Annotated in this window: 50 protein-coding genes (2 of these 50 only partly in view); 26 read left to right on the top strand and 24 right to left on the bottom strand. The window is 68.7% G+C overall.

Annotation, left to right across the window (positions count from 1 at the left end; all coding sequences use genetic code 11):
- On the bottom strand, nt 1-410 hold the start of the coding sequence (locus tag TSO352_RS19950; protein WP_109109003.1) for a D-amino acid dehydrogenase. 892 nt of this gene lie to the left of the window's left edge; the window shows 410 of its 1302 coding nt (coding positions 1-410); it begins with the start codon at nt 408-410; the stop codon falls past the left edge of the window.
- Between the two features lie 393 nt (nt 411-803).
- Here TSO352_RS19950 and TSO352_RS19955 point away from each other — a divergent pair, with 393 nt between their 5' ends.
- A complete protein-coding gene (locus tag TSO352_RS19955) occupies nt 804-2333 on the top strand; it encodes a sigma 54-interacting transcriptional regulator (RefSeq protein WP_109109004.1) in 1530 nt (509 codons plus the stop codon).
- Between the two features lie 124 nt (nt 2334-2457).
- On the opposite strand, the gene TSO352_RS19960 is transcribed toward TSO352_RS19955, so the two are convergent.
- The 3 genes from TSO352_RS19960 to TSO352_RS19970 are packed head-to-tail and all read right to left on the bottom strand — an operon-like array spanning nt 2458 to nt 5158.
- Complete coding sequence (locus tag TSO352_RS19960; RefSeq protein ID WP_109110752.1) at nt 2458-3294, bottom strand: ABC transporter ATP-binding protein; 837 nt, start codon at nt 3292-3294, stop codon at nt 2458-2460.
- A gap of 24 nt (nt 3295-3318) precedes the next feature.
- Nucleotides 3319-4152: an ABC transporter permease gene (locus tag TSO352_RS19965; protein ID WP_109109005.1), complete on the bottom strand. Its 834-nt coding sequence runs from the start codon at nt 4150-4152 to the stop codon at nt 3319-3321.
- A 28-nt stretch (nt 4153-4180) separates the two neighbouring features.
- Nucleotides 4181-5158 (bottom strand): ABC transporter substrate-binding protein, encoded by a 978-nt coding sequence (locus TSO352_RS19970; protein ID WP_109109006.1) that lies wholly within the window; start codon nt 5156-5158, stop codon nt 4181-4183.
- 312 nt (nt 5159-5470) lie between these two features.
- Between TSO352_RS19970 and TSO352_RS19975 the strand changes: the two genes are divergently transcribed.
- The gene (locus tag TSO352_RS19975; RefSeq protein WP_109109007.1) at nt 5471-6355 is read left to right on the top strand and encodes a 3-hydroxybutyryl-CoA dehydrogenase; all 885 of its coding nucleotides are present in this window, start codon (nt 5471-5473) and stop codon (nt 6353-6355) included.
- Nucleotides 6356-6483: 128 nt separating this feature from the next.
- On the opposite strand, the gene thiD is transcribed toward TSO352_RS19975, so the two are convergent.
- The 4 genes from thiD to TSO352_RS19995 form a co-directional block, all read right to left on the bottom strand.
- The gene (thiD, locus tag TSO352_RS19980; RefSeq protein ID WP_109109008.1) at nt 6484-7284 is read right to left on the bottom strand and encodes a bifunctional hydroxymethylpyrimidine kinase/phosphomethylpyrimidine kinase; all 801 of its coding nucleotides are present in this window, start codon (nt 7282-7284) and stop codon (nt 6484-6486) included.
- Nucleotides 7281-8654 carry a phosphoglucosamine mutase gene (gene glmM, locus TSO352_RS19985; RefSeq protein WP_109109009.1) on the bottom strand — a complete coding sequence of 458 codons (1374 nt, stop codon included), beginning with the start codon at nt 8652-8654 and terminating at the stop codon, nt 7281-7283. The genes thiD and glmM overlap by 4 nt, the downstream gene beginning before the upstream one ends.
- A gap of 156 nt (nt 8655-8810) precedes the next feature.
- Nucleotides 8811-9968, bottom strand: a complete 1158-nt coding sequence (folP, locus tag TSO352_RS19990; RefSeq protein ID WP_109109010.1) for a dihydropteroate synthase — start codon at nt 9966-9968, stop codon at nt 8811-8813.
- A 72-nt stretch (nt 9969-10040) separates the two neighbouring features.
- Nucleotides 10041-10955 (bottom strand): LysR family transcriptional regulator, encoded by a 915-nt coding sequence (locus tag TSO352_RS19995; RefSeq protein WP_109110753.1) that lies wholly within the window; start codon nt 10953-10955, stop codon nt 10041-10043.
- Nucleotides 10956-11154: 199 nt separating this feature from the next.
- On the opposite strand from TSO352_RS19995, the gene TSO352_RS20000 reads away from it, so the two are divergent.
- From TSO352_RS20000 to TSO352_RS20010, 3 genes are all read left to right on the top strand, one after another.
- Nucleotides 11155-11616: a (2Fe-2S)-binding protein gene (locus tag TSO352_RS20000; RefSeq protein ID WP_109109011.1), complete on the top strand. Its 462-nt coding sequence runs from the start codon at nt 11155-11157 to the stop codon at nt 11614-11616.
- 3 nt (nt 11617-11619) lie between these two features.
- Nucleotides 11620-13869, top strand: coding sequence for a xanthine dehydrogenase family protein molybdopterin-binding subunit (locus tag TSO352_RS20005; protein ID WP_109109012.1), 2250 nt, complete (start codon nt 11620-11622; stop codon nt 13867-13869).
- Between the two features lie 145 nt (nt 13870-14014).
- Nucleotides 14015-15664 carry a sensor domain-containing diguanylate cyclase gene (locus tag TSO352_RS20010; protein ID WP_109109013.1) on the top strand — a complete coding sequence of 550 codons (1650 nt, stop codon included), beginning with the start codon at nt 14015-14017 and terminating at the stop codon, nt 15662-15664.
- Here the strand turns inward: TSO352_RS20010 and TSO352_RS20015 are convergent.
- The 3 genes from TSO352_RS20015 to TSO352_RS20025 all read right to left on the bottom strand — a co-directional run bounded on the left by TSO352_RS20015 (nt 15612) and on the right by TSO352_RS20025 (nt 18556).
- Nucleotides 15612-16052, bottom strand: a complete 441-nt coding sequence (locus TSO352_RS20015) for a hypothetical protein (protein WP_146210775.1) — start codon at nt 16050-16052, stop codon at nt 15612-15614. The genes TSO352_RS20010 and TSO352_RS20015 overlap by 53 nt on opposite strands.
- Nucleotides 16053-16202: 150 nt before the next feature.
- On the bottom strand, nt 16203-16772 hold the full coding sequence (locus TSO352_RS20020) for a mismatch-specific DNA-glycosylase (protein ID WP_109109015.1): 570 nt from the start codon (nt 16770-16772) through the stop codon (nt 16203-16205).
- Nucleotides 16773-16870: 98 nt separating this feature from the next.
- Entirely contained in the window at nt 16871-18556 is a 1686-nt protein-coding gene (locus tag TSO352_RS20025; RefSeq protein ID WP_247872272.1) for a GMC family oxidoreductase, read from the bottom strand.
- 310 nt (nt 18557-18866) lie between these two features.
- On the opposite strand from TSO352_RS20025, the gene TSO352_RS20030 reads away from it, so the two are divergent.
- Both TSO352_RS20030 and TSO352_RS20035 read left to right on the top strand, forming a co-directional pair.
- Nucleotides 18867-19820, top strand: a complete 954-nt coding sequence (locus tag TSO352_RS20030; RefSeq protein ID WP_109109016.1) for a DUF4142 domain-containing protein — start codon at nt 18867-18869, stop codon at nt 19818-19820.
- Nucleotides 19821-19886: 66 nt separating this feature from the next.
- A complete protein-coding gene (locus TSO352_RS20035) occupies nt 19887-20105 on the top strand; it encodes a hypothetical protein (RefSeq protein WP_109109017.1) in 219 nt (72 codons plus the stop codon).
- 567 nt (nt 20106-20672) lie between these two features.
- Here the strand turns inward: TSO352_RS20035 and TSO352_RS20040 are convergent.
- Nucleotides 20673-21614: a replication protein RepA gene (locus TSO352_RS20040; RefSeq protein WP_109109018.1), complete on the bottom strand. Its 942-nt coding sequence runs from the start codon at nt 21612-21614 to the stop codon at nt 20673-20675.
- Between the two features lie 477 nt (nt 21615-22091).
- On the opposite strand from TSO352_RS20040, the gene TSO352_RS20045 reads away from it, so the two are divergent.
- Nucleotides 22092-23168: an AAA family ATPase gene (locus TSO352_RS20045; RefSeq protein ID WP_247872273.1), complete on the top strand. Its 1077-nt coding sequence runs from the start codon at nt 22092-22094 to the stop codon at nt 23166-23168.
- Nucleotides 23158-24054, top strand: coding sequence for a ParB/RepB/Spo0J family partition protein (locus TSO352_RS20050; protein ID WP_109109020.1), 897 nt, complete (start codon nt 23158-23160; stop codon nt 24052-24054). The genes TSO352_RS20045 and TSO352_RS20050 overlap by 11 nt, the downstream gene beginning before the upstream one ends.
- A gap of 272 nt (nt 24055-24326) precedes the next feature.
- Here TSO352_RS20050 and TSO352_RS20055 read toward each other — a convergent pair whose 3' ends face one another.
- Entirely contained in the window at nt 24327-25220 is an 894-nt protein-coding gene (locus TSO352_RS20055) for a LysR family transcriptional regulator (RefSeq protein WP_109109021.1), read from the bottom strand.
- A 101-nt stretch (nt 25221-25321) separates the two neighbouring features.
- On the opposite strand from TSO352_RS20055, the gene TSO352_RS20060 reads away from it, so the two are divergent.
- Genes TSO352_RS20060 through TSO352_RS20070 form a run of 3 tightly spaced genes read left to right on the top strand, consistent with a single transcriptional unit; the run spans nt 25322 to nt 27218 of the window.
- Nucleotides 25322-26062 (top strand): SDR family oxidoreductase, encoded by a 741-nt coding sequence (locus TSO352_RS20060; RefSeq protein ID WP_109110755.1) that lies wholly within the window; start codon nt 25322-25324, stop codon nt 26060-26062.
- Nucleotides 26063-26073: 11 nt separating this feature from the next.
- Nucleotides 26074-26973: an SDR family oxidoreductase gene (locus TSO352_RS20065; RefSeq protein ID WP_109109022.1), complete on the top strand. Its 900-nt coding sequence runs from the start codon at nt 26074-26076 to the stop codon at nt 26971-26973.
- Between the two features lie 29 nt (nt 26974-27002).
- On the top strand, nt 27003-27218 hold the full coding sequence (locus tag TSO352_RS20070) for a 4-oxalocrotonate tautomerase family protein (RefSeq protein ID WP_109109023.1): 216 nt from the start codon (nt 27003-27005) through the stop codon (nt 27216-27218).
- Between the two features lie 70 nt (nt 27219-27288).
- Here TSO352_RS20070 and TSO352_RS20075 read toward each other — a convergent pair whose 3' ends face one another.
- The 7 genes from TSO352_RS20075 to TSO352_RS20105 all read right to left on the bottom strand — a co-directional run bounded on the left by TSO352_RS20075 (nt 27289) and on the right by TSO352_RS20105 (nt 35697).
- Nucleotides 27289-27816, bottom strand: coding sequence for a DoxX family protein (locus TSO352_RS20075; RefSeq protein ID WP_199231670.1), 528 nt, complete (start codon nt 27814-27816; stop codon nt 27289-27291).
- Nucleotides 27817-28078: 262 nt separating this feature from the next.
- Nucleotides 28079-28819, bottom strand: a complete 741-nt coding sequence (locus TSO352_RS20080; protein WP_109109024.1) for a class II aldolase/adducin family protein — start codon at nt 28817-28819, stop codon at nt 28079-28081.
- Between the two features lie 54 nt (nt 28820-28873).
- The gene (locus tag TSO352_RS20085; RefSeq protein ID WP_158284610.1) at nt 28874-30253 is read right to left on the bottom strand and encodes an MFS transporter; all 1380 of its coding nucleotides are present in this window, start codon (nt 30251-30253) and stop codon (nt 28874-28876) included.
- 47 nt (nt 30254-30300) lie between these two features.
- Entirely contained in the window at nt 30301-31761 is a 1461-nt protein-coding gene (locus tag TSO352_RS20090; RefSeq protein ID WP_247872274.1) for an aldehyde dehydrogenase family protein, read from the bottom strand.
- Between the two features lie 251 nt (nt 31762-32012).
- Nucleotides 32013-33011 carry a LysR substrate-binding domain-containing protein gene (locus TSO352_RS20095; protein ID WP_109109027.1) on the bottom strand — a complete coding sequence of 333 codons (999 nt, stop codon included), beginning with the start codon at nt 33009-33011 and terminating at the stop codon, nt 32013-32015.
- A 17-nt stretch (nt 33012-33028) separates the two neighbouring features.
- The gene (locus TSO352_RS20100; protein ID WP_109109028.1) at nt 33029-35242 is read right to left on the bottom strand and encodes a molybdopterin cofactor-binding domain-containing protein; all 2214 of its coding nucleotides are present in this window, start codon (nt 35240-35242) and stop codon (nt 33029-33031) included.
- A gap of 2 nt (nt 35243-35244) precedes the next feature.
- Nucleotides 35245-35697, bottom strand: coding sequence for a (2Fe-2S)-binding protein (locus tag TSO352_RS20105; RefSeq protein WP_109110757.1), 453 nt, complete (start codon nt 35695-35697; stop codon nt 35245-35247).
- 438 nt (nt 35698-36135) lie between these two features.
- Between TSO352_RS20105 and TSO352_RS20110 the strand changes: the two genes are divergently transcribed.
- Complete coding sequence (locus tag TSO352_RS20110; RefSeq protein WP_109109029.1) at nt 36136-37533, top strand: cytochrome B6; 1398 nt, start codon at nt 36136-36138, stop codon at nt 37531-37533.
- 58 nt (nt 37534-37591) lie between these two features.
- Nucleotides 37592-38221 carry a DUF4142 domain-containing protein gene (locus TSO352_RS20115; RefSeq protein WP_109109030.1) on the top strand — a complete coding sequence of 210 codons (630 nt, stop codon included), beginning with the start codon at nt 37592-37594 and terminating at the stop codon, nt 38219-38221.
- A gap of 216 nt (nt 38222-38437) precedes the next feature.
- Here the strand turns inward: TSO352_RS20115 and TSO352_RS20120 are convergent, their stop codons facing one another.
- The 3 genes from TSO352_RS20120 to TSO352_RS20130 all read right to left on the bottom strand — a co-directional run bounded on the left by TSO352_RS20120 (nt 38438) and on the right by TSO352_RS20130 (nt 41994).
- Nucleotides 38438-39817 carry an aspartate aminotransferase family protein gene (locus TSO352_RS20120; RefSeq protein ID WP_109109031.1) on the bottom strand — a complete coding sequence of 460 codons (1380 nt, stop codon included), beginning with the start codon at nt 39815-39817 and terminating at the stop codon, nt 38438-38440.
- 28 nt (nt 39818-39845) lie between these two features.
- Nucleotides 39846-41339: an NAD-dependent succinate-semialdehyde dehydrogenase gene (locus tag TSO352_RS20125; protein ID WP_109109032.1), complete on the bottom strand. Its 1494-nt coding sequence runs from the start codon at nt 41337-41339 to the stop codon at nt 39846-39848.
- 145 nt (nt 41340-41484) lie between these two features.
- Nucleotides 41485-41994: an Lrp/AsnC family transcriptional regulator gene (locus TSO352_RS20130; RefSeq protein WP_109109033.1), complete on the bottom strand. Its 510-nt coding sequence runs from the start codon at nt 41992-41994 to the stop codon at nt 41485-41487.
- Between the two features lie 119 nt (nt 41995-42113).
- On the opposite strand from TSO352_RS20130, the gene TSO352_RS20135 reads away from it, so the two are divergent.
- From TSO352_RS20135 to ehuB, 10 genes are all read left to right on the top strand, one after another.
- On the top strand, nt 42114-43469 hold the full coding sequence (locus TSO352_RS20135) for a PLP-dependent aminotransferase family protein (protein ID WP_199231671.1): 1356 nt from the start codon (nt 42114-42116) through the stop codon (nt 43467-43469).
- 123 nt (nt 43470-43592) lie between these two features.
- Nucleotides 43593-44378 carry an ectoine/hydroxyectoine ABC transporter ATP-binding protein EhuA gene (gene ehuA, locus TSO352_RS20140; protein WP_109109035.1) on the top strand — a complete coding sequence of 262 codons (786 nt, stop codon included), beginning with the start codon at nt 43593-43595 and terminating at the stop codon, nt 44376-44378.
- A gap of 65 nt (nt 44379-44443) precedes the next feature.
- Entirely contained in the window at nt 44444-45103 is a 660-nt protein-coding gene (gene ehuC, locus TSO352_RS20145) for an ectoine/hydroxyectoine ABC transporter permease subunit EhuC (RefSeq protein ID WP_109109036.1), read from the top strand.
- An 11-nt stretch (nt 45104-45114) separates the two neighbouring features.
- Nucleotides 45115-45771: an ectoine/hydroxyectoine ABC transporter permease subunit EhuD gene (ehuD, locus tag TSO352_RS20150; RefSeq protein ID WP_109109037.1), complete on the top strand. Its 657-nt coding sequence runs from the start codon at nt 45115-45117 to the stop codon at nt 45769-45771.
- Between the two features lie 66 nt (nt 45772-45837).
- A complete protein-coding gene (gene eutA, locus TSO352_RS20155; RefSeq protein ID WP_109109038.1) occupies nt 45838-46623 on the top strand; it encodes an ectoine utilization protein EutA in 786 nt (261 codons plus the stop codon).
- The gene (gene eutB, locus TSO352_RS20160) at nt 46620-47606 is read left to right on the top strand and encodes a hydroxyectoine utilization dehydratase EutB (RefSeq protein ID WP_109109039.1); all 987 of its coding nucleotides are present in this window, start codon (nt 46620-46622) and stop codon (nt 47604-47606) included. Before eutA ends, eutB begins: the two co-directional genes overlap by 4 nt.
- Nucleotides 47594-48586 carry an ectoine utilization protein EutC gene (gene eutC, locus TSO352_RS20165; RefSeq protein ID WP_109109040.1) on the top strand — a complete coding sequence of 331 codons (993 nt, stop codon included), beginning with the start codon at nt 47594-47596 and terminating at the stop codon, nt 48584-48586. Before eutB ends, eutC begins: the two co-directional genes overlap by 13 nt.
- 31 nt (nt 48587-48617) lie before the next feature.
- Nucleotides 48618-49808 (top strand): ectoine hydrolase DoeA, encoded by a 1191-nt coding sequence (gene doeA, locus TSO352_RS20170; RefSeq protein ID WP_199231672.1) that lies wholly within the window; start codon nt 48618-48620, stop codon nt 49806-49808.
- A gap of 14 nt (nt 49809-49822) precedes the next feature.
- A complete protein-coding gene (gene doeB, locus TSO352_RS20175; protein ID WP_199231673.1) occupies nt 49823-50833 on the top strand; it encodes a N(2)-acetyl-L-2,4-diaminobutanoate deacetylase DoeB in 1011 nt (336 codons plus the stop codon).
- Nucleotides 50834-50968: 135 nt separating this feature from the next.
- Nucleotides 50969-51817 carry an ectoine/hydroxyectoine ABC transporter substrate-binding protein EhuB gene (ehuB, locus tag TSO352_RS20180; protein ID WP_109109042.1) on the top strand — a complete coding sequence of 283 codons (849 nt, stop codon included), beginning with the start codon at nt 50969-50971 and terminating at the stop codon, nt 51815-51817.
- Between the two features lie 167 nt (nt 51818-51984).
- Here ehuB and TSO352_RS20185 read toward each other — a convergent pair whose 3' ends face one another.
- Nucleotides 51985-54651 carry a molybdopterin-dependent oxidoreductase gene (locus TSO352_RS20185; protein WP_109109043.1) on the bottom strand — a complete coding sequence of 889 codons (2667 nt, stop codon included), beginning with the start codon at nt 54649-54651 and terminating at the stop codon, nt 51985-51987.
- Between the two features lie 213 nt (nt 54652-54864).
- Between TSO352_RS20185 and torT the strand changes: the two genes are divergently transcribed.
- Both torT and torR read left to right on the top strand, forming a co-directional pair.
- Nucleotides 54865-55929, top strand: a complete 1065-nt coding sequence (gene torT, locus TSO352_RS20190; RefSeq protein ID WP_199231674.1) for a TMAO reductase system periplasmic protein TorT — start codon at nt 54865-54867, stop codon at nt 55927-55929.
- A gap of 23 nt (nt 55930-55952) precedes the next feature.
- Nucleotides 55953-56023: the start of a two-component system response regulator TorR gene (torR, locus tag TSO352_RS20195; RefSeq protein WP_109109045.1), read on the top strand. Its footprint extends 655 nt past the window's final position; the window shows 71 of its 726 coding nt (coding positions 1-71); its start codon is at nt 55953-55955; the stop codon falls past the right edge of the window.

Genomic DNA, 56023 nt, shown 5'->3' on the forward strand with positions numbered 1-56023 from the left:
GTGCCCTGGGTGCGCTCGTCATAGGTGATGCCGGTCTCGGCGCGCAGCGCCTTCAGGCAGTCGCGGCTGTATTCGGCGACGCGGACCATCCGGCTCTTGTTGAGCTGGTAGCTCGCCTCGTTGGCGTTGGCGAGCAGCTTCAGGCACCACGACCACATGGCCGGGTCCAGCTTCGGCCGGATCACCAGCGGCGAATGCTTCATCAGCATCCACTTGGCGGCCTTCAGCATCAGGCCGGGGGCGGCCCACGGCGCGGAGTAGCCCGGCGACACCTCGCCGGCGTTGGCGTAGCTGGTCTCCAGCGCCGGACCGGTCTGGCGGTCGATGACCGTCACCTCATGCCCGGCCCGCGCCAGATAATAGGCGGTCGAAACACCGATGACGCCGCTGCCCAGAACGATCACGCGCATGAGACTGGCTCCCGAGGGATGAAGGACTTCGCTTGGCGGTGACATTCGCAAGCGGCGTGCCAGACGCGGGAACGGCGGATTTGCTGCGATGCGACGGGGGCGGTGGGTGGGTGGGTGTATGTGGATGTTTACAGGGTGCCGGGTGTGGCGGGCGATGACTAGGACGAATCGTTTCAAATCAAAGGGTTGCCGGTGGTGTAAAGATTTTGATACGGCGTAATGGATTGTGTACAGTGGTGTCTCGATGCCCCCTCCCTAACCCTCCCCCGCCTTTGGCGGGAGAGGGGACTGCCGCCGCTTCGCCCAAGGCACCCTCTCCCTCGAAGAGGGGGAGGGTCGGGGTGGGGGCATCCGGCAGCCGACACCTCCCCACCCGCAGTTCCCCCACCCCCCATGCGCATCGAAGTCACCTTCGCCGACCGGGTCGGCATCGCCCATGAAATCCTCGCCGTGCTGGCGATCCGCCGCCTCAACGTCGTCGCCGTCGAGGTCGATCCGCCGCTGATCCACATCGACGCTCCCGGCCTCGACCCGGCGGCGCTGCCGGCGCTGGCCGACGCGTTGCGGGCCATCGTCGGGGTGCGCTCGGTCGCCGCCATCGACATGCTGCCCGGCACGCGGCGGCGGCTGCATCTCGACGCGCTGCTGGCCGCCCTGCCCGACCCGGTGCTGGCGGTCGACCGCGCCGGCCGCGTCGTGGTGGCGAGCGCGGCGGCGGCGGCGGTCGCCGGCCTGGCCGAATCACAACTGGCCGGCCGCGACCTCGGCGCGCTGTTTGGCGAGCCCGCCCTGACCGGCGAGTTGATCGGCGGCGGTTTCCGCATGTCGGGGCGCGAGGTGACGCTGAACGGCCAGCCCTTCCTGCTGGAGGTCACGCCGATCGTCGACGTCGAGGCGGCGGGCGCCGTCATCACCCTGTTCACCCCGTCGCGGCTGGGCGAACGGTTGGACGCGCTGCAGAATTTCGACGAGGGCGGCTTCGACCGCATCCTCGGCGAATCGCCGCCGGTGCGGACGCTGAAGGCGCGGGCCACCCGCGTCGCCGCGATGGAGGCGCCGCTGCTGATCCTGGGCGAGACCGGCACCGGCAAGGAGCTGATCGCCCACGCCTGCCACCGCGCCAGCCCGCGCCGCGACAAGCCCTTCCTGGCGCTGAACTGCGCCGCGGTGCCGGAGAATCTGGCGGAGAGCGAGCTGTTCGGCTACGCCCCCGGTTCCTTCACCGGGGCCCAGCGCGGCGGCAAGCCGGGGCTGCTGGAACTGGCGCACGGCGGCACCGTCTTCCTCGACGAGATCGGCGAGATGTCGGCCTATCTCCAGGCCAAGCTGCTGCGCTTCCTCAACGACGGCAGCTTCCGTCGGGTCGGCGGCGAGCGCGAGCAGAAGGTCGACGTGCGGGTGATCAGCGCCACCCACCGCTCGCTGGAGGCGATGGTCGCCGACCACAGCTTCCGCGAGGATCTGTTCTATCGCCTGAACGTGCTGACCCTGCAGGTGCCGCCGTTGCGCGAGCGCGGCAGCGATATCCTGCTGCTCGCCCGCCATTTCATCGCCCGCGCCTGCGCCCAGGCCCGCCGGCCGCCCTGCCGATTGACCGCGGCGGCGGGATCGGCGCTGCTGGCCAACCGCTGGCCCGGCAACGTGCGGCAATTGGAAAACGTCATCTTCCGCGCGGTGACGATGAGCGACGGCGGCGCGCTCGACACCGCCGACCTGGAACTGGCCGGGGCCGGCATGGCGCCGGCGGACGGCCCGGCGGACGAGGCGGAGGGCTGGGAGGAGGCGGTGGCGGGTTTCGAGCAGGCGCTGCTGCGCCGGCTCTACCCCCGCTTCCCCTCCAGCCGGAAACTGGCGGCGCGGCTCAACACCTCGCACACCATGATCGCCAACAAGCTGCGGAAATACCGCATTCCGGAGCGTTAGGAGCTTTTTAATTGCCTCAGTCGCCGGCGCGGGCATCCGCCCGCTTGGCTATCGCGGGCACGAGCCCGCTGGGCCGCCGTCGCGGCCCTCCAACGGCACTGGTCATTGACCAGCGCCATTGACCTCAGTCTGCGGTTACCGACCGGATCTCGTCCTGGCTGAAGCGCTGTTGCTCCTCCATGACCATCTGCGACAGCTCGCGCTTCAGGCGGTTGAACTCCGGCGCGGCGCCGTCGCGGGGGCGAGGCATGTCGACGCGGACGTCGCGCTTGATGGTGCCCGGCCGGTAGGTCATCACGATGATGCGGTCGGCCAGATAGATGCTCTCCTCGATCGAGTGCGTCACGAACAGGATGGTCTTGCCGACCTCCTCCCAGATGCGCAGCAGCTCGTCCTGCAGGGTGCGGCGGGTCAGGGCGTCGAGCGCGCCGAACGGCTCGTCCATCAGCAGGATCGGGCTGTCGAGCGCCAGGACGCGGGCGATGGCGACGCGCTGGCGCATGCCGCCGGACAGATCCTTGGGATAGCGGTTGCGGAAGTCCTGCAGATGCAGCTTCTGCAACAGCCACTCGACCCGCTCGGCGATCTCCGCCTTCCCCATCTTCTTGATTTCAAGGCCGAAGGCGACATTCTGCGCCACCGTCATCCAGGGGAACAGGGCGTATTCCTGGAACACCATGCCGCGGTCGGGGCCGGGCGCGGTGATGGTGCGGCCATCGACCGTCACCGCCCCCTTGGTCGGCGGCTGGAAGCCGGCGACGGCGTTCAACAGGGTGGACTTGCCGCAGCCCGAGGGGCCGAGCAGGCACACGAACTCGCCCCGGCGGATGTCCAGGTCGATGCCCTGGAGCGCCACGATCTTCTGCGGGCCGACGGTGAAGGTCTTCTCCACGTCGCGCACCCGGATCTGCACCGGGGCGGTGTCGGCCGTTGGCAGGCTGTCCGCGATGGTCTTCAGCATGGGCGTCATCTCCATCCCTCCCGGTTAGTTTTCCAGGCCGCGGTGCCAGCGCAGCAGGTGGTTGTTCAGGCGGTTCATCGCGATGTCGATCGCCAGCCCCAGCAGGCCGATGGTGAACATCCCGGCGATGATCTTGTCGGACCACATGAACTCGCGCGCCTCCAGGATGCGGAAGCCGAGGCCGGAGTTGACGGCGATCATCTCCGACACGATCACGACGATGAAGGCGGTGCCGATGCCGATGCGGGCGCCGGCCAAGATGTAGGGGGTGGCGGCGGGCAGGATGACGCGGACGAACATCGTCAACCGCCCGGCGCCCAGGTTGCGGGCGGCGCGCAGATAGATGCCGTCGACATGCCGCACCCCGGCGATGGTGTTCATCAGCACCGGGAAGAAGGCGCCGATGGCGATCAGGAAGATGGCGGGCGCGTTGCCCAGACCGAACCACAGGATCGCCAGCGGGATGTAGGCGATCGGCGGGATCGGCCGCAGCACCTGCATCAGCGGGTCGAACAGCGCGTAGACGCGCGGGTTGCCGCCCATCGCCAGCCCCAGCGGCAACGCCAGCCCGGCGCCGACCGCAAAGCCCAGCACCACGCGGTACAGGCTGGACCAGGCGTCGAACAGCATCTCGCCCGACAACGCCCACAGGATCCAGCTGGATTGCGCCGGGTCATAGGGGTCGGCCGGCAGCAGATAGGCCCACCAGCGTTCGACCACCGCCACCGGCGAGGGCAGCACCACCGGGTTGATCATTCCCGACGACGACAGCCCCTGCCACAGGGCGATCATCAGGACGGGAACCAGGGCGCCGCGAACCACGACGGCGGGCGAAAAACGGGGCTTGGCTTGGGACATGGCGCGTCCTCCTTCCGCTGGAATGGGCTCAGTTGGTCTTGGAGGCGGCCTTGGCCTTTTCCAGCAGGTCGAGCTTCACCCAGTCGGCGGCCTTCGGCGGCGCGTCCATGCGGCCGACGCCGAACTTCTGCATCATGTCCGTCGTGGTCTGCACATGCTCGGCCGTGATGTCGTAGCTGTAGGGCGAGTTGCCGATGGCGTCCTTGAAGTCCTGGCTGGTGATCTGGCCCTTGAACATCTGCTCGCGGACGTATTTCTCGGCGAGGTCGGGGTTGGCGATGAAGGTCGCGGTCGCCTCGACGAAGCAGCGGATCAGGCGCTCGGCCACGTCGTGCTTCTTCGTGTAGAAGGCCTCGGTGACGACCAGCGAGCGGACCGGCTCGCCCAGCTCGGTGTCGTAGGGCTTGACCACCTCGACGCCGAAGCCCTTGTTGATGGCCTGGCTCGACTGCGGCTCCGACTGCGACATGGCGTCGATGTTGCCGGACAGCAGCGCCTGGTTCATGTCGGCGTAGGCCATGTAGACGATCTGCACGTCCTTGCCCGGACGGTCGGACCAGCTCAGCCCGTGCTTGGACAGTTCGGCCAGCAGGATCAGCTCCTGCGCGCCGCCGCGCGGGGTGGCGACCTTCTTGCCCTTCAGGTCGGCGATGGTCTTGATGCCGGCATCGGGCTTGGCGACGATGCGGGCGCCGCCCTTGGCGAAACCGGCGACGGCGTAGATCGGCACGCCCGAGGCACGGCCGGCGATGGCGGCGTCGACCGCGCTGGCGGCGACGTCGATCTCGCCGGCGACGATGGCGGGCAGGATGTCGATGCCCTTGGGGAAGACCCGCTCTTCGATCTTCAGGTCGTACTTGCCGGCGATCTCCTTCATGTAGGACACCGCGCCGTAATGGGCGAATTTCAGGTTGCCCAGTCGGACCAGATCGGCGGCCCCGGCGGCCTGGGTGACCAGGGCGGCGGCGGCGAAGGCGGCGGCGGCAAGCAGGCTCTTCCTGAGCATGATTCTCTCCCAAGGCTTGGTCCACGGCCCGTCGCCGCGGTTGCCCCGGTATCAGCAAGGCCCGTGCCACCATCCGTTGGCCGCGCAAACAGTTGGAAAGCCTGGACCGGGCCGTGCGGCTCCGACCGCGGATCGGCGGATTTCCGCCGTCCGGCCGCTCGTCATCGGCGGAAATCCGCCGACGGCCGGCATCCTGCGGCAGGACGCCGCGACGGCCACGCGGCGCCGGACCGCCAACGACAAGCCATCGCAGCGCTCTGCAAAACCGTGTAGAAGATGCTGCACCTGCGAAACCAAAAAGGAATGGGGACAATGACCGAGAGCACGGGAACCACCGAGGTCCAGACCATCGGCGTCATCGGTGCCGGCACCATGGGCAACGGCATCGCCCAGGTCTGCGCCATCGCCGGCCTGACGGTGGTGATGACCGACATCTCCGACGCGGCGGTGCAGCGCGGGCTGTCGACCGTGGGCGGCAGCCTTGACCGTCTGGTCAAGAAGGAGAAGATGACCGCCGCCGACCGCGAGGCGGCACTGGCCCGCATCACCGCGACGACCGACAAGTCGAAGCTGGCGAGCTGCGACCTGGTGATCGAGGCGGCGACCGAGAACGAGGATCTGAAGGTCAAGATCCTGAAGGATCTCTGCAGCTTCCTGAAGCCGGACGCGCTGGTCGCCACCAACACCTCGTCGATTTCCATCACCAAGCTGGCCGCGGCGACCGACCGTCCCGACCGCTTCATCGGCATGCACTTCTTCAACCCGGTGCCGCTGATGGCGCTCTTGGAGCTGATCCGCGGCATCCAGACCTCCGACGACACCCACGCCAAGGCCGAGGCCTTCGCCAAGCGCGTCGGCAAGGCACCGATCACCGCCAAGAACAGCCCCGGCTTTGCGGTCAACCGCATCCTGTGCCCGATGATCAACGAGGCGATCTTCGCCCTTCAGGAAGGTCTGGCCACGGCGGAGGACATCGACGCCGGCATGAAGCTGGGCTGCAACCACCCGATCGGCCCGTTGGCGCTGGCCGACCTGATCGGTCTGGACACCATGCTGTTCATCATGGACGTCTTCTACCAGGGCTTCAACGACCCGAAGTACCGCCCGGCCCCGCTGCTGAAGGAGATGGTCGACGCCGGCTACCTCGGCCGCAAGTCCGGCCGCGGCTTCTTCGACTACAGCAAGCCCGCGAAGTGATGGGGTCGGGGGCATGGCCGAGGTGCGATGCCCCCTCACTCCCGCTCGATCGAGCGGGTCCCGCCCTCCCCCGCCTGTCAGCGGGAGAGGGTCAGGGAGGGGGCCAAGTTCACCGCCCCCTCATCCCCTCACGGAAACTCCCGCACCGTGTGCAGGTGGTTGAGCGGCCCGTGGCCATGCCCCAGCCCAGGCGCGGTCAGGATCGCCGTCTCGACAAAGGCGCGCGCACGGGCCACCGCGTCGCGGGTCGTCAGCCCCTGGGCCAAGCCGGCGGCGATGGCCGACGCCAGCGTGCAGCCGGTGCCGTGGGTGTGCGGCGTGTGGATGCGGGTGCCCTCGAACAGCGTCTCGCCCTCCTCCGTCAGCAGGAGGTCGTGCAGACGGTCGTCCTCCAGATGCCCGCCCTTCAACAGCACCGCCTTCGGGCCGAAGGTCAGGATCAGTTTGGCGGCGCGGCGCATGTCGTCCAGGTCGCGGATCGCGATGTCGGTCAGCGCCTCGGCCTCCGGCAGGTTCGGCGTCACCAGCTCGGCCAGCGGCAGCAGCCGCTTGCGCAGGGTCAGCACCGCGTCGGGGTCCAGCAGATGGTGGCCGCTCTTGGAAATCATCACCGGATCGACGACCAGCGGGACGTTCACCGCCTGCGCCTCGTATTCGGTCGCCACCGCCTCGATCACGGCGGCGTTGGCGAGCATGCCGATCTTCACCGCGTCGGCGCCGATGTCCTCCAGCACCACCTTCATCTGGAGCGCGACGAAGGCCGGATCGACCGGGATCACGCCATAGACGCCGGTGGTGTTCTGCGCGGTCAGCGCGGCGATCGCCGTCGCGGCGTAGGCACCGAGCGCGCTCACCGCCTTGATGTCGGCCTGGATGCCGGCGCCGCCCCCCGAATCCGACCCGGCGACGATCAGGACACGACCCTTCATTGCGCGGCCTCCAGCTTGCGGTTGGCGCCGGCCTGGATGGCGTCGGCGATGTCGGCGACCACGCGGTGAACCAGGGCCTCGTCGTCGCCCTCCGCCATCACGCGGATGACCGGCTCGGTGCCCGACTTGCGGATCAGGATGCGGCCGCTCGACGCCAGCTGCGCCTCGCCGTCGCGGATCGCCTGCTGGACGACGGTGTCCTCCAGCGGCTTGGTCCCGGCGGCGAAGCGGACGTTGGTCAGCTTCTGCGGCACCGGTTCGAACACCCGGCAGACCTCGCTGGCCGACCGGCCGTTCGCCTGGATCAGCACCGCCAGCACCTGCAACGCCGCGATCAGCCCGTCGCCGGTGGTGGAGTAGTCGGACAGCACGACGTGCCCCGACTGCTCGCCGCCGACGTTGTAGCCGCGCTCCCGCATCAGCTCGACCACGTAGCGGTCGCCGACCGGCGTGCGCGCCAGATGCAGGCCGAGCCCGCCGAGATGGCGCTCCATGCCCAGGTTGGACATCACCGTGGCCACCACGCCGCCGCCGCGCAGCGTCTGCGACGACGCCCAGGAGGTGGCGATCAGCGACATCAGCTGGTCGCCGTCAATCGGGCGCCCGGCCTCGTCGACCATGATCAGGCGGTCGGCGTCGCCGTCCAGCGCGATGCCGAGATGGGCGCCGTGGGCGACCACCTGTTCCTGCAGGGTCTGGGTGGCGGTGGCGCCGCAGCCCTTGTTGATGTTGGTGCCGTCGGGGTTGACGCCGACCGGGATCACGTCGGCCCCCAGCTCGTACAGCACCTTGGGCGCCACCTTGTAGGCGGCGCCGTTGGCGCAATCGACGACGATCTTCAGCCCGTCGAGCCGCAGGCCGCGCGGGAAGGTGTTCTTGACATACTCAATGTAGCGGCCGGTGGCGTCGTCCAGCCGGCTGGCGCGGCCGAGATCGGCCGGCCCGGCGAGGTCGGGGGCGAAGGGCTGCGTCATCCGCGCCTCGATCGCCGCCTCGACGCCGTCGGACAGCTTGTAGCCGTCGGGGCCGAACAGCTTGATGCCGTTGTCCTGGTAGGGGTTGTGCGAGGCGGAGATCACGACGCCCATGTCGGCGCGCAAGCTGCGGGTCAGCATGGCGACCGCCGGGGTCGGCAGCGGCCCGACCAGCACCACGTCCATCCCCATGGAGATGAAGCCGGCGGTCAGGGCCGGTTCCAGCAGATAGCCGGACAGGCGGGTGTCCTTGCCGATCACCACCCGGTGCCGATGGGAACCGCGGCGGAATTGCAGCGCGGTCGCCATCGCCACGCGCAGGGCCGTTTCGGCGGTCATCGGGTCGACGTTGGCGGTGCCGCGGATGCCGTCGGTGCCGAACAGGTGTCGCGTCATGAGAACCTCGGGTAGAGCCTCGGGCGTTCCGCGATCCGGATCGACGGACCGGGAGCGCCAAATGAAGAGTGTTTCTTCACCCGCCCGCGCCCGCGGGTCAAGCATCCTTCGGCGTCTGTGCGAAAGGGGTAGGCGCGGCCAAGGTCCGGCGCGGGATCAGAGCGGATGCAGCCCTTCCCACAGGGCGCGCGCCTGGGCGGTTTCGGCGACGTCGTGGACGCGCAGGATCTGCGCCCCCTGGTTCAGCGTCTCCAACCCGGCGGCGAGCGACCCGGCCACACGGTCCTTCGGCGCCTCGCCGCGTGACAGGCGGCCGATGAACGCCTTGCGCGACAGGCCGATCAGCACCGCGCAGCCCAGCGCGTGGTACAGCGCGGTGTGGCGCAGGATCTCCAGGTTGTGCTCCACCGTCTTGCCGAAACCGATGCCGGGATCGACGGCGATGCGCTCCGCCGGCACGCCGGCGGCGGTGCAGCGGGCCACCCGCGCCTCCAGCCAGTCGAACACGTCCAGCGCGGCGTCGCGGTAGGTCGGGTCCTTCTGCATGGTCCCGGGCTCGCCCTGCATGTGCATCAGCACCACCGGCATGGCGGTGCGCGCCACCACCGGCAGCGCGTCGGGGTCGCCGAGGCCGGCGATATCGTTGACGATGCGGGCGCCGGCCGCCGCCGCGGAGTCCATCACCCGGGCGTGGCGGGTGTCGACCGAGACGACGGCGCCCTTCGCGGCGAAATGACGGATCACCGGCAGGACGCGCGCCTCCTCCTCCTCCGGCGGAACCGGGGCGGCGCCGGGGCGGGTGGACTCGCCGCCGATGTCCAGCAGGTCGGCGCCGGCCGCCAGCATCGCCTCGCCGTGGGCGATGGCGGCGGCGGGGTCGAAGAAATCTCCGCCGTCGGAGAAGCTGTCGGGCGTCACGTTGACGATGCCCATGATCCGCGGCCGGTCGAAGGCCAGCCCGCCGAACGGCGCCCGCGCCCGGGTCAGCGCGCCGAGCTGGCGGTCGAGCGCCTCCGCCACCGGGCGCGACCGCTCCCAGCCCCAGGCCATGATCTCCGACAGCGGGGCGAAGGCGCGGTCGAGGCGGGCGCCGCCGTCGCGGACGATCAGCTCGGCGGTGGAAAAGGCGAAGCGCCCGCCGGCCAGCGGCACCGCCGCCCCCTTGGCCCAGGCGGCGACCGGCATCAGCCCGACCGGGCGCAGATAGACCCGCACCCCCTCCTCCACCGCCCAGGGGCAGAAACCCGCCAGCGAGCCGGCTGCGGACTTGGCGGCCACGGGTTTGGACGCGGGTTTGGCGGAGGTCGGCGGCATCGGAAAACCCCTGGCATCACGGGAACGCTCCACCGTTCCTGGCACGGCGCCCCGCCGCAAGGCAAGGAGCAATCAGAGCCGCGCCGCCTCCTCGCCGATGCGCTGCCGCAGCCAGCTGTGGGAGGGGGAGCCGGTGTTGCGGCGGTGCCAGATCATCGACACCTCGTAATCGCCGGATTCGAACGGCAGCGGGCTGGTCGCCAGCCCCAGCGCGTCGGCGCAGAGCCGGGCCAGCCGGGCCGGCAGGGTGGTCAGCATCGGCGCCCGGGTCAGGATCATCGGGATCGCCAGGAACTGCGTGGTCGAGGCGGCGACCCGCCGCCGGGTGCCCAGCGCGTGCAGCTCGTCGTCGACGAAGCTGGTCAGCCCGCCGCGCAGCGACGGCATCAGGTGGGGATAGCGGGTGTAGTCCTCCAGCCCGATCGGCGGCGTCACCGGCACCAGCGCCGGGTTGAACAGGCAGACATGCTCCTCGCGGTAGAGGAACTGGCGGTCGTGCCAGCGCCGCAGATCCTCGATGTAGCCGATCGCCAGATCGACGCTGCCGTCGTCCAGCGCGTTCAGCGTGGCGTCGGGGTCGAGGCTGCGCAGCGCCACCGACACCCGGAGGTCGCCCTGCGCCGCGTCGCGCAGGATGCCGGTCAGCAGCACCGCCTGCATCGAATCGGAGGTGGAGATCGTGAAGCTGCGCTCCTCCCGCAGCGGATCGAAACCCTCCTCCGCCGACAGCGCCCGTGCGGCGCCGATCAGCAGGTCGCGCAGCGGCTCGGCCAGACGCTGGGCGCGCGGCGTCGGCTCCATCCGGTTGCCGGTGCGCACGAACAGCGGATCGCCGACCAGCGTCCGCAGCCGGCCCAGCGCGTGGCTGACCGCCGATTGGCTGACGCCCAGCGCCTCGGCCGCGCGCGAGACGTTGCGCGTTTCCAGCAGCGCGTCGAACACCTTGATCAGGTTCAGGTCGAGGGCAGGGTTATGAATGGCTCTCATGGCGATATGAATGCAGCCCATCTAGTTCATTGTGCACTGTACCGTGTATTCTGCACAGCCGACGTTCACCCGCCATCCCAATCGGGCGGAACGTCCCATCGATCGTACAGCATCGTCAGCCAACGCCCAAAACCGGGCAGCGGATCCACCCGCGGGGTTTCCGGGGTTACGTCCGTTCAGGGAGAAAGAGGCACAAGCCATGATCAGCATCAACGTCAACGGTGAGGAACGGCAGGTCGACGTACCGGGCGACATGCCGCTGCTGTGGGTCCTGCGGGACGAGTTGAACATGACCGGCACCAAGTTCGGCTGCGGCATCGCCCAGTGCGGCGCCTGCACCGTCCATGTCGACGGCCAGCCGATCCGCGCCTGCCAAACGCCGGTCAGCATGCTGACCCCGGAGTCCAAGGTCACGACGATCGAGGGCGTCCGCGGCAAGGCGGCGGAGGCCGTGCAGGCGGCGTGGCAGAAGCTGGACGTCGTCCAGTGCGGCTATTGCCAGTCCGGCCAGATCATGAGCGCCATCGCGCTGCTGACCGACAACCGGAACCCGACCGACGCGGACATCGATTCGGCAATGGACGGCAACGTCTGCCGCTGCGCCACCTATGTCCGCATCCGCGCGGCGATCAAAGACGCCGCCCAGACGATGAGGGCCTGATCCATGCTGCACCATCTGATCCGTCAGGCCGCCCGCTCCGGCTTCGCGCTGGACATCGCCGCCAAGCCGCTGCCCACCCCGTCCCGCCGCTCCTTCCTGAAGGCGGTCGGGGCCGGCGGCGGCGCCCTGGTCATCGGCGCCCACCTGCCGATGCCGGCGCTGGCCGCCGAGGCGGCGCCGAAGATCATCGGCCCGGCCGACCCGCGGCCGCAGCTGTTCATCATCATCGCGCCGGACAACACGGTGACCGTGCTGGCCAAGCATCTGGACAAGGGCCAGGGCATCGTCACCGGCCTCGCCACCATCGTGGCGGAAGAGCTGGACGCCGACTGGGCCCAGGTGCGCGGCGCCTTCGCCCCGGCCGACAACAAGCTCTACGCCAACCATTTCTTCGGCGTCCAGGGCACCGGCGGCTCGACCGCCGTCGCCAACAGCTGGGACGAGCTGCGGATGGCCGGCGCCGCCGCCCGCGCCATGCTGGTCGCCACCGCCGCCGCCCGCTGGAACGTCCCGGCCGGCGAGGTGACGGTGGCGAAGGGCGTGGTGCGCCACGCCGCCTCGGGCCGCAGCTTCACCTTCGGCGATCTGGCGACCGACGCCGCCAAGTTGCCAGTCCCGCAGCAGGTCAAGCTGAAGGAGGCCAAGGACTATGTGCTGATCGGCAAGCCCGACCTGCACCGGCTGGACCACATCAGCAAGACCAACGGCACCGCGATCTTCGCCATGGACATCCGCCGTCCCGGCCAGGTGACGGCGGTGCTGGCCCGCTCGCCGCGCTTCGGCGGTACGGTGAAGAGCGTCGACGACGCGGCCGCCCGCAAGGTGCCGGGCGTGATCGAGGTGCTGACCCTGCCGGTCGGCGTCGCGGTGATCGCGAAGAACACCTGGGCCGCCACCCAGGGCCGCGAGGCGCTGAAGATCACCTGGGATGACGCCAAGGCCGAAACGCGCGGCACCGACGCCATGCTGGCCGACTACCGCAAGCTGGCCGACCAGCCGGGCGCCGTCGCCGCCAACAAGGGCGACGCCGACAAGACCTTCACCACGGTGGCGGCCAACGGCGGCCACGTCATCGACGGCGAGTTCGTCTTCCCCTACCTCGCCCACGCGCCGATGGAGCCGCTGAACGCGGTGGTCGCCCTGAACCCCGACGGCGGCTGCACCATCTGGGCCGGCTCCCAGTTCCAGGGCGTCGAGCAGATGGTCGTCGCCGGCGTCCTCGGCTGCAAGCCGGAGCAGGTGAAGATCGAGACGCAATGGGCCGGCGGCAGCTTCGGCCGGCGTGCCACCCCGAACGGCGACTACATCGCCGAGGCGGCGATGATCGCCAAGGCCTACCCCAAGGCCCCGGTGCATCTGGTCTGGACGCGCGAGGACGACATCAAGGGCGGCCGCTACCGCCCGCTGTTCCTGCACCGGATCAAGGCGGCGGTGGACGCCAAGGGCAATCTGGTCGCCTGGAAGCAGCGCATCGTCGGCCAGAGCTTCATGGCCGGCACGCCGTTCGAGGCGGTGATGGTCAAGAACGGCGTCGACGAGACCTCGGTCGAGGGCGCGTCGGACATGGCCTACCCGGTGCCGAACCTCGCGGTCGACCTGCACAGCCCGACGTCGCCGGTGACGACGCTGTGGTGGCGGTCGGTCGGCCACACCCACACCGCCTACGCCAAGGAGGTGATGATCGACCGCCTCGCCAAGGCGGCGGGCAAGGACCCGGTCGCCTTCCGCATGGAGATGCTGAAGGACCACCCGCGTCTGGCCGGCGTGCTGAAGCTGGCGGCGGACAAGGCCGGCTGGGGCCAGCCGCTGGCCAAGGGCAAGGGCCGCGGCGTCGCCGTGCATGAAAGCTTCAACACCTACGTCGCCCATGTCGCCGACGTGACGGTCGACGCCAAGGGCCAGGTCAAGGTCGACCGTGTCGTCGTCGCCATCGACTGCGGCGAGGTGGTCAACCCCGACATCGTCAAGGCGCAGATGGAGGGCGGCGCCGGCTGGGGCATCGGCCACGCGCTGCGCGGCGAGATCACCATGACCGACGGGCTGGTCGACCAGGGCAACTTCGACAGCTTCCTGCCCTTGCGGATGTCGGACATGCCGGCGGTCGAGGTCCACATCGTGCCGTCGCACGAACGGCCGACCGGCGCCGGCGAGCCGGGCGTGCCGACCGTCGCCCCGGCGGTGGCCAACGCCGTCTTCTCGGTGACCGGCCAGCCGCTGCAGACCCTGCCCTTCAGCCGGGACGGGATCGTCTAAGGAAGGCCGGGGCGATCGGTGCCGCCGGGGGCCCTCACCTCTTCGGGTGAGGGCCCCCGGGCCCGGTCGCGTTCACGGTTGCTCATCAATTGTTGCCTGCCAATACTGCCCCTTCTGAGCGTCACAGCGAACGGGCAGGAACGGTTTGACGACGACACCGGCGCCGGCTCCCTGGTCCTTCAGCATCCGCACGCGGATCGCCGCCCTGGTGGTGGTCTGCGTGCTGCCGGCCTCGGCCTTCGCCGGTTTCCTGGCCGCCCTGTCGCACGACCGCGGCCGGGCGGAGGTCGAACAGGTGCTGACCGCCGCGGCCCAGAACCTGACCTTCGTGGTGGAGCGTGATCTCGGGGCGGTCGAGGCGGCGCTTCTCGCCCTGTCGACCTCGCCCAGCATCGACGCCGGCAATCTGGCGGCGCTCGACCGGCAGGCGCGCGACGTGCTGGCCCAGTCGCCCGGCATCAACCTGCTCCACATCGACCTGAACGGTCAGCAGCTGGTCAACACCGCCCGCCCCTTCGGCACGCCGCTGCCCAGGGAAACGCTCAGCCCGGCGATGCTGGCGGTGCGGGACACCGCCCGGCCCGGCGTCACCAACCTGTTCTACGGGCCGGTGCTGAAGATGAATGTGGTGGCCCTGGCGGTGCCGGTGCTGCGGGATGGCCGCGTGGTGTCGTTCCTGGCGATGTCACTCGACGCCAAGCATCTGGATGCGGTGCTGGCTCGGCACACGCTGCCGGCGGGCTGGACGGTGGAGGTGCTGGACGGCGCCGGCACGGTGGTGACCCGCGGCGGCGCGGCGGCCGGCGCCACCGGCGTTGGCGACGGCCCGCATGACGAGCCCCGGATCCTCGCCGCCGCCGCCCGGCAGTCCCGCGGCGTGATCCTGCACGACGGCCGGCACGGCCAGACCGAACTGGTGGCCTACAACCGCTCCGCCGAACTGGGCTGGACCGTGGTGGTGGAGGTGCCGGAGCATCTGCTGAACGCCGACCTTGCCCGCTCGCTGTGGCTGAACCTGACGGTCGGCGCGGTCCTGCTGCTGGTCGGTCTGGTCCTCGCCCGCCGGATCGGCCGCGACATCTCCCGCCCGATCGAGGCGCTGATCCAACCGGCCCTGGCGCTCGGCCGCGGCGAACCGGTCGCCGTGCCTCCGCTCGGCCTGCGCGAGGCCGACCGCGTCGGGCAGGCGATGACCGTGGCGGGCGAACTGCTGCGCCAGCGCGAGCATGAGCGCGACCGGGCGCAGATGGAGGCGTGGACCGACGCGCTCACCGGGCTGGACAACCGCCGCCACTTCGACGGCGTGTTGATGGCGGAGATCCGGCGGCTGCGGCGGAGCCGGGCGCCGTTGGCGCTGATCATGCTGGACATCGACCATTTCAAGGCCTTCAACGACGGTTACGGCCACGTCGCCGGGGACGAGTGCCTGCGCATGGTGGCCGGGGTGGTCGCCGCCATGGTCCAGCGGCCGTTCGACCTCGCCGCCCGCTATGGTGGCGAGGAATTCGCCGTCATCCTGCCCGAAACCGACCTGCCCGGCGCCGCCACGGTCGCCGAACGGCTGCGTGAGGCGGTGTCCGCGCTGCGCATTCCCCACCGGGCGTCCGAAACCGGGCGGGTCACCGTCAGCCTGGGGGTCGTCTGCGTCACGGTCGAGGCCGACACCGTGCCGGAGGAGGTGGTCGCCCGTGCCGACGAGCAGCTCTACCGCGCCAAGTCGCTGGGACGAAACCGCGTCGCCTTCACCGTTCCGACGGGCCCGGTTCCGGTTGGGCTTGCCCAGGACCTTGACTGACCAGGGTGGCGCGCATGGGTGCCGGGGGGACGGGGGCCATGGGGTGCGGGTGCGGCACGGCAGGGCGCCGCAGCCGGAGGAAGCGCCAGGGGTGCGGCCCCCACGGGTGCGGCGCCCAGGGGTCGACGGCGCCGCTGTCCGGCGCCGCACCCTCCGCCGCGACTGTCACCCCCATGTGGCCCCACCCGGCAGCGGCGGGAGCCTGCAGCACCGTGAGGTAGCAGGCGGCGCGCAGCACCGCCGCCAGCAGCAGCACCGCCAGCGCCACCACGGCCCACCTCCGGCGGCGCAGGCGAACGGCGACGGGATCGCCGCCGGATGTCGGTCCCGGTCCTTCGTCGCCGCGCTGCCTGCCTTCGCGTCCGTCGCTGTGATCGATGACGGTCATGCCCTGTCCCATGCGGCCCCGGAGCGCAGCATCGCTCAAGGTTGCGCCGGACCGGTCGCCTTTCCCGGCGAAGAGCCGGCACAGGCGGAGTGCCACCGGCGGACCTCCGGCCCTGCCCGCTGCCCCCTTTGCGCCGCGCCCGCCGCATCGTCAGCGCCGCCGGTCGATCTCCGCCCGGATCTGGGTGTACCAATGCAGCTTGTCCTCGAAAGGCAGGCGGGCGAGCCCGCTCGGCGAGGGCACCACCACGTCGGCGACGCCGTCGAACAGCGGGCGCTCCTGCACGCCCCACGGCGCGTCCGTCAGGCCGGTCGCCGCCAGATAGACGCCCTTGCCGGTGTAGGCCAGCACCCGCGGCCGGACGAAGGCGACGATCCGCGCCAGCCGCGGCACGCCGCCGCGCAGCTCCGCCCGCGACAGCTCGGCCGCGGTCGCGGTGGCGCGCGCCACCAGGTTGGTGGAGCCGAGGCCGATGGCCGGCAGCGTCGTGTCCTCCTCCGCCCGGTACAGGCGCGGGGTCAACTCGGCCGCCGCCAGCAGCCGCCAGAACTGGTTGCCGCGCCCGGCGTAATGGTGGCCGAGCGTGCCCGACCGCAGGCCGGGGTTGAAGCCGACGAACAGGCAATCGAGCCCCGGTGCCACGATGTCGGGCAAGGGACCACCGGCCGGCGGCAGTCCGGCGGGCGGTGGTGGAGCGGGAAGATCATCGAACAGGTCCATGGGTGCCATCTCAGCGCAGCGGCGGCGGTGCGGCAAGCCCGTCCCGCCGCTCACCCCCTGCCCTGCCGCCGCCCGGACCTTACGTCCGCTCCCGCCGCCTACAGCGAGGCGGCGACCGCCGGGGCGGGCGGGCTGTTCCGCTCGTCCTGCAACAGCGCGGCGATGCGATCGGTCATGCGCAGCGCCAGCGCGACGATGGTCATGGTCGGATGGTCCGCCCCCATGGTGGGAAAGACCGAGCTGCCGGCGACATACAGGTTCCCCACCCCATGCACGCGGCCCTCGGGATCGACCACGCCGTGACGCGGCGATTCGTGCATCCGCGTCGTCCCCATATGGTGCCAGCACCAGCCGACATCGGCCATCTCCGGTTCATCCGCGGCGGCCGCGACAGTGCCGGGCTCGGCCCGGACCAGCCCCCGCTGCATCAGGTCCTGCAGCAGCAACCTCTGGGTGTCGGCCGCACCACGCCGGTCCTGCTCGGTCAGGCGCCAGTCGACCCGCGGCAGGTTGCAGCCGAACGGGTCGGTGGCGTGGTCCAGCGTCACCCGGCTGTCGGGGTTGGGGACCGGCTCCAGCACCGTTTCCAGGGTGAAGCTGCGGCTGAGCCACCCTGGATCGATCGTGCTGTCGAACAGCGCGTCGGCCAGCTGCGGCAGGCTCCGCAGGATGCGGGGGCCGGCGTTGCGCAGCAGGCTCGCCGCCTCGTCCTCCGACACGCCGAACCGGCGGCAGCGGTGGCGCGACGGCAGCAGCCGCAGATCCCGCATCGCCTTGAAGGCGTCGAGCGCCCCGGAGTGGTAGGAGGCGACCAGATAGCTGCGCGAGTTGGGCAACCCCCAGCGCTCCTGCAGTTCCTGGGTCGGCGACAACGCCAGCGCCACCGAGGGGTGCGGGCGTTTCAGCCGCCGCCGGGCGAGGCAGAGGCTGACGTCGTAGAGCTTGCGGTGCCGCCCCTGGTCGGTCAACCGCACCGGCGCCGTCTTGAAGCGCGGGTGATCGGCGAAGCAGCGGCCGACCAGATCATGCCCGTTGCCCAGCCCGGCCGGCTGCGCCTGGTTGGACAGCAGCAGGATGCGCGCGTTCTCGATCCCGCCGCAGCACAGCACGAACAGCCGGGCCCCCACCGTGAAGCGCGGGCCTTCCAGCGTGCGGACCTGGACCCGCTCCACCGCCGTCGCCGAGGCGTTGGTCTCCAGGGCGGTGACGTTGGCGTTCAGGAAGGCGGTGATGTTGGCGGCGTGCCCGATCTCTGCCCGATAGGCCTCGCCCATGCGGATCGGCGGGCTGAGCTGGGCGACGCGGTTCTCGAAATCGCCGCCGTCGACCGGCATCAGCGCCGCGCCGCGGCCGCCGACCCGCTCCATCCAGAAGTCGTTGTCGTAGTCGAACGGCCCGAGCCCGAGCACGCTCTGCGCCCGTTCGTAGAAGGGCATCATCGTCTCGCGCGGGATCGGCCAGCCGCTGCCGGGGATCCAGGAGCGCGCGGCGAAATCGCCCGGCTCCAGCGGGCGGGAGAAGCCGCCCCAGCAGTTGGTGCTGCCGCCGAGATAGCGGCTGCGGGCGGTGGTCAGCCGTTCATAGGGCAGGCCGACGTTGCGCCCGGCGTAGAGCGCCTGGGAGATGCCGTCGACCTCCAGGCCGCCGCCTTCGAGCAGGACCAGACTGCACGCGCTGCCGGCGAGTTCGCGCGCCATGGTGAGACCGGCCGCCCCTCCGCCGATGATGCAGAGGTCACAGTCGATGTGCGTGCCGTTGAGGACATGGCGGGCGTCACGAAGCAAGCGGGCCTCCGAACCGGGGTCATAGTCGTCATTTCATGCCCCGGACAGGCGGCCTAGGCCGAGCGCGCATTCGGCTATACCCCCGGCGCGCTGTTCTTCGCATCTTGAAAACCTTCGGCGGCACCCCGCCCGGCGGCAGCCCCCGGTGGCGAATCCCGCCAGCCCGCACCACCAGCCCTGGCCGGGGCCCGGGGGGAACGACGGGCGCGGTCGGCGGTTGAAAGGCGAAAGCCCCACGGCTCGGCCCTTCGCCATGGGCCACGGCCGCCGGGCAGCAGCCCCAACCACGAAACCTGCAGGAATTGCCGCCATGAAACGCCATCATCTTCTCGCGACGGCCGCTCTGATCCTGTTCACGGCACCCGCCGTCGGCATGGCCCAGACCCCCACCCCGACCAAGACCGCCACCAGCCAGGGCCCGCTGGCGCCACAGGACAAGACCTTCGCCGACACGGCGGCGATCAGCGACATGTTCGAAATCCAGGCCGGCAAGCTGGCGCAGGACCAGGCCAAGGACAAGGGCGTGAAGCAGTTCGGCGGCCATATGGTGGCCGACCACAACAAGACCGCGGACGCGATGAAGGCGCTGGCCAAGCAGAAGTCGATGGACCTGCCGACCAAGCTCGATTCCGAACACACGCAGAAGCTCGACCAACTGCGCGGCCTGAAGGGCGACGAGTTCGATTCCGCCTATCTGCAAGGCCAGATCGACGCCCACCAGAAGGCCGTCACCCTGTTCCGCGACCAAGCCAAGAACGGCAAGGACGCCGACCTGAAGCGGTTCGCCGACCAGACGCTGCCGACGCTGGAACAGCACCTTCGCCAAGTCCGCGACCTGCGCCCGAACGTCGCCTCCACCGGCAACGCCAACCAGCAGAGCACCAGCTTCGAAAAGCTGATGGGCAAGAACGTCTACGGCCAGGACGGCAAAAAGCTGGGCGACGTGGCCGACATCATCCTCGACCCGCAGTCGGGCGCCGCCACCGCGGTGATCCTGGACCGCGGCGGGGTCCTGGGCATCGGCGCCAAGCAGGTTGCGCTCGACTACAATCTGCTGAACAGCAGCGGCGACCGCATCGTCGCCAGCCAGGTGACCGAGGATCAGGTCAAGCAGATGAAGGAATTCAAGTACGACGACACCACTGTTTCGCTGGGCAAGCACAGCAGCAGCGACCGGAACCACACCGGGACGATGAACCACAGCACCACGGGCACCACGACGGCCCCCGGCACGACCGGCAGCCAGCCCCGCAACCCGCAGTAAATCCGCTTCCGGCGCCGGGCATGCCCCGGCGCCACCCCACCGACAAGGGCATCAACGGAGATCGCCATGGCGAACGCCAGCAAGAAGCACATGGGCACCGGCACGCAGGGCAAGGGCAGCGGCACCGGCGCCACCACCGACCTGCCGGAAGGCACCGTCGGCGACAACACGGTGCTGTCGAATCGCGACAAGTCCCGGCATTCCGACGCCCGCGGACTGGACAGCAAGGCGGTGCAGACCGAACAGTTGCAGGAGCACTCCGCCAACCGCAATCCGGACGAATAGGCGGTTTCCCGGGGGAGTGGTGCGCAGCCACCCTCCCCTGTTCCGGCATGGCCGGCGCCGTCCCTAAAGTACGATGACTCCTAAAGTACGACGACGACGCCGGCCAGGCGGCGGTCCGGAGCGTCCCTAAAGTACGCAGAAATCGGTGCCGTCGCCTCCATTCGTCCCCCGCCCGGCGAACCGTCCCCAAAGTACGAACTTGCGGGACGCGGGGCTGAAACCAACAGGTGTCTCGTTGCTGCCTGCCATCGAAACGCGTGAACGAGGCGCAACCGTGGGCGTGACGATGGAGACGCCTGTCAGCCTGTCCCCAAAGTACGAAGCGGCATGGTGCGATATCGCATCACGGGTTCCGTTGAACAGGTCGAAGTGAGTCGCTTCGGGAGTGTGTCGCTTCGACGGCCGGGGTCGGGAAAGGCTGAAACCGTCACCGTCCCCAAAGTACGAAACCCGAGCCGTCAAAGCCGCCGTGCAGCGGGGTCTGAGCGGGGCGCTTCGTACTTTAGGGACGGTTGCGATGCGGGCGGAAAGTCCCGCACCCGCTGCCGGGGGAGAACCCGACGAGGTTCAATAGCCGATGGCCGCCGCCGCGCGGCGGTCGCTGGCCACCGCGGGGGGCGAGGGGTAGAGCAGAACGCCGTCCTTGCGCACCTCGGCCTTCGCCTCCGGATAGACCGACAGGGCGTAGTAGAGCGATTCCGGGAACTTGTGCCGGAATCGCCGCAGATTGTCGAAACCGGCGCCGAACTGGCTGTAGAGCGCGGCGTAGCTGATCATCGTCGGCTCTTCGATCACGTGAAGCCGGTAGGCCAGCCAGATGTAGACGTCGATCGCCATCGAGCGGTTGGAGATCTCGCGGATCGCCGATTCCAGCACCGGGACCGGATGCTCCTTCAGGGACCGGAAGAAATGCTCGCCCAGATAAACCTGCTCTTCCCACAGGGAACCCTGGCGGACATCCTCGTCGTTGAAGGTGAGGCCACCGGTGATGATGGTGTCCTTCGCCCAACGCTGAGTACCGGCGCGGTCGCCTTCCCAATAGAACTTCAGGCTGCAGGCCGACAGCCGGTTGCATTGCTCTTTGAGGTCGCGGTAATTCTTGCCGCCGGTGCTGACGTTCAGGCTGCGCATCCAGTCATGCATCGACCGGCCGAGCGGCACTTCGCGGGAGTTGGTCTGGATCGCCTTGGTCTGCAGGTACAGCAGCACCAACCGGGCCTTGCTGCCGTAGGGCACGCCGAACTTGCGATCCTCGCCGGCGATGCGCAGGCGCCCCGGCTCGACGACCAGCGTCACGCGGTGGCCGATGCGTTCCCACACCGCGTCGTCGTCGATCCGGCGATGCGGAAGAGCGGTCAGGCAAAAGCCGCTGTAGGTGATGCCCAGATGGCGCGATTCATCGGCAAGCACCGCGGCGGCCGCTTCCACCATGCCGCGCTGTTCCGGCGGCACGAGTTCTTTGGCGCGGTCACGGCCGTGCTGGATGATGAGTTGATGAATTTCGCCCATGGGTGCCTCCCGACCGTCGTCACTTCCCGACGATCACCGTTTGGACTCTGTCGCAAGAATTGGCCGCTGGCAATTCGTACTCTGGGGGCAAAGCTATTTGTTAGAAAAAAGAGTCTATTAGTTGCTTGGTTCCCAAAGTACGGGGGAAATCCCGAGTCGCAGGCGAGTCGTGTCTTTGTGGCGTGCCGACTTTGTCCCTAAAGTACGGTGCACCGTCGCCGCACGTTCCGGGTGTCGGCGTCGCACCGGCGCTGCGTTCCCAAAGTACGATGGACAACGCCCTGAAAACCCGAGGGGTCCGTCGCGAATCGGAACCGGGGCCCGACTCCCGGATGGGCGGGCGGTTCCTGTTGCGCATATGACGCAGCGATCCGCCCAACCGGATCATGTGCGGGTAATGTCACCGTGACGGGTTGACGGTTCCGTCACGGGATTGGCACAGTCGGGCCAACCTTGCGCCAGATACGGACCGGACCGGTGATCTCGACATCCATGAAGGGCGAACAGTTGCGCGCGTTCCGCGAGGGACGCAGCATGGGCCAGCAGGATCTGGCGGACTGGCTCAACGGCCAGCTCAGCCGCCGCTACGACCGCAACCGTGTCAGCCGCTGGGAAAACGGCAGCGAGCGGGTGCCGCAGATCGTGGCGCAGCTCGTCTCGCTCAGCGACACGATGGCGGCCGGTTCCGGCGGCCGGCACAAGGGGCTGCCGGCGCAGAGCGTCCCGGGCGGGCCGGCGTCGCGGCGGGTCGCCACCAAGATTTCCGTCGCCAACCAGAAGGGCGGCGTCGGCAAGACCACCACCGCGGTCAACCTCGCCTATCTGCTGGCCAAGTCGGGCATGCGGGTGCTGCTGGTCGACGCCGACGCCCAGGCCAACGCCACCATGCATTTGGGGATCGACGCCTACGCGCTCGACCGCGAGGGGGCGACGCTCTACCACGTGCTGCTGAAGGACCGGCCGATCGACAAGACCATCGTTCGGGTCTGCGGCGACCTGTTCGACCTGCTGCCCTCCAGCCTGACCCTGTCGCAGGCCGACGGCGAGATGGCCGGCGATCCCAACAGCAACCTGGCGCTGCGCGAGAAGCTGGGCGACATCGAAGGCAATTACGACGCCGTCGTCATCGACTGCCCGCCCAACCTGGGGCAGGTGACGATCAACGCGCTGAACTGCTCCGACTATGTGCTGGTGCCGGTGCAGACGGAACCGATGGCGGCGCTGGGCGTGCCGATGCTGATCGACAACACGCTGACCAAGGTCCGCCGCCGCGTCAATCCGGGCGTCGAGGTGCTGGGCATCCTGCCGACCATGTACGCCGAACGCCATTCGATGGACCGGCTGACGCTGGCGCAGTTGCACGAGGTGTATGGCGCCAAGACGCGCATCTTCGCGCCGGTGCCCTCCTCCACCCAATACCCGCAGGGCTCGGCCGCCGGCCGCCCGACGCTGGAGGCGATCCCGTCCGCCCCCGGCGCCCAGAGCTACCAGGAAGTCGCGGACACGGTGATCGCCCTCCGCGCCAAGCGTCAGGAATCCGCGCATGTCCAATAAGCTGCTCGCCCAGGCCACCAAGTCGAAGATGCTGTCCAAGGCGGTGTCGGGCGCCTCGGGTGCGGTGACCAGCGATCCGCGCTTCCGCGTGTCGGCCGACCACCCGGAGATCGTGGAACTCGACCTCGACCGCATCGATCCCAACCCGCAGCAGCCGCGCCGCCGCTTCGACGAGGCGACGCTGGAAACGCTGGCCGAATCGATCCGCCGCGTCGGCGTGCGCCAGCCGGTCGGCGTGCGCAAGGCGGAGGATGGCCGCTACGCGCTGGTGTGGGGCGAACGCCGCGTCCGCGCCTCCCGCCTTGCCGGCAAGACGACGATCTACGCGCTGCTGGTGAAGGACGGCAACGGCGCCGAGCTGGCGTTGATCGAGAACCTGCAGCGCGAGGATCTCGACGCCTTCGAAACCGCCGGCGGCCTCGCCGCGCTGCGGGAGGAGCATGGCTACACCCACGAGCAGCTGGCCGGCGTCAGCGGCCTGAACAAGACCGAGGTGACGCGCAGCCTGGGCGTCCTGGCGCTGCCGCCGGCGATCCGGCAGGAATACCCGGCCCACCGTGGCCGCATCGGCAAGTCGGCGCTGTTCGAGCTGGTCGACGCCGACGACCCGGCCGTGCAGTTGCGCCTGTGGGAGATGGTCAAGGCCGGCTGCACCATCGCCGCGCTGCGCGCCGCCCGCAGGGAACTGACCGAAGCGGGTGGCGCGACGCCGGTCCCGGCGGCTAAGGAGGCGGCCAAGGAGGCGGGTGCCGCGCTGGTCAGCAGCCTGCGCAAGACGGTCAAGACGCTGGACGCCGTGCGTGCGCGGGGTGGGGCACTCGACGACGACCAGCGCGCCGCCCTGCGGGACCTGCGCGGACGGATCGACGCGCTGCTGGGTGAGTGAGGGCGGAGCCGGGCGGCTGGACCTTGGTTCTTTAAGTGCGGGTACGAGGGGCAAGCCCTCAACAGCGGGATCATCGGCAACGGTGTTGATGAGACTTGCGCATCCGCGAACGGCTCGAGGAGGTCTTCGGCTGGATCAAGGGATCTGGGCTGTCCAAGCGGCTGGCGGGGCGATCATCACGCTCCGTCTCGACCAAGACGGCGGTCGGAAACACCATTTCCAAGCCTCGGCGGAGGCAAGTGCGTTGCACAGGCCTGTGTGTCCGCGCCCTGTCAGAGTTCGGCTTCGGCAAAGAGGCTGCTGATCCAATCGAGGAACACCCGCAGCCGCGGCGCCGTATGACGGTTCTGGGGGTACAGCGCCGCCAACGGTGTCGGCTGCGGTCGGAACGCGCTGAGGACCTCGACGAGCTGGCCCGTGCGCAGATCCTCGGCAAGGCGGTAGCGAGGCGCCTGAATCAGGCCAAAGCCCAGCCTGGCGAGTTCGGCCAGCGTATCGGAATTGTTGACCGTCACGCGGGAGGGCAGCACCACCTCGCGCAGAACGCCGTCCACCATAAACTCCAGGGGAAGCACCTGGGAGGTGCGGGACGACAGGAAGCCGACCGCCCGGTGTCCCTCCAACTGTTTGGGGCTCTCCGGACATCCGTACCGTTCCAGGTATCCGGGGCTGGCGCATGTGATCTCGGTGAGGGAGCCGAGCCGCCGCATGACCAGGCCGCTGTCCTCCGCCGTGCCCGCCCGGATCACGCAATCGACCCCCTCGCGGACAAGGTCGACCAGCCGGTCGCCCTGGCCCAGCTGCAGGTCGAGGTGGGGATAGCGCGCCAGGAATTCCGACAGGCGCGGCAGCAGAAAGGTCCGCGTCAGCAGGCCATGGGCATCGACCCGCAACAGGCCGCGCGGCTGCGGGTCGCGGAACGCGTTCTCCGCCTCCTCCACCTCGGCCAGGATCCGCTTGCACCGGGCGTAGAACGCCTCGCCGTCGAGGGTCGGCGCCACATGCCGGGTGGTCCGCTCCAGCAGCCGCACGCCGAGTTCCTGCTCGAACCGCTTCAGCGCCTCGGTCGCCGTGGAACGCCCCAGCCCGAGGTCGGCGGCGGCGGCCGAGAAGCTGCGACGCTCTACGACACGCACGAAAAGCTGCATGCGCTCGAAACGATCCATGGAGTTTGTTCGCTCAGCCCGAACTGTGTTGTCAAGACGACGTGGATTGTTCTGGGCACAGGATGGAGCAAACTCAGGGGCATCAGCAAGGGAGAATGTCGATGAGCGACAAGAGACAAAGGAACGCGATCGTCACCGGAGCCTCCAGAGGGATCGGCGCGGCGATCGCCCGGCGGCTCGCAAACGACGGACTCGCCGTCATCGTCAACTACGCCGGAAGCCGGGAGGCGGCGGAAGAGGTCGTCCGGTCGATCACCCGGGGCGGCGGCACCGCACGGGCGGTCCGCGCGGACATCTCGGACCCCGCCGGCTTCACGACACTGTTCGACGAGGCGGAGCACGCCTTCGGCCGGGTCGACGTCCTGGTCAACAACGCCGGGATCATGACGCTGTCCCCGATCACCGACACCGACGACGTGAGCTTCGCCCGGCAGGTCGACACCAATCTGGGAGGCGTCTTCCGCGGTCTGCGCGAGGCCGGACGGCGGATCGCCGACGGCGGGCGCGTCATCAACCTCTCGACCAGCGTCGTCGGCCTCTACCAGCCGACCTACGGCGTCTATGCCGCGACCAAGGCCGCGATCGAGGCGCTGACCCACATCGCCGCCAAGGAATTCGGAGCGCGCTCCATCACGGTGAACGCGGTCGCCCCCGGACCGGTCGCAACCGACCTGTTCCTGACGGGCAAGCCCGAGACCCTGATCGACAACATCCGGAAGATGAATCCGCTCGGCCGGCTCGGGCAGCCGGACGACATCGCGTCGGTGGTGGCCTTCCTCGCCGGCACGGACTCCGGCTGGATCAACGGCCAGGTGATCCGCGCCAACGGCGGCGTGGTCTGAAGGAGGCGGCCATGTCGCAGATCGCACTCGTCACCGGCGCTTCGAGCGGTTTCGGCCGCATGATCGCCACGGCGCTGGCGGAGAATGGACACACCGTCTATGCCTCGATGCGGGACCTCCAGGGCCGCAATGCCGCGCCGGCGGCAGAACTGGCGGCCTATGCCGCCCAAAACAGCATCGCCCTGCGCACCGTTGAACTGGATGTGCAGGACGACGCCTCCGCCGAGCAGGCGGTCGGCCGGATCATCCGGGACGAAGGCCGGCTGGACGTCGTGGTGCACAACGCCGGGCACATGGTCTATGGCCCGACGGAGGCCTTCACCCCGTCCCAGCTCGCCGCGCTCTACGACGTCAACGTGCTGGGCACGCAGCGGGTGAACCGGGCGGCCCTTCCGCAGATGAGACGGCAGGGCCGCGGCCTTCTGGTCTGGATCGGCAGCACCAGCGCGGCCGGCGGCATCCCGCCGCTGCTCGGTCCCTACTTCGCCGCCAAGGCGGGGATGGACGCGCTCGCCGTTTCCTACGCCCGCGAACTGGCGCCGCTCGGCATCGAGACCAGCATCGTGGTGCCTGGAGCCTTCACGCAAGGGACCAACCACTTCGCCCATGCCGGAGCGCCGGACGATGGCGAGAGGGCCGACGCCTACGCCGCCGCATGGCCCGACGGGTTCGCCGTGCGGCTGCGGGATGCCCTCGCCGCGACCGTTCCGCCGACGGCCAATCCGCGAACCGTGGCGGAGGCCGTCGCCCGCATCGTCGACACCCCCTTCGGTTCGCGGCCGTTCCGGATCGTCATCGATCCCGCCGACGACGGAGCGGCGACCTCCTACGCCGTCATCGACCGTATCCGCCAGGAGTTCCTGCACCGGATCGGCTTCGCCGAACTGCTGCGCCCACACGGGGCGCCGTAGATTTCACACCAAGCAGAAGGAAAGAGACCATGCCTTTCGTGAACATCAAGACGCCCGAGGGTGCCCTCAGCCGCAAACAGAAGGAGGAGATCGTGCACCGCACGACCGACATGCTGATCGAGTATTTCTCCGAGGCGGCCCGTCCCCACACCATGGTGCTGATCGAGGAGGTCAAGGACGGCGGCTATGCCCGCGCCGACCAGGTGTTCATCCTTCCTGACGAATACCGGGCGCGTGAAACCTGAAACGACAGGGCCGGGGAACATCCCCGGCCCGTCACCATTCTATGCGACCGCACGGTCCGCAAGAAACGCTTCAGATCTCCCGGCCCAGGATGCGGTCGAGGGAATAGCGGCTTCCGCCCTTGAAGGAGATGTAAAGGGCGAGAAAACCCATCAGCAACGGATACTCCATCCCGGTCTGGAACCAGATCCAGGTCGGGGCGAGCACGAAGCAGATCGCCGCCATCTCGACGGCGATCATTGGGGCGACAATTCGGGTGAACAGGCCGAACGCCAGCATCAGCGCCCCGCCGGTTTCCAGGAACATGATGAAGTAACCGAACGCCCAGGGGAACGGCAGGTTGAGCACATTTTCGATGTGCCCCACAGACCGGGCCAACGGCGCGATCGTCGTCGCTCCATGCCCGCTGCCGAGCAGCTTCGGCATCCCGTGGGTCAATAGAATGATGCCGAATGCAAAACGCAGCGCCGCGTAGGAAAGCGGCTCGGCGATGGCATAAAATCCCGACAATGCCGGAAACACCAACCGGACCGTTCCGCCCTTGGGATCCGAACCCCACTCCATGTCTGCGAGTTCAATCTCTTTACGAAGGGACGCCATCTCTTATTCTCCCCAGAAGCCGTTGCAAGTTCAGCACGAGAGTGCACGGGGCCGGCGACCGATGACGTATCGCAAATTCAGTGATCGCTATGACCGCTGATTATATCGGCCAGACACCATCTGCGCAGGGATGGAACTAGGCGAGCGGCGCCGGCGCTGGTCGCTGGATTTCGTCAGCGACGCCCTGGGCGACGACCGCCGCTTCCGCATCCTGGCGGTGGTGGATCGCCGTGCACGGACCGCGCCCGTCAGACCCGAACGTCTAGGCGCCGCGCAGCCGCGCCGTGTTCTGCTCGGCGGCCAGCGCCCACAGATCCCAGGCGCGGTTGATCGCGCCGGTGTTGGTCGCGTCGGCCTGGGCCGCCTCGCCTTCGGTCAGGAAGGTGGCGGTTCCCAGGGACGCGGCCGTGGCCTGGATGCGGGCATTGACTTCCGCGTAAATCGACCGGAAGACGGATTGACGCAAGGTCCGGCCGACCACGGTCATCCCATGGCCCCGCATGAGGACCACCGCATGGTCCTCCAGCGCGGCGGCCAGCTGGCAGCCAAGAGCCGCGCTGCGGATCAGCAGATCGCTGGCGTCGCCGGCATGATCGCGGATTTCGAAGATCGGCGTCCCGCGCTTCAGGAAGCCGCTCATGTGGCAGATCGGACAAAGCGGCGCGCCCGCGACCACCGTGAAGGGAAGCATCGAGACGGCGTGGCTGTGCACCACCCCCATCACCTCGGGATGGGCACGGTAGATTTCGCTGTGGATGAAGCGTTCGAGATAGCCGGGCTCGTCCTTCCGGTCGACCGGCTCGGCGTCGAGGCCGTAGACCAGGATGTCCTGTGCACTCACCAGCCCCGGCGCCCGGTTGCGGGACAGCAGGAAACGGTCGGGGCGGTCGGGATGCCGCACGCTGACATGGCCGAATCCGTCGACGATTCCCCGGTCGAACAGGATGTGGTTGGCGACCACCAGTTCCTCGACGGCAGCCCGCAGAGTGTTGCTGTCTTCCATCTCTTACACCTTTGACAATCAACCGGATTCTTGTGCTTGCGCCTTGACCGGGTGTTACGGGGTCTCACGCGCCGCCCGCATCGGCGCCGGCCCACCCTTGCCCTCGGCACCGTGGTCCAACCGCAGTCGCCGGCTGTAGACGGCCAGTTGCCACAGGCAGGGGATCGGCACCAGCAGGACCACGGCGACGGAGAGGAAGATCGGCAGGACCGACGTGTCCGCACCGACCATCAGGCCGATTGCGAACGGGCCGACCACCGCGCCGAGCCGGCCGCAGCTCATCGCCCAGCCGATGCCAGTCGACCGGATGCTGGTCGGGTAGACCAGGGCCGACAGGGCGACGCAGCTCGACGAGGCGAGCCCCATGAAAAGCCCCGTCACGGCCGCCGCCATCATGATCGGCGCCAGCGTCGTCGATGCGGCGAAGCCGAACAGGATCACGCTGCCGCTGGCCAATGCAAAGGCCGGGATCATGCAGGCCGCGACGCCGAACCGCTCGATCAGCCGGCCGGCCACGCTGGTTCCGATGAACGAGCCGAGACCGTTGAACGCGACGACCAGCGCCGTCTGGCTCGCCGTGAAGCCCAGGGGCGTCAGCAGGGCCGGGCTCCAGGCCGCGACCACGGTCAGGGATCCGAAGATGACGAAGCACACGATCCACAGCGGCACGGTTCCGCCGATCCGCCCGCTGGCGAACAGCCCGACAACCTGTACGCCCTGATGCCGCGGTTCCGACGACACGAACATTGTGCCCGATGCGGGCGGACTGCCGGTCATGCGGCCCACCAGACGGCCGACACCGTTGCTGGCGGTGCCTTGGGACAACAGGAACCGGATCGATTCCGGAATCGTGAAGCACAGGATCCCCGCGACCAGCAGCGGGACCGCGCCCCAGACGTGGAACAGCAGGCGCCAGTCGCCGTACTGGATGAGCGAGGCGTTGACGAAGCCGCCGAGCGTGCCGCCGAGCGGGAACGCCGCCCAAAGGGCGCTGACAATGGCGGCGCGGCGCCGGAGCGGGGCATACTCCGACGTCAGTGCCACCACCGACGGAACCGCCCCGCCGAGGCCGAGACCGGTGACGAAGCGCAGGACCGCCAGCGTGCCGACGTCGGTGGCCAGCGTCGTGGCGAGGGTTCCCAGCCCGAACAGCGCCGTCACGCCGATCACCGTCTTGCGGCGTCCGACCCGGTCGGCGATCAGCCCGCACAGCAGGCTGCCGCAGGCCGCGCCGAACGGCCCGGCGAAGAACACCCAGCCGAGCATGCTGCGCGGGAAGCCGAGGTCGCGGACGATCAGCGGGGCCGCGATGCCGATGATCTGGTAGTCGATCCCGTCCAGCAGGATGACCAGGGCGCAAAGCAGGAACACGCGCCACTGATAGGGGCTGATGTTGCTGTTATCGATGAGTTTGCCGATGTCTTGCGTTGCCATGACGCCGCCCCTCCTCCCGGGAATGCTTTTGTTGTGCCGGCGCGTGGTCAGGCGCGAAGGCGGATGTGGATGTTCTTTTCGCGGGTGAACGACAGCAGTTCGCCCAGGCATTCCTCGCGCCCGATCCCCGATTGCTTGAACCCGCCGAAGGGCGCCCCCAGGAAGTGCTTGCCGGTCTCGTTGACCCAGACGTAGCCGGCCTCGACACGCTGCCCGGTGCGGTGGGCGGCGTTCAGGTCGTTGGTCCAGATCGAGCAGGTCAGGCCGTACTCGACGCTGTTGACGTCGGCCAGCATCGCCGCCTCGTCCCGCCACCGCAGCACCGAAAGGATCGGCCCGAACACCTCCTCCCGCGCGATGCGCATGGTCTGCGTGACGTCGGCGAAGACCGTCGGCTCGACGAAGAACCCCTTCGCCAGTGCCGGATCCTCCGGCCGCCGGCCACCGTGGAACAGGCGGGCGCCGTCCTCCTTGGCGATGTCGATGTAGCGCAGCACGCGCTGGTGTTGCGGCTCGCTGACGATGGCGCCCATCGTCGTGGCCGGATCGGTCGGGATGCCGGGCCTGAACGGCGCGATGTGCTCCTTCAGCCGGTCGAGAACGGCCGCATAAAGGTCGTCATGCACGAAGGCGCGGCTGGTGGAGCCGCAGGACTGGCCGCACCATCCGAAATTCATGCCGGCGACCATCGCCTTGGCGACCTCGTCGGGATCGGCGTCGGGGAAGGCGATCAGCGCGTTCTTGCCGCCCAGCTCCAGCAGGACGGGCTTCAGCGTATCCGCCGCCGCGCGCATCACGGCCCGGCCGGTGGGGACGCTGCCGATCAGCGTGACCATCGCGATGCCGGGGTGGCTGGCCAGGGTCGCACCGGCGTCGCGGGCACCGGTCGCGATGTTGAAGACGCCCGGCGGCAGCAGGTGCCCGATCAGTTCGGCCAGACGGAGCGCCGACAGCGACGCCACCTCCGGCGGCTTCATGATCACGCTGTTGCCCGCCGCGAGCGGGGCGGCGGCCTTGGCCGCGGTGAACATGAAGGGGTGGTTGAAGGCGACGATCCGCGCCACCACGCCCAGCGGCTCCCGCGTGGTGAAATTGACCGAAGACGGCCCCATCGGAATGGAGTCGCCCTTCATTTCGGTGACCAGACCGGCGAAGAACTCGAAGGAGGCCGCGGCGGTCTCCACGTCGCGGGCCATTTCCTTCACCGGATTGCCGCCGTCGGCGGAATCGAGCAGGGCCAGCGCGTCGCCGTTGCGGCGGATCACGGCCGCGATCTCCCGCAGGATGCGGGCGCGTTCCATCGGGGGGACCGCGCGCCACGTTTCAAACCCTGCCCGTGCCGCGGCGATCACCGCTTCCATGTCGGCCGGATCGCCGAGCGCCACCGTGCCGAGCATCCTGCCGGTCGCCGGGTCCCGCGATTCGATGTACTGCCCCTCCTTCGGCGGGTGCCATGCCCCGCCGTAGTAGAGATCCTGGTGAACCGGAAGCAGGGACTCGATAGTCATGGTCTTCACCTCGTTCGCTTGCGACCTGATGCGCGCTGTAGGACTGAGGACAAGGCGGAAGGCCGGGACGGAACCTGTGTCCGTCACGCCGCCATCACCGGTGGGATTTGTTGTCGTCTGCGCGTTGGAAGCGGCGGGGATGCAGCCGGCCGCGTCGATTGCTTCCACGCTAAGCGATCAGCCCGATCACGCAGACATCGAAAAGCCGGCGCCCGCTATAACCCACTGTTATAACCGGCCGTTGGAGCGGGCTACTGCAAGGTCGCCCGGCTCGCGCCGAACGCATGCAGGTCGGCTTGGTAGACCGGCATAAGACCCTGTTGCGAAATGATGCCGACATAGTCGCGCAGCACCTCGACGAAGATCTCGCCAGTGGCGCGCAGCGGCCGTCCCCTGGCCAGGATCAGTCCGGCGGGCCGGTCGGGGGCCTCGACCGGTACCGGGATCACCCTCAGCGAGCCGCGCAGCAGATCCCCGACCATCATCAGCCGCGGCACCACCGCGATCAGGTCGGTGCCGTACAACATTTCCCGGATGAACCCGCAGGAGTTCGAGCGGAGCGGCGCCTCCGGCAGGAGATCGAGCAGCGAGAGCAGGGTGTCGATGTCGTGACCGACGCGCTGCGTGACGGTCGGCAGGATGAAATCATAGCGCCTGAGCGCGTCGAGCACCGGCTCGGGCGTGGCGAAGATGGGATGGTCGTTCCGCGCCAGCAGCGAGATCGGCTCCGTCCACAGGCGCTCGCGGTGGAAATCATCCGGCAGGGGCGGCGCGTAGAGGCGTCCGATCACGAGATCGAGCTCGCCCGATGCCAGCAGAGGCAGAAGCTCTTCGGTGCGCCCCTGCTGCATGCGAACCTGGATGTTCGGATGGCGCGCGCGCAGATGGGCGAGTGCGCCGGGAATGATCCCGACAGCAGCGACCGGCAAGGCCCCGACCGCCACGATGCCGGCATCCGGTTTGGCAAGGATCGCCAGATCCTCCTCCAGCCGGTGGACTTCGGCGAGGATGCGGCGGCCCGCCGCGACCAGCGTTGTTCCCGCCTCGGTGATGCACACGCCGCGGGTATGCCGGTCGAACAGGCGGGTGCCGACGATGTCCTCGATCTCCTTCAGGGATTTGGTCAGGGCCGGCTGGGACAGGTTCAGCTTCGCGGCGGCCTTCAGGATGCTGCCCTCCGCCTCGATCGCGTCGGCGATGCGCAGCATCTGCAGCTTCAGCCGCTGATCGAGAAACCGTCGCGTCGACATCCCGGCCTTCCCTGTGGTCAGCTGCTCAGAACCGCCTTCACCCGCTCCGGCGTGAACGGCATCCGGCGCAGCCGCTTGCCGGTCAGGACATGGACCGCGTTGGCCACGGCGGCCCCGGTCATCGGCACGCCGATCTCCCCGGCACCGGACGGAGCGGCCCCGGATTCCACGATCCGGACCTCGATCTCGGGCACCTCGTGAATCCGCAACGGTTCGTAGTCGTGAAAATTGCTCTGCTGCACCTCGCCGCCGGCGATCGAGATCCGCTCCTTGAGCAGGCCCGACAGGCCGAACAGGATTCCGCCCTCGACCTGGGCGTTCAGGTTCTTCGGATGGATGGCGAATCCGGGATCGACCGCCGCCCAGAAGCGATGGACGCGGATCTGCCCGGTCGCGTCGTCGAGCGACAGCTCGGCCACGCCGGCCCCCCGCGTGGATTTGTACCCGGCAAAGGACAGCCCGTGGGCGCGGCCCGCCGGCGCCTTGCCGAAATCCGACATGGCCAGCACCGCGTCGAGGACCGCGAGGCCGCGGGGACTCCCCGACAGCAGCCTCCGGCGGATCGTGACGGGGTCGCTGCCGGCCGCGGCGGCCAACTCGTCGATGAAGCATTCCCGGGCGTAGCAGTTCGGCGCCCAGCCGATCCCCCGCCAGGCGGAGACGCGGCTGCGCCGTTCGACGAGCACATGGTCCGCCAGCAGGTCGGGGATCGCATAATCCGAACTCTCGGTCCCTTCCATGACCAGCAGATCCTTGCCGGCGGCGCTCTCCCAACGCTGCGGTGCCGCGAACTGGAGGATCGACGGGCTGGCCACGCGGTGGCGCAGCGCCTTGACCTCCCCGCCGGGACCGAGCACGGCGTCCAGCTGATGGGCGGTCGCCGGGCGGAACCAGCCGCTCTTCACGTCATCCTCGCGCGTCCACATCAACTTGACCGGACGCCGGAGCTGCTTCGACAGCAGCAGGGCATCCCGCAGGATGTCGCGGGCGAAGAAGGTCCGCCGGCCGAACGCCCCGCCCATCGGCATGGCGTGGAAACGGATGCGGTCCGGAGTGGTCGAGAGCGCCTGCGCGGCGGCCGCGATGGACAGGGTCTGGCTCTGCGTTCCAAGCCACACCTCCGCTCCCTTGCCGTCCTCGTCGACCGCGGCGACCGCGGCCAGCGGTTCCATCTGGGCGTGATAGGTGTGCTCCGTCGTGTAGACCGCCGACACGACCCGGTCGCCGGCCGCGCTCAGGGCGGAGGCCGCGTCGCCGCGGTTTTCCCAGGCGACCGCGTCCCGCCCGCCATCGGTTGCCGCCTGCACCAGGGCAGCCAGATCCGTTTCGCTGTCCGCCGTCCGGAAGGGAGAGTTCCGCGTCCACGCGACCTTGACGAGGTCGCGGGCCGCCAGCGCCGTCTCCCAGCGCTCGGCGACGATGGCGACGCCATTCGACAGCGTCACCACGTCGACCACGCCGGCCAAAGCCTTCGCGGCCGCGCCGTCCACCGTCACCGGCCGTTCCCCTTCGACCGGGGCCGGCAGCACGCTGGCATAGAGCATGCCCGGCAGCCGCACGTCGATCGAATAGACCGCGCTTCCGCGGGTCTTGTCCGGGATGTCGCGCCGGCCGGGATCGGTGCCGATCAGACGGTAGGCCGACCTGGGCTTCAGATCCGCCTCTTGGATCGCCGGGACATCGGTCACCAGCCGCGGCAGGCCCGCGACCTCGCCGAAGGACATCCGCCGGCCGCTGCCGCGATGGACCACCCAGCCCGGTTCGGTGGCGACCTCCCCGGCCGGAACCGACCACGCCGCCGCCGCCGAATGGATCAGGACCCGGCGCGCCCCGGCACCGGCCCGGCGCAAGGGCTCGAAATAGCCTTCGACCGAAGAGGATCCGGCGGTGAACAGGATCCCGCCGGTCTTGGGGTTGCCGTAGACGTTGGGCGGCCCCTGGTCGATCTGGCGCACCTCGACCTGCGACCAGTCGGCGTCCATCTCCTCCGCCACGATCATCGGCAGCGCGGTCCCGATCCCCTGCCCCATCTCGGTCGAGCCGAACCGGATGACGACCTTGCCCGTCCGCAGCACCGCCACCCAGGCGTTGAGCGGCACGGGATCGGCCTGCTGGGCGGCGGCCGGCTCCGGCAGGACCACGATCCCGCCACCGACAAGGACGGCGAAGCCCAGCAGTCCGGCCGAGCGCAGCACGTCGCGTCGCGTCGGTTCAACGAAGGCTGTGTCCATGATCAAGTCTCCTTCGCCGCCCGTTCGATGGCGCGCACGATGCGCGGATAAGTGCCGCACCGGCACAGGTTCGGCGCCATCGCCTCGATGATCCGGTCGCGGCCGGGCTTCGGGGTGGACCTCAGCAGGGCGGCGGCTCTCATGATCTGGCCCGACTGGCAGTAGCCGCATTGCGGGACCTGCTCCGCGATCCAGGCCCGCTGGAGCGGGTGGTCGCCGGCCGCCGAAAGACCTTCGATCGTCGTAACGGGGGTATCGCCGACTGCCTCGATCGCGGTCTGGCAGGCGAAGACGGCCTGGTCGCCGAGATGGACGGTGCAGGCGCCGCAGGTCCCGGCGCCGCAGCCGAACTTGGTGCCGGTCAGACCGAGATGCTCCCGCAGGACCCAGAGAAGCGGGGTCCGCGGATCGGCATCGATCGGGACGCTCACTCCGTTAATGGTGAGTTTAGCCATCATTGCCTCGTGCGCCAGTCGCCCGACCCGGAAATCAAATCCCCCTCGCGTCGCGAGGCATCACGGGCGCGCCATCCGCCGGTCGGGCTGCCATCCGTGGGATCGCCTTCAAGTTAGCGATAGGCCAGGGGAACCCGAAATCGATAATGGTTATGCCTTGTTATCCATGAAATGGATTTTGCCAGCGCCGGTCCGGCGTCCCAGGTTTCGTCTCCCGCCGACCTCCCGGCCCTTGGGCATCAGAGCGCCTCTCCGCTCCTGCACCACGGCTGGGGGACACGACCCACCGGGATGCAATCCTGGATAAAGGCCGACCCATTCGCAGTACAACAGGATGGTGTGCCCTCTCCCGGCCAAATTTGAATTATTCTAAACTGAGGATCCGCCGAAGCGATCAAAAAGCCAAAACAGTCGAGGAAATGTCCATAGGAGTGATCCATGTCAGGTTTCCTGAAACGATTGCCCATGGCCGCCGGGGTAGCCATGCTGTTCAGCGTCGGAGCGACAGCGGACCCCTTGCCACCGGATGCGACCTACCGCCCGCTTCCAACACTGCCGTTCAGCACCGTCAAAGCGGCCGATGAAGCGCAAAAAGCGCAAGTCCTGCAGCGCCAGCAAACTCTTCTCACCGAGCGCTACGACACGGCGGATCATCCGATCCCCAACGTGATGATGTCGGGTGGCCGGAAACCGGTTCAGGCCGGCGTCCGTGTCAAGCTGCCCGCGGGGGTGACGTGGGACAGCCTGGCAGCGCTGAGCCCCGACCAGATCCGGGAAAGGGATCTGCTCCCAGCCGGTTTCATGCCCCTCCCGCATGTCAAGCAGCCAACGGGCGGGCAGGTGTTCCCCAACCAGCAGATCGAGCAGATGCGGACGCTGGAGAGCCGGAACCTGCAACGCTTCGATGTCGATTTCGATCTCCAGGACCGCTTCACGCCGGAATTCCCCCCGCCCATTTTCCTGACCACCCATCCGGAACTGGGTGACGTGTCGCGTGGGCAGGTCCTGTCCATCCGGAATTTCTACGAAACGATGAACGGGATCATCACGCCCGTGCAGATGGAAGGTCTGCGCCTGCTGCTGACACCGTTCCCGCAGGAAGAGTTTAATCAAACCGAGGATCGCAAGAGCGCCGAGCCCAGCATGGGGGTGGCCTGCCTGGATTGTCACGCCAACTTCCACACCAATGCGGCCTTCCATCTGACCCCGGACGTGCGTCCGCAGTCGGCCCGGTTCCGGCTTGACACGACCAGCCTGCGCGGCCTGTTCAACCAGCAGATCCATGGCTCCAAGCGGTCGCTTCGCTCCGTCGAGGACTTCACGGAGTTTGAGCAGCGGACGGCCTACTTCAACGGCGATCACGTCAGCGCCACGCGCAAGGGCGTCAACCTGCCCGACCGTCCCAACCAAGTGGCGATGATGGCGCAGATGCAGAACATCATCGACTTCCCGCCCGCCCCCAAGCTCGACCCCATGGGGCGTCTTGATCCCTCCAAGGCGACCGAGCAGGAATTGGCCGGAGAACGGGTGTTCATGGGAAAGGGACGTTGTGCGGAGTGTCACACACCGCAAACGGCCTTTATGGACAACAACATGCATGACCTGAAGTTGGAGCGGTTCTACAAGATCGGGAAGACCGTGAACGATCTGGTCATGCTGCCTGATGGCCCGATCAAGACCTTCACCTTGCGCGGTATCAAGGACTCCCCGCCTTACCTGCACGACGGTCGATTGATGACGCTGGCCGATACGGTCGAGTTCTTCAATCTTGTCCTTGGCGTGAAGCTGACGCAGGAGGAGAAGGATGCGCTCGTTGCGTACATGCTGACGCTGTGACGGTGGGTCACTTCGAAAAACGCTGCGCATAAGCAGTCATTGATGATGGAGGAAGAGCATGAGGTGCATCATCGCAGCCGCACCCATCGCCGCCGTCCTGCTGTCCCTGCCGGCGGCAGCGCAACAGGCGGGCAATCCGGCGGCCATGGCGCCAGGCACCGCCCAGACGAGTCCGGGGACACCGGCGCCGCATGAGATGAATCAGCAAGATCGCCTGTTCATCGAACTGGCGACCGCGGGCGGCCTGGCCGAGGTCGATTTCGGCACGCTGGTCGGAAAGAAGGCCGGAAGCAACGCCGTCAAGGGCTTCGCGGCCCGCATGGTGGAGGATCACGCCAAAGCGAACCAGAAGCTGGAGGCGCTCGCCAAGGCAGGGCAGGTTCCACAGCCCAAGGACCTGGACGCGGAGCACAAGGACCTTCGTGGTCAGCTCGACAAGGCCAGCGGCGCGGATTTCGAGCGCCTCTACATCCTCGGCCAAATCCGCGACCATCAGAAGACCGCGCAACTCCTGGAATGGGAGATCGGGTCGGGTCAGGATCCTGCGCTCAAGGATTTCGCCATGGAGACGCTGCCCACCGTGTTGGATCATCTGCGCGCGGCGCAAGGGATCGCGTCGCAACTGACGGGGCAAGCATCGCTCGCCACGGCAGCACCGGTTTCGGGAGCCGCCACGCCGAAGCCATAGCAGGGCGCGGAAAAAGGGACTGTGCCTGGCGGGCTGCCGTGCGTCTCTCCTCTGGCGCATGTCGGTCACCATGACCCGTCGCACGCAGCCCCGCTTTTCCAGCAACTTGCGAAGCCGGCGTAGCGAGGATCGGAACGCGCCGTCATGCCGCTCCAAACCCCGCCACGACCGAGGCCGCCAGCTCTCAGCCGATTTGTGCACCACCATCGGTCTCTGTTAGAGCTCGGCCGCGACCGCCTTCACCGCCTTGGCCGTCGCGGACACCACGATGTCGGCTTCCTCTCGGGTCAGGCAGAGCGGCGGGGCGAAGCCGAGGATATCGCCCTGGGGCATGGCGCGGGCGATGACACCCCGTTCCAGAAGCGCGGCGGACAGGCGCGGCCCGACCTTCGCCTCGGCGGGGAAGAAGCGGCGCTCGTCCCGGTCGGCGACGAACTCCACGGCCGCCAGCATGCCCTCGCCGCGCACCTCGCCGACCAGCCGATGCCCGCCCAGCGCGTCGGCCAGCGCGGCGCGGAAATAGCCTCCCGTTTCGCGCGCGTTGGTCACCAGATCCAGCCGGTCGATCAGTTCCAGGTTCGCCACGCCGGCAGCGGCGCAGAGTGGATGCGCCGAATAGGTCCAGCCATGGCCGATGGGGCCGAGCTGGTCGGATCCCTTCTCCAGCACCTTCCACACCCGCTCGCCCACGATCACCCCCGACAGCGGCGCGTAGGCGGAGGTCAGGCCCTTGGCGATGGTGATCAGGTCCGGCTTGATGCCGTAATGGTCGGAGCCGAACATGCTGCCGAGCCGGCCGAACCCGGTCACCACCTCGTCGGCGATCAGCAGGATGTCGTGCTTGTTCAGCACCGCCTGGATCTTCTCCCAATAGCCGGCGGGCGGCGGGACGATGCCGCCGGTGCCCAGCACCGGTTCGCCGATGAAGGCGGCGACGGTCTCCGGCCCCTCCGCCAGGATCATCGCCTCCAGCTGGTCGGCGCAGTGCTGGGAGAACTGTTCCTCGCTCATGCTGCGGTCGGCGCGGCGGAAGTAATAGGGGGCCTCCGTGTGCAGCACCGGCGGGCGCGGCAGGTCGAAGGCCTTGTGGAACAGCTCCAGCCCGGTCAGGCTGCCGGTCATCACCCCCGACCCGTGATAGCCGCGCCAGCGCGAGATGATCTTCTTCTTCTCCGGCCGGCCGAGGATGTTGTTGTAGTACCAGACCAGCTTGATGTTGGTCTCGTTCGCGTCCGACCCTGACAGCCCGAAATAGACGCGCGACATCCCGGCGGGGGCCCGGTCGACGATCATCTTGGCGAGCGTGATCGACGGTTCGCTGCCATGCCCGACATAGGCGTGATAGTAGGCGAGCTTGCCGGCCTGCTCGGCGATGGCGTCCGCGATCTCGCGGCGGCCATAGCCGACATTGACGCAATAGAGGCCGGCGAAGGCGTCCAGGCTGCGCTTGCCATCACGGTCGGTGATGTAGACGCCGTCGCCGCCGGTGATGACGCGGGTCGGCGTGTCGCCGCGGGCATGCGCCGCCATGTGGGTCGACGGGTGGAAGAAATGGTCGCGGTCCCAGGCGGTCAGCTCATTGGTCAGGTCGGTCATGGCGTGTCTTCCCAAGAAGAATTTCAGTTCAGGCGGCGTCGAGGCAGACGTATTTCAGCTCGGTGAAGGCCTCCAGCCCATGGCGCGAGCCTTCGCGGCCAAGACCGGACTGCTTGACCCCGCCGAAGGGAACCGGCGCGCCGGTGATCTTCACCCGGTTGACGGCCACCATCCCGTATTGCAGCGCCCGCGACAGGCGCAGAATCCGGCCGGCGTCACGGGTCACCAGATAGGCGACGAGGCCATAGTCGGTGTCGTTGGCGCGGGCCACCACCTCCGCCTCCTCATCAAAGGGCAGGATCGCGGCGACCGGGCCGAAGGTCTCCTCGCGCAGGATCAGCGAGTCCGGCGCCAGGTCGGCCAGCACGGTGGGACAGTAGAACAGCGGGCCGGCGGGATGGACCTCGCCGCCGGTCAGGCAGCGGGCGCCGCCGTCCAGCGCGTCGCGGACGTGGCGTGCGCATTTGTCGACGGCCCGCGCGTTCATCAGCGGCCCGATCTGCACGTCCGGCTCCAGCCCCGGCCCGACGCGCAACGCCGCGGTGCGGGCGGTGAAGGCGGCGCAGAAGGAGTCGTAGAGCGGACGCTGCACATAGATGCGGTTGGCGGCGAGGCAGTCCTGGCCGGAGGTGGCGAACTTCGCGTCGATGGCGATGTCCACCGCCCGCTGCAGGTCGGCGTCGGCGAAGATCAGCAACGGCGCATGGCCGCCCAATTCCATCACCAGCCGTTTCATGGTGGGGGCGCAACGCGCGGCGATGCGGCGGCCGATCCCGGTGGAGCCGGTGAAACTCATGGCGCGGACGCGGGCGTCGTCGCACAGCGCGCCGACCAGCGGTTCCGCCTCGCCGGTCAGGATGTTCAGCACGCCGGCGGGGATGCCGGCCCGTTCCGCCAGTTCCGCCAGCGCCAGCGCCGACAGCGGCGTCTCGGAAGACGCATGCGCCACCACGGTGCAACCGGCCGCCAGCGCCGCCGCCGCCTTGCGCGTCAGCATGGCCGACGGGAAGTTCCACGGTGTCGCCATGCCGACCACGCCCAGCGGCTCCCTCCGCAGCAGCATTTCGGCGTCGGGCAGATGGCTGGCGAGGCTCTCGACGCCCACCCGCTTGCCCTCTTCCGCGTACCACTCGACAAAGGAGGCGGCATAGTCGATCTCCCCCCGCGCTTCGGCGAGCGGCTTGCCCTGCTCCAGCGTCATCAGCAGGGCCAGATCCTCCCGGGCGGCGGTGATGCGGTCGAACCAGTCGCGCAAGCGGGCGGCACGGTCCTGCGGCAGCCGGGCGCTCCAGGCCGGGAACGCTGCCGATGCTGCGGTGACGGCGGCGGTCGCCTGGGCGGCGTCCAGCGCCGCGACATGGGCGAGTGTGCGGCCGCTGGACGGATCGGTCACCGGAAAGGTGTTGCCGCTTGGCGCCGCCGTCCAGCGCCCGCCGACATAGGCGAGTTCACGCAGCAGCCGGCGGTCGGTCAGGCGGCTGACGGCGTCGTGACGGTCCGGACGGGACAGCTGCGCGGTCATGGGCACCTCCTGCTGGACAAGGGATTGGCGCCGATGCGCCGGTGTCCCAAAGTCTAGCGGGGGTGTGGTGGAGACTGTGTCCGAAACGGGGGCGTGCTGTGGAGAGTGTCTCTTTATCGGCGTGGGGAGGAAGAGAAAGTCTCTGTCAAGGCAGGACAGGCCCGCTCCGCTCCTCCACCATCAGCGCCTCCAGCGGCATCGCCGCGTCGTCCTTCACCGTCCGTGTCACGATGTAGGTGAAATAGCGGTCGATCCCGGCATCGCCGTCCAACAGCCGGTCGATGATCCGCTGATAGGCGTCCACGTCGCGCGCCACCACCCGCAGGACATAATCGACCCCGCCGCCGACCGACCAGCAGGAGACGATGCCGGGTTCGGCCCGCACCGCCCGTTCGAACCGATCGAAATCGGCCTGCCGGTGGCTGCCCAGCGTCACCTCGACCAGCGCCATGGCGAAGGGTGTCACCAGCCGCAGAGCCAGCCGGGCGTGATAGCCGGTGACGATGCCGGCCTCCTCCAGCCGGCGCAGCCGCACCCAGCAGGGCGTCGGCGACAGCCCCACCCGGTCGGCCAGCGCCAGCTTGGTGATGCGGCCGTCACGCTGGATCTCCGACAGGATGCGCAGGTCGATGGAATCGAGCTTCAGCTCAGGCATGGCGCGGGCCGCCTTCAGGAAAGTGACAACCGACGATGTCCGTGCTTTCCGGCATTGTCAAATGTGATGATTTCCAGCAGAAATGTTGCATGACAAAGTGGCACCCCGATGCATCGGCTTTGAGCAGGCCCGTCTATCTCTCGCTGGCCGAACAGGTGCAGCGGGCGATCACGCAAGGCCAACTGGCGGTCGGCGACCAGCTGCCCACCCACCGGCAGCTTGCCGACGAATTGGGCATTTCCGTCCAGACCGTCAGCCGCGCCTATGAGGAACTGATCCGGCGCGGCCTGATCAGCGGGGAGACCGGCCGCGGCACCTTCATCCGCGCCGCCCAGACCGAGGTCGATCCGCCCTACATCCCGCAGCGCACCGACGAGGTGATCGACCTGTCGATCCTGAAGCCGGTGTGCGAGCCGCTGCATGTGGAGGCGATGCGACAGGCGCTGGCCGAACTGTCGGCCAGCCTGCCTCCCGCCGTGGTGCTGTCCTTCCGTCCCAACACCCTGTTCGCCCGCCACCGGACGACGGCGGTGACGTGGCTGCGCCAGTGCGGGGTGGACACGACGGCGGCCAACGTCACCCTGACCAACGGCGCCACCGCCGGCATGACCATTGCCCTGATGGCCGCCGCACCGCCGGGATCGACCGTGGTGACGGAGGAGGTCGGACACCACACGCTGCTGCCGCTCGCCTCCTATCTCGGCATCAAGCTGCGCGGCATCGCCATCGACGAGGAGGGGATCCGGCCCGACGCGCTCGACGCCGCCTGCCGGGACGGCACGGCCAAGGCCCTGTTCGTCATGCCGAATCCGATCAACGCCACCGCAACCTATATGGGCGAGGGCCGGCGTGCCGAGATCGCACGGCTGGCCCGGCGCCACAATCTGTTGATTGTCGAGAACGACCCGCTCGGCCCCCTGCTGAGCGAACGACGCCCACCGTTGGCGGCCTTGGCACCGGAGCGGACGCTCTACGTCACCAGCTTCACCAAGACGGTGATGCCGGGCCTGCGCACCGGTTACCTCGTGGTTCCCGACCGGCTGCTCGCCGCCGTCACCAACCGCCATCTGGTGACCAACTGGATCGCGACGCCCATCGTTGCCGAGATCGCCACCCGCTGGGTCGAGAGCGGCTTCGCGATGGAAATGGTGGAGTGGCAGCGCAAGGCCCTGCAGCGCCGGCACGCTCTGGCCGCGGAGATCCTGAAGGGCATCCCGCACCGCAGCCATGCCGAGGGCCTGCATCTGTGGCTGCCGCTGGGCGAAGGACGGCCGGAGGCGACCTTCGTGTCGCATGCCCGCCATCAGGGGGTGGCGCTGGCACCGGGACTGGCCTTCGCCATCGGCCCGGGAGCGCGGCCCGACGCGTTGCGCGTCTCCATCGGCTCCACCACCGAGGCGGAGCTTCACGCCGGTCTGCGCGTGATCGTCAACCTGCTGAACAGCGACCCGGAGCCGGTGCTGCTCGCCATGTGACAAGCCTCATCGTGACGGGCCCGGTAATTGTCATGATTTTATTTTCCGGATTGACATGATTTGGGAGGTCCCGCATCGTTCACACACATCCACGGTCGCCAACCAATGCAAGGGAAGACCGGTGTGACCGACACAATCATCGACATCGACTGCGTCACGAAACGCTACGGCTCGCACACCGTGCTGAAAGACTTGTGCTTTTCAGTCCGGCCGGGTGAAAAGCTGGCGTTGATCGGGCCGTCCGGCTCCGGCAAGACGACGATCCTGCGGACGCTGATGACGCTGGAAACCATCGAAAGCGGCACCATCCGCATCGATGGCGAGCACCTGTTCCAGATGGAGCGCAACGGCCGTCTGGTCCCCGCCGACGAGGCGCATTTGCATCGGATGCGGACCAAGATCGGCATGGTGTTCCAGCTGTTCAACCTGTTCCCGCACAAATGCGTGCTGGAAAACGTCACGCTGGCGCCAATGCTGACCAAGGGCGTCAAGAAGGCGGATGCCGAGCGCCGGGCGATGGAGTTGCTGGACCTCGTCGGCCTCGCCGACAAGGCCCGCGCCATGCCGGTCCAGCTGTCCGGCGGCCAGAAGCAGCGGGTGGCCATCGCCCGCGCCCTGGCGCTGCAGCCGAAGATCATGCTGTTCGACGAGGTGACCTCGGCGCTCGACCCCGAACTGGTGGAAGAGGTGCTGAACGTCATGCGGATGCTGGGGTCTACCACCGACATGACCATGCTGCTGGTGACCCACGAGATGAGCTTCGCCCACGATTTCGCCGACCGCGTGCTGTTCTTCGACCGCGGCCGCATCGTGGAAGAGGGGCCGCCCGACGTCCTGTTCACCAACCCGTCGCATGAGCGGACCCAGGCCTTTTTGAAAAAGATCATCGCCGCCGGCCAGCGTATCTGACGGTTTGCGCTGGCGGCCGGCGTCCATTTCCGCATGTTTTTCCGAACGCAGGAGACCTCGGCTTCATGGCTGATTGGGCCGGCTATCTGGGCTTGATGCTGGACGGCGCGCTGGTGACGGCGAAGCTGACCGTGCTCGGCTGCGCGCTGGCCCTGCCGGCCGCCTTCGCCGCCGGGCTGGGCCGGCTGTCGCGCGTCTCCGCCGTGCGCACCGTGTCGGTCGCCTATATCGAGTTCTTTCGCGGCACGTCGATCTTTGTCCAGCTCTTCTGGGCTTATTTCGTCCTGCCGCTGATGGGCGTGACGCTGACGCCGTTGCAGGCCGGCGTGCTGGCGCTCGGGCTGAATGTCGGCGCCTATGGCGCGGAAGTGGTGCGGGCGGCGGTGCAGTCCATCGGGCGCGAGCAGCACGAGGCCTGCATCGCATTGAACCTGACGCGCTGGCAGAGCCTGCGCCACGTGCTGCTGCCGCAGGCGGCGGTGGTGATGGTCCCGACCTTCTGCAACAACGCCATCGAGCTTTTGAAAGCGACCTCGGTCGTTTCGCTCATCTCGCTCAGCGACCTCACCTTCCAGGCGCAGGTCGTCCGCTCGCAGACCGGCAGCACCGCCCTGCCCTTCCTGACCGTGCTGGTCATCTACTTCACCTATGCCAGCCTGATCTCGCTCGGCATGAAAGCCCTGGAGCGCCGCATGACCCGCGGCCTCGACGGGCTGCGCACCTAAGGGAACCCGCCATGGAATGGGACTGGGAGTTCGTCCGCGAGATCATGCCGACCCTGCTGGACGGCCTGCGCATCACGCTGCTGGCGACGCTGCTCGGCTCCATCCTGGCCGCCGCCGCGGGGTTGGGCTTCGCCCTGCTGCGCCGGTCGAAGAGCCGGCCGGTGGCGCGCACCACCGGCGTCGTGGTGGAGTTCATCCGCGGCACGCCGCTGCTGGTGCAGCTGTATTTCCTGTTCTACGTGCTGCCGGAACTGGGCCTGCTGCTGTCACCGCTGACCGCCGGGGTGGTGGGGCTCGGCCTCCATTACGCCACCTACACGTCGGAGGTCTTCCGGGCCGGCATCGACAACACGCCGCGCGGCCAATGGGAAGCGGCGAAGGCCTGCAACCTCACCCCCTACCAGACCTGGCGGCATGTCATCCTGCCACAGGCGATCCCGCCGATGATCCCGGCGCTGGCGAACTACTTCGTCGCGATGTTCAAGGAAACGCCGCTGCTCTCCGCCATCACGGTGATCGAGCTGATGAGCGAGGCCCGCAGCGTCGCCAACAGCAACTACCGTTATCTGGAGCCGATGACGCTGGTCGGTGTCCTGTTCCTGTGCATCAGCCTGATCGCGGTGCCCGCCCTGCACATGCTGGAGCGCCGCTTCCGGCCAACCCGTTGATGACCGGTCCGCCGATCACCGGACCGCTGATCGCCGACCCGCTGCTGACCCCGGAGTTCCCGAGCCATGCCCTCCATCCCGATCCTGCGCTCGGCCACCACGCTGGCCTTCGATGACCGCCCGTTCGAAAGGCGCGTCGGTCTGGTCGTTCTGGCGACCGACCACACGACCGAACCCGATTTCCGCCGCATGGTCGCGGGCGAGCGCATCGGCGTCTACACCGCGCGGATCGCCTACGCCAACCCGACGACGCCGGAGAATCTGCGCCGCATGCAGCCCCGTCTCGCCGAGGGGGCGGCGCTGATCCTGCCCGACGAGCCGCTCGACGCCATCTGCTATTCCTGCACCTCGGCCAGCGTCGTCATGGGCGACGACGCCATCGAGGACGCCATCGCGTCGGCCAAGCCGGGTGTTCCCGTCATCACCCCGCCGGCCGCCGCCCGTCGCGCCCTGAAGGCGCTTGGCGCCCGGCGCATCGCCGTGCTGACCCCCTACACCGAACAGACCAGCCGGCCCATGGCCGCCTATTTCAGCGAGCACGGGTTCGACCTTGCGCGCTTCACCTGCTTCGGGCTCGACGACGACCGGGAAATGGCGCGCATTACGCCCGACAGCCTGGTGCGCGCCGCCGCCGACGCGATGGCGCCCGACGCCGACGCGCTGTTCATCTCCTGCACCGCCCTGCGCTCGGCCGCCGTCGCCGCGGAGATCGAGGCCGCGATCGGCCGTCCGGTGGTCACCAGCAACCAAGCCACCGCCTGGGTCACGCTGCGCCTGTGCGGCGACGACCGGCCCCGGCCCGAAGGCGGGCGGCTGATGACCCTTCCCTTGCCGGCAGAGGCTCACCCATGACCGGACACGGCATCGGCCTGGAGGACGTCTTCCGCGCCCGCGCGCGGCTGGCCGGGCGGATCGCGGCGACACCGACCGTCGCCTCGCCCAGCCTGACGGCGCGCTGCGGCGTCCCCGTCTTCCTCAAGCTGGAGACCCGCCAGACCACCGGCAGCTTCAAGCTGCGCGGCGCCACCAACGCGCTGTCCGCCCTGCCCCGTGCCGCGCTGGCGACGGGGGTCGCAGCCGCCTCCACCGGCAACCACGGTCGGGCACTCGCCCATGCCGCCGCACAGGCCGGCGTCCGCTGCGTCGTCTGCATGTCGGCGCTGGTCCCCGCCAACAAGGTCGACGGCATTCGTGCGCTGGGCGCCGAGATCCGCATCATCGGCCGCTCCCAGGACGATGCCCAGGTCGAGGTTGACCGGCTGGTCCGCGAGGAGGGGTTCGCCTCCATCCCCCCATTCGACCATGCCGACGTCATCGCCGGCCAGGGCACGCTGGGGCTGGAGATCGTCGAGGCGGTGCCCGACGCCGCCCTTCTGCTGGTGCCGCTGTCGGGCGGCGGCCTGATCGGCGGTGTCGCGCTGGCGGCCAAGGCGCTGCGGCCCGGATTGCGGGTCGTCGGCGTCTCGATGGAGCGCGGTGCGGCCATGCACGCCAGCCTGCAAGCCGGGCGCCCGGTCCAGGTCGAGGAGTTGGAAACGCTGGCGGACTCGCTCGGCGGCGGCATCGGGCTGGACAACCGCTACACCCACCGCCTCGCCGCCAGCCTGCTCGACGACGTGATCCTGCTGACCGAGGCCGAGATCGCCGCCGGCATCGAGCACGCCTATTCCGCCGAGCAGGAGATCGTCGAGGGCGCCGGCGCCGTCGGCATCGCCGCACTGCTCGCCGGCAAGGTCGCGCCGCGCGGCCCCACGATCGCGCTGCTGTCCGGCCGCAACATCGCCATGGACCTGCACCGCCGCATCATCACCGGAGCCCATTCATGCCCCGCATGACCATCCTGACCGAGGCGGAGCTGCGGCGGATCGTTCCGCTCGACGGCGATGCCGTCGCCTGCGTCGAGGACGCCTTCCTGGCGCTGGCCACCCGCCCGGTGGCGATGCCGCCGATCCTGCGGCTCGACATTCCCGAATATCGCGGCGAGGTCGACGTCAAGACCGCCTATGTCCCCGGCCTCGACGGCTTCGCCATCAAGATCAGCCCCGGCTTCTTCGGCAACCCGGCGCTCGGCCTGCCCAGCGTCAACGGGCTGATGGTGCTGCTGAGCAGCCGGACCGGCTTGGTCGAGGCCCTGCTGCTCGACAACGGCTATCTGACCGACGTGCGGACCGCGGCGGCGGGGGCGGTCGCGGCCAAGCATCTGTCGCGCCCCGACAGCGCCGTCGCCGCTGTCTTCGGCGCCGGGGTGCAGGCGGCATTGCAGCTGGAGGCGCTGACCCTGGTCCGCCCGATCCGCGAGGCCCGTCTCTGGGCGCGCCAGCCCGAGCGCGCCGCCGCCGCCGCCGCCCGTCTGTCGGATCACCTCGGCATCCCGGTGCACGCCGTCCAGGACGGGCGAGCGGCGGTCGCCGGTGCCGACGTCATCGTCACCACCACCCCGGCGGACCGGCCGATCCTGGCGGCGGACTGGCTCGAACCCGGCCAGCATGTCACCGCCATGGGGTCGGATGCCGAGCACAAGAACGAACTCGATCCCGCCATCCTCGTCCGCACCGACCTCTACGTCGCCGACAGCCTGGCGCAGACCCGACGGCTGGGCGAACTGCACCACGCAATTTCCGCCGGGGCGGTCGCCGCCGACCGCGACTTCCCGGAGCTGGGCGCCGTCATCGCCGGGCAGACCCCGGGCCGCCCGTCCACCGACGCCATCACCGTCTGCGACCTCACCGGGACCGGGGTCCAGGACACCGCCATCGCCACGCTGGCGCGCAGCCGGGCCCTGGCGGCCGGCGCCGGCACCGCCTTCGACGCCTGAACATCCCTCCTCTTACGAGAGAGACCCCGACATGCTGGAACCGACGCTGAACTTCAGCCGGGCCGAATATGCCGCACGGCTCGACAAGACCCGTGCCGCCATGGACAAGGCCGGCATCGAGCTGCTGATCGTCACCGATCCGTCGAACATGGCCTGGCTGACCGGCTATGACGGCTGGTCCTTCTATGTCCACCAATGCGTGATCGTGCCGCCGCATGGCGAGCCGATCTGGTACGGCCGCGGCCAGGACGCCAACGGCGCCAAGCGCACCGCCTATCTCGCCCATGACAACATCATCGGCTATCCCGACCATTACGTGCAGTCGACCGAACGCCACCCGATGGACCTGCTGTCAAAGATCCTGGCGGATCGCGGCTGGGGCGGGCTCGCCATCGGTGTCGAGATGGACAATTACTGGTTCACCGCCGCCGCCTACCAGTCGCTGACCACCCACCTGCCCAACGCCCGCTTCAAGAACGCGACGGCGCTGGTCAACTGGCAGCGCGCGGTCAAGAGCCCGCAGGAACTCGACTATATGCGCAAGGCCGCCCGCATCGTCGAGGCGATGCACGCCCGCATCGTCGAGCGGGTCGAACCGGGAATGCGCAAATGCGACCTCGTCGCCGAGATCTACGACGCCGGCATCCGCGGCATCGGGGGTGCGGAGGGCTTCGGCGGCGACTATCCGGCCATCGTCCCGCTGTTGCCGTCGGGGGCCGACGCCTCGGCGCCGCACCTGACCTGGGACGACCGGCCGATGAAGCTGGGCGAGGGCACCTTCTTCGAGATCGCCGGCTGCTACAAGCGCTACCACTGCCCGCTGTCGCGCACCGTCTTCCTCGGCACGCCGACGCAGGCTTTCCTCGACGCCGAGAAGGCGACGCTGGAGGGAATGGAGGCCGGCCTTGCCGCCGCCAAGCCGGGCAACAGTTGCGAGGACATCGCCAACGCCTTCTTCGCCGTGCTGAAGCGCTACGGCATCACCAAGGACAACCGCACCGGCTACCCGATCGGCCTCAGCTACCCGCCGGACTGGGGCGAGCGCACCATGAGCCTGCGCCCCGGCGACCGCACCGAACTGAAGCCCGGGATGACCTTCCACTTCATGACCGGACTGTGGCTGGAGGACATGGGGCTGGAGATCACCGAAAGCATCGTCATCACCGACACCGGCGTCGAATGCCTCGCCAACGTGCCGCGCAAGCTGATCGTGAAGTCGTGACGATGGCGCCCGTCATGCTTGCCCCCTCCCCCATAACCCCGACCGTTGATTTCGAGCGCGACGGTGTGCAGCACGGCTTCCTGCGGCTGCCCTACAGCCGCGACGATTCGGCCTGGGGGTCGGTGATGATCCCGATCACCGTGGTGCGCAGCGGCACCGGGCCGACCGCTCTGCTGACCGGAGCCAACCACGGCGACGAGTATGAGGGCGCGGTCGCCCTGTTCGACCTCGCCCAGACGCTGACGGCCGATCAGGTCGCCGGCCGGGTCATCATCGTTCCGGCGATGAATTATCCGGCGTTCCAGGCCGGCACCCGCACCTCGCCCATCGACAAGGGCAACCTGAACCGCAGCTTCCCCGGCCGCCCGGACGGCACGGTGACGCAGAAGATCGCCGATTACTTCACCCGCGAACTCCTGCCCTTGGCCGATCTGGTGATGGACATCCATTCCGGCGGCAAGACGCTGGATTTCGTGCCCTTCGCCGCCGCCCACATCCTGCCCGACAAGGACCAGGAGGCGCGCTGCTTCGCGGCGGTGGCCGCTTTCGCCGCGCCCTATTCCATGCGCATGCTGGAGATCGACGCGGTCGGCATGTACGACACCGCGGCGGAGGAGCAGGGCAAAACCTTCGTCACCACCGAACTGGGCGGCGGCGGCACCGGCCGGGCGGAGACCATCGCCATCGCCAAGCGCGGCGTCCGCAACGTCCTGCGCCACGCCGGGATCCTGGCGGACGCGCCGCCGGCAGACGGTCAACCAGCGGAAGCCAGTCGCTGGCTCGACATGCCGTCGGCCGACTGTTTCCGCTTCGCCGAGGACAGCGGCCTGATCGAGGCCTGCGTCGATCTGGGCCAGCCGGTGCGGGCGGGCGACCTGCTCGCCCGCATCCACCCCATCGGCCGCACCGGGCTGGCGCCATCCGAATACCGGGCGGCGCTGGACGGCATCCTGGCGGCCCGCCATTTCCCCGGCCTCGTCAAGGCCGGCGACTGCATCGCGGTGGTCGGAACGGTCGAACACTGACCGCCGCGTGTTGAACCCGCCTCGGCAGAAGGCGGGCGTGCTGAAGAACGGTATCGACACCGACGAAACAGGGGCCGGCGCCCCGACGGGAAGGCCGGCCGGGCAATCACCAGATCACGAAAAGGGACGGCCGAAATGAAACACTCCAAGATCGCCCAAAGGTTCGGCATCGCCGCCGCGGCACTCCTGGCGCTCACCGCACCGGCCTTCGCCGCCGATACCCTGGAGACGCTGCGCGAACAGGGGTTCGCCCGCATCGGCATCGCCAACGAGCCGCCCTACACCGCCGTCAAGCCGGACGGCACCGTATCGGGCGCCGCCCCCGACGTCGCCCGCGCGGTGATGAAGAAGCTGGAGGTCAACGACGTGGTCGCCTCGATCTCCGAATATGGCGCGATGATCCCCGGCCTGCAGGCCCGCCGTTTCGACGTCGTCACCGCCGGCCTGTTCATGAAGCCGGAACGCTGCAAGGCCGTCGCCTACTCCGAACCGATCCTCTGCGATGCGGAATCCTTCGCCCTGAAGAAGGGCAACCCGCTGAAGCTGACCTCCTACGAAGACATCGCCAAGAACCCGAACGCCAAGATCGGCGCCCCCGGCGGCGGCACCGAGGAGAAGCTGGCGCTGCAGGCCGGCGTGCCGCGCGACCGCGTGATCGTGGTGCCGGATCCGCAGAGCGGCCTGAAGATGCTGCAGGACGGCCGCATCGACGTCTATTCGCTGCCGGTCCTGTCGATCCATGATCTGGTCGGCAAGGCCAACGACCCGAACATCGAGGTGGTTGCTCCGGTGAAAGGTGCCCCGGTCTATTGCGACGGCGCCGCCTTCCGCAAACAGGACACCGCCTTGCGCGATGCCTTCGACAAGGTCCTGGCCGAAATGAAGACGTCGGGCGAGTTCGCCAAGATCATCGAACCCTACGGTTTCTCCGCCGAGGCCGCAAAGCAGACCTCCCGCGAGAAACTCTGCGCCGCGTCCAACTGAGCGGTCAGGCCGGCTGAGCGGTCAGGCCGCTCGTGATCTTGCCCCGGTTCGGTGGCTCTCCGGCACCGTGCGGGGAAGCGGCGAGCGAACTGGCTGCCGGGGCATCGGTGCGAACATAACTCCACCACCGGCGCTTCGCCCAACGGGGGCGAAGCGCCGGTTGCGGATCACTGCGCGGCGTCCTTGGCGTTCTTCAGCAGGAAGTCCATCACGATCTTCTTCTGATCATCGTCCAGGCCGGCGCGCGGGAACATGCTCTGGGTGATGCCCTGCCACTGCTGCTTGGTGAACTGGGCCGGGTCGCGGGGGCCGTGGCACACGGTGCAGCGCTGGTAGAAGAGCTTCTCGCCCGGCTCCATGTTTGCGGTCGCCTTCTCGGACAGCCCGTACGCGCGGTCGAAGCCGAAGAACTCCTCCTTCAGCGCCACGTCGCGCTGCAGGACCGCCGGCGGCTCATAGGCCTGGTTCGGCGTCTCCGCGTCCGTGCACTTGCGCAGGAACGCCAGGCAGGTGTTGGCGGTCGTCGCCTGGTTCAGACCGCTCGACGGCCGGGAACTGGTGATGAAGTTGACCAGCCCGCTGTTGCAGCGCCCCTTGGAGTCCACCTGCGGCCAGACGCCTTCCTGGATGCTCACCACGCCCTTCATGATCTTGTCGGTGACGACGGCGCCGGCCAGAACCGTTCCGCGCTCGTTGGACAGTTCGACCACGTCGCCCGAGACGATGCCCCGCTCCCGGGCGTCCTCGGCGGAGATCAGCAGCGGCTCGCGGCCGGCGACCGCATAGCCCTTGCGCAGGACCTCCGCGTTGGCCATCTGCGAGTGCAGCCGCATGAAGGGGTGCGGGCTGACCACATGCACCTGTCCCGGCTTGGCGTTGCCCAGGAACTCACCGGGCTCCAGATAGGTCGGCATGGGCGGGCAGTCCGGCAGCTTGAACGCGGCCACCGCCTCGCAATACATCTCGATCTTGCCGGATTTGGTGTGCAGCGGATTCTTGACGGGATCCTTGCGGAAGTCGCCGTGCCGCACCCAGGCGTGCGCCTCCTTCGGCACCGGGACCTCGGCGATGCCCTTCTCCCAGAACTCGTCGAAGGGAATGGGCGCCGCGCTCTTCTCGTAGGCCGCCTTGATGATCTCCATCACGGTCAGGCCTTCCGTGTATTGTTGCTCGACCCCGAAGCGCTCCGCCAGGCGCCGGAAGATCTCAAAGTCGTCGAGGCTCTCGCCCAGCGGCTCGATGACCCTCTTCATGGCGAAAATCTTGTCGTTGCTGTAGGTGCCGGCGGAGGAGACGTCGTCGCGCTCGACCGTCGTGGTCGCGGGCAGCACGATGTCCGCCCAGCGCGAGGAGGCGCACCACCAGGGGTCCTGGACGACGACCGTCTTGACGGTCTGCAGCGCGCGGATCAGCTCGTTGGTGTTCTGCTGGTGCGACATGACGTTGTTGCCGGCGTTGTAGACCAGGTCGATCTTGGCCGGGTAGGTGTAGGTGGTGCCGTTGTAGGTGAACGCCTTGCCGGGGTTGAGCAGCATCTCGCTGATCCGCGACGCCGGGCAGATCTTCTTGATGGCGTTGCGGCCCTGCCCCAGGCCGGCGGGCATTGCCGCGCCGGACTGCGGCATGCCGCCGCACCCGTAGTGCCAGCTGAAGCCGACCCCCTGCCCCGGCAGCCCGATCTTGCCCGTCATGCAGGCGAAGTTGATGATGGCCCAATGGGTCATCTCGCCGTGGTGGGCGCGCTGCAGCGCCCAGGCGCCGGCGATCTCGGTGCGCTTGGTGGCCAAGAGTTCGGCCAGTTCGCGGATCTTCTCGGCCGGGATGCCGGTGATCGCCGCCGCCCATTCCGGCGTCTTGACGACCCCGTCCGGTCCCTTGCCTTCCAGATGCTGGATGAAGCGGTCCGCGCCCACCGTGTGGGTCTTCAGGAAATCCTTGTCGTGCTTTCCCGTCTTGTAGACATGATAGCTCATGGCCAGGAACAGCGCGGTGTCGGTGTTCGGGATGATCTTCACCCACTCCGAGCCCAGTGCATCATCGGTCGGCGTGACCTGCGGGTTGATGGAGATGAACTTGACGCCGGCTTTCTTGATCTCCATCCAACGCGGGTACATCTGGTGATCGCACACCGTGTACTCGATGCGGTTGTTCTTGAACGGATCGCAGCCGACGAACACGAAGACCTCGGTGTTGTCGCGGATCTGTTCCCAGGAGGTCTGCGCCGAGTAGACCTCCATGTCGCCGATGACGAAGGGCAGCAGGATCTGCGAGGCGCCGGCCGAGTAGTCGCCCGTCGTCACCGAACAGCCGCCGATGATGTTGAAGAAGCGCCCCTGCAACGCGTTCGGCCGGAAGATGCCGGCGTGCGACCAGCCGCCGTACGACGAGCTGAAGATCCCCTCGTTGCCATACTGGTCGATGGTGTCGAGGATGGCCTTGGAGGTCAGGCCCAGGGCCACGTCCCAGGGGACGCGGACAAAGGGCTCCTTGCCCCGCAGCTCCGGCTTGGTACCGGTGCCGTTCTCGACGCCTTCCAGGTACGACTTGCGCACCATCGGGTAGAGGACGCGCGTCTTGTCGTAGGTGCGCGCGATGATGCCCTCGGTGAGCATCGGAGTCGGCATCGCATCGTACGCCTCGGCGAGCGGGCGCACGGCGGTCATCCGGCCATGCTGGACGACGGCGTGGAAGGCGCCGTAGTGCGTCGCGTGCGGGATCGTCGTCGGAACGCTGCCGGCAACGGCCTTCGCCGCCGAGGACACGCCGCCAGGGATCAGCGCGCCAGCGGCAACGCCGGACGACAGCGAGAGGAAGAAGCGCCGGGACAGGTTCATGATAGGCCTCGCGATGAGGATCGGCGCGCTGGAGCGCGGTCGAACGGTTCTGCGTCTGGGGCCAAGCACCTTGCCGAAGCCCCCTTTCCCAATCAGGATACTGCGGCGATGCGAACGAGATTCCGGGCGGGCATGTCCAGGACGAAAGAAATTGTAAGCGTTTGTAACGGGCGCCGGGCGTCGGCGGCGCTTGCTGCTGCGCTCGTCCTCGCGGTGTCCGGCGTTCCCCTGGCCGCCGCGGAAACCTGGCGCCTGGAGACCTGGGAGCGGATGCTCGACTACACCTCGCCCTCCCACCCGCTGGACTACCAGCCGCTCGACGCGGCGGCGCGGCCATGGCGGCTGTGCGCGCTGTATCCGCACCTCAAGGACTCGTACTGGCTCAGCGTGAACGCCGGCATGGTCGAGCAGGCGCGCCGGCTCGGCGTCGCGCTGACGGTGAAGGAGGCCGGCGGTTATGGCCATGCCGAGGGCCAGCGCGAGCAGTTGAAGGAGTGCGCCGACGGGCGGGCCGACGCGATCATCCTGGGCTCGGTCAGCGCCGACCTGCAGACCCCTGCGGTGGTCGAGGTCGGGCGCCACATCCCGGTTCTGGCGACCGTGAACCAGGTGCGGCCGGAGGGCATTGTCGCGATGGCCGGCGTGGATTGGTACCGCATGGGGTATCTGACCGGCCGTTTCCTGGCCGAGCGTCACCCGAAGGGCTCGCCCAGGGTCCGGATCGCGCTGTTTCCGGGACCGAAGAGTGACGGCGGTTCAGACAGCAAGATGCGGGGCCTCACCGACGCGCTCGGCGATGCGGCGGTGGAGATCGCCGTCGTGCGCCATGGCGACACCGGCAAGCTGGTGCAGCTTTCGCTGATCGAGGAGGTGCTGGAGGCGGATCCCGCGATCGACTACATCGTCGGCGCCGGTGTCGCCGCCGAGGCGGCGGTGGGGGCGCTGCGCGCCCGCGGCCTGCAGGAGCGGATTCACGTCGTGGCCGACTATTTCACGCACGGCGTCTATCGCGGCATCAAGCGCGGGCACATCCTCGCGGCGCCAACCGATCAGCCGCTCCTCCAGGGGCGCATCTCCATCGACCAGGCGGTGCGGGTGCTGGAGGGCCGCCCGGTGCCGTCGCATGTCGGACCCGAGGTGATCCTGGTCACCCGGGACACCGTCGACGGCATCGACCTGGCCGCCTCCTTGTCGCCGCCCGACTTCAAGCCGACCTTCGGCGTCCCGGCGCCGGGCGGCGCCGCGGACGGAACGGCCGATGACCACAAACCACACTGACGCTTTCGAAGGGTGATGCCGCCATGAAGCCACCGGGCCATCCCGTCCGCCTGCTGGTCGTCGAGGACGAGGCCGTCTCGCGCGAGAAGCTGGC

Source organism: Azospirillum sp. TSO35-2 (assembly GCF_003116095.1).
Lineage (GTDB): Bacteria > Pseudomonadota > Alphaproteobacteria > Azospirillales > Azospirillaceae > Azospirillum.

What these genes read in the sequence shown, in the direction of transcription:
- TSO352_RS20005 (WP_109109012.1), top strand. Translation starts at nt 11,620, where the DNA reads ATGCTGCACCATCTGATCCGTCAGGCCGCCCGCTCCGGCTTCGCGCTG.
- TSO352_RS19955 (WP_109109004.1), top strand. Translation starts at nt 804, where the DNA reads ATGCGCATCGAAGTCACCTTCGCCGACCGGGTCGGCATCGCCCATGAA.
- TSO352_RS20040 (WP_109109018.1), bottom strand. Translation starts at nt 21,614, where the DNA reads ATGGGCGAAATTCATCAACTCATCATCCAGCACGGCCGTGACCGCGCC.
- TSO352_RS20030 (WP_109109016.1), top strand. Translation starts at nt 18,867, where the DNA reads ATGAAACGCCATCATCTTCTCGCGACGGCCGCTCTGATCCTGTTCACG.
- TSO352_RS19995 (WP_109110753.1), bottom strand. Translation starts at nt 10,955, where the DNA reads ATGAGAGCCATTCATAACCCTGCCCTCGACCTGAACCTGATCAAGGTG.
- thiD (WP_109109008.1), bottom strand. Translation starts at nt 7,284, where the DNA reads ATGAAGGGTCGTGTCCTGATCGTCGCCGGGTCGGATTCGGGGGGCGGC.
- TSO352_RS19965 (WP_109109005.1), bottom strand. Translation starts at nt 4,152, where the DNA reads ATGTCCCAAGCCAAGCCCCGTTTTTCGCCCGCCGTCGTGGTTCGCGGC.
- eutC (WP_109109040.1), top strand. Translation starts at nt 47,594, where the DNA reads ATGCCCCGCATGACCATCCTGACCGAGGCGGAGCTGCGGCGGATCGTT.
- TSO352_RS20070 (WP_109109023.1), top strand. Translation starts at nt 27,003, where the DNA reads ATGCCTTTCGTGAACATCAAGACGCCCGAGGGTGCCCTCAGCCGCAAA.
- TSO352_RS20090 (WP_247872274.1), bottom strand. Translation starts at nt 31,761, where the DNA reads ATGACTATCGAGTCCCTGCTTCCGGTTCACCAGGATCTCTACTACGGC.
- glmM (WP_109109009.1), bottom strand. Translation starts at nt 8,654, where the DNA reads ATGACGCGACACCTGTTCGGCACCGACGGCATCCGCGGCACCGCCAAC.
- TSO352_RS20015 (WP_146210775.1), bottom strand. Translation starts at nt 16,052, where the DNA reads ATGACCGTCATCGATCACAGCGACGGACGCGAAGGCAGGCAGCGCGGC.
- TSO352_RS20080 (WP_109109024.1), bottom strand. Translation starts at nt 28,819, where the DNA reads ATGGAAGACAGCAACACTCTGCGGGCTGCCGTCGAGGAACTGGTGGTC.
- TSO352_RS19975 (WP_109109007.1), top strand. Translation starts at nt 5,471, where the DNA reads ATGACCGAGAGCACGGGAACCACCGAGGTCCAGACCATCGGCGTCATC.
- TSO352_RS19970 (WP_109109006.1), bottom strand. Translation starts at nt 5,158, where the DNA reads ATGCTCAGGAAGAGCCTGCTTGCCGCCGCCGCCTTCGCCGCCGCCGCC.
- TSO352_RS20055 (WP_109109021.1), bottom strand. Translation starts at nt 25,220, where the DNA reads ATGGATCGTTTCGAGCGCATGCAGCTTTTCGTGCGTGTCGTAGAGCGT.
- TSO352_RS20110 (WP_109109029.1), top strand. Translation starts at nt 36,136, where the DNA reads ATGTCAGGTTTCCTGAAACGATTGCCCATGGCCGCCGGGGTAGCCATG.
- folP (WP_109109010.1), bottom strand. Translation starts at nt 9,968, where the DNA reads ATGCCGCCGACCTCCGCCAAACCCGCGTCCAAACCCGTGGCCGCCAAG.
- eutA (WP_109109038.1), top strand. Translation starts at nt 45,838, where the DNA reads ATGCCCTCCATCCCGATCCTGCGCTCGGCCACCACGCTGGCCTTCGAT.
- TSO352_RS20115 (WP_109109030.1), top strand. Translation starts at nt 37,592, where the DNA reads ATGAGGTGCATCATCGCAGCCGCACCCATCGCCGCCGTCCTGCTGTCC.
- TSO352_RS20085 (WP_158284610.1), bottom strand. Translation starts at nt 30,253, where the DNA reads ATGGCAACGCAAGACATCGGCAAACTCATCGATAACAGCAACATCAGC.
- TSO352_RS20035 (WP_109109017.1), top strand. Translation starts at nt 19,887, where the DNA reads ATGGCGAACGCCAGCAAGAAGCACATGGGCACCGGCACGCAGGGCAAG.
- ehuB (WP_109109042.1), top strand. Translation starts at nt 50,969, where the DNA reads ATGAAACACTCCAAGATCGCCCAAAGGTTCGGCATCGCCGCCGCGGCA.
- TSO352_RS20050 (WP_109109020.1), top strand. Translation starts at nt 23,158, where the DNA reads ATGTCCAATAAGCTGCTCGCCCAGGCCACCAAGTCGAAGATGCTGTCC.
- doeB (WP_199231673.1), top strand. Translation starts at nt 49,823, where the DNA reads ATGCTTGCCCCCTCCCCCATAACCCCGACCGTTGATTTCGAGCGCGAC.
- TSO352_RS20095 (WP_109109027.1), bottom strand. Translation starts at nt 33,011, where the DNA reads ATGTCGACGCGACGGTTTCTCGATCAGCGGCTGAAGCTGCAGATGCTG.
- TSO352_RS20020 (WP_109109015.1), bottom strand. Translation starts at nt 16,772, where the DNA reads ATGGACCTGTTCGATGATCTTCCCGCTCCACCACCGCCCGCCGGACTG.
- TSO352_RS20105 (WP_109110757.1), bottom strand. Translation starts at nt 35,697, where the DNA reads ATGGCTAAACTCACCATTAACGGAGTGAGCGTCCCGATCGATGCCGAT.
- ehuC (WP_109109036.1), top strand. Translation starts at nt 44,444, where the DNA reads ATGGCTGATTGGGCCGGCTATCTGGGCTTGATGCTGGACGGCGCGCTG.
- TSO352_RS19960 (WP_109110752.1), bottom strand. Translation starts at nt 3,294, where the DNA reads ATGCTGAAGACCATCGCGGACAGCCTGCCAACGGCCGACACCGCCCCG.
- TSO352_RS20120 (WP_109109031.1), bottom strand. Translation starts at nt 39,817, where the DNA reads ATGACCGACCTGACCAATGAGCTGACCGCCTGGGACCGCGACCATTTC.
- TSO352_RS20125 (WP_109109032.1), bottom strand. Translation starts at nt 41,339, where the DNA reads ATGACCGCGCAGCTGTCCCGTCCGGACCGTCACGACGCCGTCAGCCGC.
- TSO352_RS20060 (WP_109110755.1), top strand. Translation starts at nt 25,322, where the DNA reads ATGAGCGACAAGAGACAAAGGAACGCGATCGTCACCGGAGCCTCCAGA.
- TSO352_RS20130 (WP_109109033.1), bottom strand. Translation starts at nt 41,994, where the DNA reads ATGCCTGAGCTGAAGCTCGATTCCATCGACCTGCGCATCCTGTCGGAG.
- TSO352_RS20075 (WP_199231670.1), bottom strand. Translation starts at nt 27,816, where the DNA reads ATGGCGTCCCTTCGTAAAGAGATTGAACTCGCAGACATGGAGTGGGGT.
- TSO352_RS20185 (WP_109109043.1), bottom strand. Translation starts at nt 54,651, where the DNA reads ATGAACCTGTCCCGGCGCTTCTTCCTCTCGCTGTCGTCCGGCGTTGCC.
- ehuD (WP_109109037.1), top strand. Translation starts at nt 45,115, where the DNA reads ATGGAATGGGACTGGGAGTTCGTCCGCGAGATCATGCCGACCCTGCTG.
- TSO352_RS20000 (WP_109109011.1), top strand. Translation starts at nt 11,155, where the DNA reads ATGATCAGCATCAACGTCAACGGTGAGGAACGGCAGGTCGACGTACCG.
- TSO352_RS20100 (WP_109109028.1), bottom strand. Translation starts at nt 35,242, where the DNA reads ATGGACACAGCCTTCGTTGAACCGACGCGACGCGACGTGCTGCGCTCG.
- doeA (WP_199231672.1), top strand. Translation starts at nt 48,618, where the DNA reads ATGCTGGAACCGACGCTGAACTTCAGCCGGGCCGAATATGCCGCACGG.
- TSO352_RS20065 (WP_109109022.1), top strand. Translation starts at nt 26,074, where the DNA reads ATGTCGCAGATCGCACTCGTCACCGGCGCTTCGAGCGGTTTCGGCCGC.
- eutB (WP_109109039.1), top strand. Translation starts at nt 46,620, where the DNA reads ATGACCGGACACGGCATCGGCCTGGAGGACGTCTTCCGCGCCCGCGCG.